52 protein-coding genes and 1 other RNA gene (2 of these 53 cut by a window edge) are annotated in these 57,671 nt (G+C 36.6%); 13 read left to right on the top strand and 40 right to left on the bottom strand.

The annotated features are described in order from the left end of the window. From AB6B24_RS07695 to AB6B24_RS07590, 22 genes are all read right to left on the bottom strand, one after another. Positions 1–163, bottom strand: partial view of a pilin N-terminal domain-containing protein gene (locus AB6B24_RS07695; protein ID WP_311802392.1) — the beginning only. The gene continues 563 nt to the left of window position 1, outside the view; 163 of the gene's 726 nt are visible here — the first part of the coding sequence; it begins with the start codon at positions 161–163; its stop codon lies off the left edge, out of view. Then, entirely contained in the window at positions 160–1,446 is a 1,287-nt protein-coding gene (locus tag AB6B24_RS07690) for a class C sortase (protein ID WP_311802391.1), read from the bottom strand. Before AB6B24_RS07690 ends, AB6B24_RS07695 begins: the two co-directional genes overlap by 4 nt. A 64-nt stretch (positions 1,447–1,510) precedes the next feature. Beyond that, positions 1,511–3,355, bottom strand: coding sequence for a flagellar hook-length control protein FliK (locus AB6B24_RS07685; protein ID WP_311804169.1), 1,845 nt, complete (start codon positions 3,353–3,355; stop codon positions 1,511–1,513). 107 nt (positions 3,356–3,462) lie between these two features. After that, positions 3,463–7,047, bottom strand: a complete 3,585-nt coding sequence (locus AB6B24_RS07680; RefSeq protein WP_311854027.1) for a KxYKxGKxW signal peptide domain-containing protein — start codon at positions 7,045–7,047, stop codon at positions 3,463–3,465. Between the two features lie 402 nt (positions 7,048–7,449). Beyond that, entirely contained in the window at positions 7,450–10,479 is a 3,030-nt protein-coding gene (locus tag AB6B24_RS07675) for a hypothetical protein (protein WP_369164429.1), read from the bottom strand. 70 nt (positions 10,480–10,549) lie between these two features. Then, on the bottom strand, positions 10,550–11,245 hold the full coding sequence (locus AB6B24_RS07670) for a WxL domain-containing protein (protein WP_038599898.1): 696 nt from the start codon (positions 11,243–11,245) through the stop codon (positions 10,550–10,552). Positions 11,246–11,293: 48 nt separating this feature from the next. Beyond that, on the bottom strand, positions 11,294–11,590 hold the full coding sequence (locus AB6B24_RS07665; protein ID WP_195935670.1) for an LPXTG cell wall anchor domain-containing protein: 297 nt from the start codon (positions 11,588–11,590) through the stop codon (positions 11,294–11,296). Positions 11,591–11,708: 118 nt separating this feature from the next. Further along, positions 11,709–12,842: a DUF916 and DUF3324 domain-containing protein gene (locus AB6B24_RS07660; protein ID WP_311804166.1), complete on the bottom strand. Its 1,134-nt coding sequence runs from the start codon at positions 12,840–12,842 to the stop codon at positions 11,709–11,711. Positions 12,843–13,050: 208 nt separating this feature from the next. Continuing rightward, on the bottom strand, positions 13,051–13,896 hold the full coding sequence (locus AB6B24_RS07655; RefSeq protein WP_311804165.1) for a helix-turn-helix domain-containing protein: 846 nt from the start codon (positions 13,894–13,896) through the stop codon (positions 13,051–13,053). A gap of 106 nt (positions 13,897–14,002) precedes the next feature. Next, complete coding sequence (gene der / locus AB6B24_RS07650; protein WP_003132476.1) at positions 14,003–15,313, bottom strand: ribosome biogenesis GTPase Der; 1,311 nt, start codon at positions 15,311–15,313, stop codon at positions 14,003–14,005. Positions 15,314–15,419: 106 nt separating this feature from the next. Further along, positions 15,420–16,046: a pentapeptide repeat-containing protein gene (locus AB6B24_RS07645; protein ID WP_270224699.1), complete on the bottom strand. Its 627-nt coding sequence runs from the start codon at positions 16,044–16,046 to the stop codon at positions 15,420–15,422. Next, a complete protein-coding gene (locus AB6B24_RS07640) occupies positions 16,043–16,765 on the bottom strand; it encodes an NADPH-dependent oxidoreductase (RefSeq protein WP_003132474.1) in 723 nt (240 codons plus the stop codon). The genes AB6B24_RS07645 and AB6B24_RS07640 overlap by 4 nt, the downstream gene beginning before the upstream one ends. Beyond that, positions 16,758–17,639, bottom strand: coding sequence for a primosomal protein DnaI (dnaI, locus tag AB6B24_RS07635; protein WP_015426075.1), 882 nt, complete (start codon positions 17,637–17,639; stop codon positions 16,758–16,760). Before dnaI ends, AB6B24_RS07640 begins: the two co-directional genes overlap by 8 nt. Next, positions 17,639–18,814, bottom strand: coding sequence for a replication initiation and membrane attachment family protein (locus AB6B24_RS07630; RefSeq protein ID WP_029343604.1), 1,176 nt, complete (start codon positions 18,812–18,814; stop codon positions 17,639–17,641). Before AB6B24_RS07630 ends, dnaI begins: the two co-directional genes overlap by 1 nt. A 98-nt stretch (positions 18,815–18,912) precedes the next feature. Beyond that, positions 18,913–19,359 carry a transcriptional regulator NrdR gene (nrdR, locus tag AB6B24_RS07625; RefSeq protein WP_003132469.1) on the bottom strand — a complete coding sequence of 149 codons (447 nt, stop codon included), beginning with the start codon at positions 19,357–19,359 and terminating at the stop codon, positions 18,913–18,915. Positions 19,360–19,477: 118 nt separating this feature from the next. Next, positions 19,478–20,131: a tRNA (guanosine(46)-N7)-methyltransferase TrmB gene (gene trmB / locus AB6B24_RS07620; protein ID WP_311804164.1), complete on the bottom strand. Its 654-nt coding sequence runs from the start codon at positions 20,129–20,131 to the stop codon at positions 19,478–19,480. Between the two features lie 120 nt (positions 20,132–20,251). Next, a complete protein-coding gene (locus AB6B24_RS07615) occupies positions 20,252–21,025 on the bottom strand; it encodes a phosphotransferase family protein (protein WP_003132467.1) in 774 nt (257 codons plus the stop codon). Positions 21,026–21,093: 68 nt separating this feature from the next. Next, positions 21,094–21,351 (bottom strand): Veg family protein, encoded by a 258-nt coding sequence (locus tag AB6B24_RS07610; RefSeq protein WP_010905542.1) that lies wholly within the window; start codon positions 21,349–21,351, stop codon positions 21,094–21,096. A 194-nt stretch (positions 21,352–21,545) separates the two neighbouring features. Beyond that, positions 21,546–22,913 carry a replicative DNA helicase gene (gene dnaB, locus AB6B24_RS07605; RefSeq protein ID WP_003132465.1) on the bottom strand — a complete coding sequence of 456 codons (1,368 nt, stop codon included), beginning with the start codon at positions 22,911–22,913 and terminating at the stop codon, positions 21,546–21,548. 5 nt (positions 22,914–22,918) lie between these two features. Then, the gene (gene rplI / locus AB6B24_RS07600) at positions 22,919–23,371 is read right to left on the bottom strand and encodes a 50S ribosomal protein L9 (protein ID WP_003132464.1); all 453 of its coding nucleotides are present in this window, start codon (positions 23,369–23,371) and stop codon (positions 22,919–22,921) included. Further along, positions 23,368–25,332 carry a DHH family phosphoesterase gene (locus tag AB6B24_RS07595; protein ID WP_021464934.1) on the bottom strand — a complete coding sequence of 655 codons (1,965 nt, stop codon included), beginning with the start codon at positions 25,330–25,332 and terminating at the stop codon, positions 23,368–23,370. Before AB6B24_RS07595 ends, rplI begins: the two co-directional genes overlap by 4 nt. A 93-nt stretch (positions 25,333–25,425) precedes the next feature. Next, the gene (locus AB6B24_RS07590; protein WP_195935665.1) at positions 25,426–26,094 is read right to left on the bottom strand and encodes an HAD family phosphatase; all 669 of its coding nucleotides are present in this window, start codon (positions 26,092–26,094) and stop codon (positions 25,426–25,428) included. 127 nt (positions 26,095–26,221) lie between these two features. On the opposite strand from AB6B24_RS07590, the gene AB6B24_RS07585 reads away from it, so the two are divergent. The 3 genes from AB6B24_RS07585 (at position 26,222) to AB6B24_RS07575 (ending at position 29,136) form a co-directional block, all read left to right on the top strand. Further along, positions 26,222–26,698: a MarR family winged helix-turn-helix transcriptional regulator gene (locus AB6B24_RS07585; protein ID WP_010905539.1), complete on the top strand. Its 477-nt coding sequence runs from the start codon at positions 26,222–26,224 to the stop codon at positions 26,696–26,698. Continuing rightward, positions 26,688–27,554, top strand: coding sequence for a patatin-like phospholipase family protein (locus AB6B24_RS07580; RefSeq protein ID WP_058203252.1), 867 nt, complete (start codon positions 26,688–26,690; stop codon positions 27,552–27,554). The genes AB6B24_RS07585 and AB6B24_RS07580 overlap by 11 nt, the downstream gene beginning before the upstream one ends. 229 nt (positions 27,555–27,783) lie before the next feature. Further along, on the top strand, positions 27,784–29,136 hold the full coding sequence (locus tag AB6B24_RS07575) for an aspartate kinase (RefSeq protein WP_311804163.1): 1,353 nt from the start codon (positions 27,784–27,786) through the stop codon (positions 29,134–29,136). 36 nt (positions 29,137–29,172) lie between these two features. Here AB6B24_RS07575 and AB6B24_RS07570 read toward each other — a convergent pair whose 3' ends face one another. From AB6B24_RS07570 to AB6B24_RS07560, 3 genes are all read right to left on the bottom strand, one after another. Beyond that, positions 29,173–30,684 (bottom strand): flotillin family protein, encoded by a 1,512-nt coding sequence (locus AB6B24_RS07570; RefSeq protein ID WP_029343598.1) that lies wholly within the window; start codon positions 30,682–30,684, stop codon positions 29,173–29,175. Between the two features lie 58 nt (positions 30,685–30,742). Beyond that, the gene (locus AB6B24_RS07565) at positions 30,743–31,087 is read right to left on the bottom strand and encodes a hypothetical protein (protein WP_003132455.1); all 345 of its coding nucleotides are present in this window, start codon (positions 31,085–31,087) and stop codon (positions 30,743–30,745) included. 89 nt (positions 31,088–31,176) lie between these two features. Next, a complete protein-coding gene (locus tag AB6B24_RS07560) occupies positions 31,177–32,565 on the bottom strand; it encodes a Cof-type HAD-IIB family hydrolase (RefSeq protein WP_015426068.1) in 1,389 nt (462 codons plus the stop codon). Between the two features lie 194 nt (positions 32,566–32,759). On the opposite strand from AB6B24_RS07560, the gene AB6B24_RS07555 reads away from it, so the two are divergent. Next, positions 32,760–33,728 carry an asparaginase gene (locus AB6B24_RS07555; RefSeq protein ID WP_026138879.1) on the top strand — a complete coding sequence of 323 codons (969 nt, stop codon included), beginning with the start codon at positions 32,760–32,762 and terminating at the stop codon, positions 33,726–33,728. A 233-nt stretch (positions 33,729–33,961) separates the two neighbouring features. On the opposite strand, the gene AB6B24_RS07550 is transcribed toward AB6B24_RS07555, so the two are convergent. Genes AB6B24_RS07550 through AB6B24_RS07540 form a run of 3 tightly spaced genes read right to left on the bottom strand, consistent with a single transcriptional unit; the run spans position 33,962 to position 36,773 of the window. Continuing rightward, positions 33,962–34,885, bottom strand: a complete 924-nt coding sequence (locus AB6B24_RS07550; protein ID WP_023188883.1) for a bifunctional oligoribonuclease/PAP phosphatase NrnA — start codon at positions 34,883–34,885, stop codon at positions 33,962–33,964. A 19-nt stretch (positions 34,886–34,904) separates the two neighbouring features. Then, positions 34,905–36,185, bottom strand: coding sequence for a DRTGG domain-containing protein (locus AB6B24_RS07545; protein WP_003132450.1), 1,281 nt, complete (start codon positions 36,183–36,185; stop codon positions 34,905–34,907). Between the two features lie 6 nt (positions 36,186–36,191). Continuing rightward, positions 36,192–36,773, bottom strand: coding sequence for a GNAT family N-acetyltransferase (locus AB6B24_RS07540; protein ID WP_038599853.1), 582 nt, complete (start codon positions 36,771–36,773; stop codon positions 36,192–36,194). A gap of 291 nt (positions 36,774–37,064) precedes the next feature. On the opposite strand from AB6B24_RS07540, the gene AB6B24_RS07535 reads away from it, so the two are divergent. From AB6B24_RS07535 to AB6B24_RS07500, 8 genes are all read left to right on the top strand, one after another. Further along, the gene (locus AB6B24_RS07535; protein WP_311804161.1) at positions 37,065–38,204 is read left to right on the top strand and encodes an isochorismate synthase MenF; all 1,140 of its coding nucleotides are present in this window, start codon (positions 37,065–37,067) and stop codon (positions 38,202–38,204) included. 53 nt (positions 38,205–38,257) lie between these two features. After that, positions 38,258–39,940, top strand: a complete 1,683-nt coding sequence (gene menD / locus AB6B24_RS07530) for a 2-succinyl-5-enolpyruvyl-6-hydroxy-3-cyclohexene-1-carboxylic-acid synthase (protein WP_311804160.1) — start codon at positions 38,258–38,260, stop codon at positions 39,938–39,940. Further along, positions 39,930–40,745, top strand: coding sequence for a 2-succinyl-6-hydroxy-2,4-cyclohexadiene-1-carboxylate synthase (gene menH / locus AB6B24_RS07525; protein ID WP_311804159.1), 816 nt, complete (start codon positions 39,930–39,932; stop codon positions 40,743–40,745). The genes menD and menH overlap by 11 nt, the downstream gene beginning before the upstream one ends. 386 nt (positions 40,746–41,131) lie before the next feature. After that, positions 41,132–41,974, top strand: coding sequence for a 1,4-dihydroxy-2-naphthoyl-CoA synthase (menB, locus tag AB6B24_RS07520; RefSeq protein WP_003132444.1), 843 nt, complete (start codon positions 41,132–41,134; stop codon positions 41,972–41,974). Between the two features lie 126 nt (positions 41,975–42,100). After that, entirely contained in the window at positions 42,101–43,456 is a 1,356-nt protein-coding gene (gene menE / locus AB6B24_RS07515) for an o-succinylbenzoate--CoA ligase (protein WP_311804158.1), read from the top strand. Beyond that, positions 43,453–44,565: an o-succinylbenzoate synthase gene (gene menC, locus AB6B24_RS07510; RefSeq protein ID WP_311804157.1), complete on the top strand. Its 1,113-nt coding sequence runs from the start codon at positions 43,453–43,455 to the stop codon at positions 44,563–44,565. Before menE ends, menC begins: the two co-directional genes overlap by 4 nt. A 193-nt stretch (positions 44,566–44,758) precedes the next feature. Next, positions 44,759–44,950 carry a hypothetical protein gene (locus AB6B24_RS07505; protein ID WP_311919051.1) on the top strand — a complete coding sequence of 64 codons (192 nt, stop codon included), beginning with the start codon at positions 44,759–44,761 and terminating at the stop codon, positions 44,948–44,950. Continuing rightward, on the top strand, positions 44,937–45,353 hold the full coding sequence (locus tag AB6B24_RS07500) for a PaaI family thioesterase (RefSeq protein ID WP_311804156.1): 417 nt from the start codon (positions 44,937–44,939) through the stop codon (positions 45,351–45,353). The genes AB6B24_RS07505 and AB6B24_RS07500 overlap by 14 nt, the downstream gene beginning before the upstream one ends. On the opposite strand, the gene AB6B24_RS07495 is transcribed toward AB6B24_RS07500, so the two are convergent. From AB6B24_RS07495 to AB6B24_RS07440, 12 genes are all read right to left on the bottom strand, one after another. After that, positions 45,354–46,394, bottom strand: a complete 1,041-nt coding sequence (locus AB6B24_RS07495; RefSeq protein ID WP_021722920.1) for a LacI family DNA-binding transcriptional regulator — start codon at positions 46,392–46,394, stop codon at positions 45,354–45,356. A gap of 42 nt (positions 46,395–46,436) precedes the next feature. Continuing rightward, positions 46,437–48,629 carry a TIM-barrel domain-containing protein gene (locus AB6B24_RS07490; protein WP_311804155.1) on the bottom strand — a complete coding sequence of 731 codons (2,193 nt, stop codon included), beginning with the start codon at positions 48,627–48,629 and terminating at the stop codon, positions 46,437–46,439. 52 nt (positions 48,630–48,681) lie between these two features. Then, entirely contained in the window at positions 48,682–49,314 is a 633-nt protein-coding gene (locus AB6B24_RS07485) for a YesL family protein (protein ID WP_153241843.1), read from the bottom strand. Positions 49,315–49,400: 86 nt separating this feature from the next. Beyond that, entirely contained in the window at positions 49,401–50,963 is a 1,563-nt protein-coding gene (locus tag AB6B24_RS07480) for an extracellular solute-binding protein (protein ID WP_311804154.1), read from the bottom strand. A 59-nt stretch (positions 50,964–51,022) separates the two neighbouring features. Next, on the bottom strand, positions 51,023–51,925 hold the full coding sequence (locus AB6B24_RS07475; RefSeq protein WP_311804153.1) for a carbohydrate ABC transporter permease: 903 nt from the start codon (positions 51,923–51,925) through the stop codon (positions 51,023–51,025). 10 nt (positions 51,926–51,935) lie between these two features. Then, entirely contained in the window at positions 51,936–52,886 is a 951-nt protein-coding gene (locus AB6B24_RS07470) for a sugar ABC transporter permease (protein ID WP_023163873.1), read from the bottom strand. A 233-nt stretch (positions 52,887–53,119) separates the two neighbouring features. After that, positions 53,120–53,644, bottom strand: a complete 525-nt coding sequence (locus tag AB6B24_RS07465) for a hypothetical protein (protein WP_311804152.1) — start codon at positions 53,642–53,644, stop codon at positions 53,120–53,122. 50 nt (positions 53,645–53,694) lie between these two features. Continuing rightward, positions 53,695–53,780, bottom strand: an RNA gene (ffs, locus tag AB6B24_RS07460) — signal recognition particle sRNA small type. Between the two features lie 15 nt (positions 53,781–53,795). After that, a complete protein-coding gene (gene tadA, locus AB6B24_RS07455; protein ID WP_003129664.1) occupies positions 53,796–54,263 on the bottom strand; it encodes a tRNA adenosine(34) deaminase TadA in 468 nt (155 codons plus the stop codon). Next, a complete protein-coding gene (locus tag AB6B24_RS07450) occupies positions 54,264–55,202 on the bottom strand; it encodes a metallophosphoesterase (protein WP_311804138.1) in 939 nt (312 codons plus the stop codon). Continuing rightward, the gene (locus AB6B24_RS07445) at positions 55,190–55,942 is read right to left on the bottom strand and encodes an MBL fold metallo-hydrolase (protein WP_311804137.1); all 753 of its coding nucleotides are present in this window, start codon (positions 55,940–55,942) and stop codon (positions 55,190–55,192) included. The genes AB6B24_RS07450 and AB6B24_RS07445 overlap by 13 nt, the downstream gene beginning before the upstream one ends. Before the next feature lie 125 nt (positions 55,943–56,067). Beyond that, positions 56,068–57,177 carry a vitamin B12 independent methionine synthase gene (locus AB6B24_RS07440; RefSeq protein WP_311804136.1) on the bottom strand — a complete coding sequence of 370 codons (1,110 nt, stop codon included), beginning with the start codon at positions 57,175–57,177 and terminating at the stop codon, positions 56,068–56,070. A 167-nt stretch (positions 57,178–57,344) separates the two neighbouring features. Here AB6B24_RS07440 and AB6B24_RS07435 point away from each other — a divergent pair, with 167 nt between their 5' ends. Further along, a protein-coding gene (locus AB6B24_RS07435; protein WP_047206600.1) for a zinc-binding alcohol dehydrogenase family protein crosses the window boundary here: on the top strand, positions 57,345–57,671 show its beginning. Its footprint extends 660 nt past the window's final position; only the first 327 of its 987 coding nucleotides appear in the window; the start codon lies at positions 57,345–57,347; its stop codon lies off the right edge, out of view.

Raw genomic sequence — 57,671 nt, 5'->3', positions numbered from 1 at the left:
CATCATTTGTCGTCTGATTCTCACTAAAGCCTGTCGCTCCAGGGCTTAGCCCATATTTTACAATAATTAAGCGACTATCAGCAAAAGCTTTTTGACTGACAAGTCCCAAAAACAAAAGCAAAGTGACTATTAAGACCCCCATTAACTTGCTACTTTTTGTCAATTATCCCTCCCCCCTTTCTTTAATTTATTAATATTCAAGCATTTAATATATTTTATATATCCCAATGCTTCTTCTGTTTTCAAAACATACTGCATTATTTTCTTATCACTAGTAAAAACAGGACCTACGACAAGCGCATGTTTTTCATCACCATAACCTTGTTTCTCATTAATATAATTTTGCCAGTTTTCCGTTTTATCTTTAAATATCCAGCGGGACAACTTTTTAATTCTTTTTAATCGATAAACATTTAAGAAAAGCTCTTCTGAGTTCAGCTTTTCTTTTTGAGCAAATTCATCTAACCACTGAAACGCTAGTTTCTTAGAATCAGTTAAATAAAAACCTTCACCAAAATCTCCTACCAATTGTCCATCAGAAAGAACAGGTTTTTCAATTTTTCTAGCAGCAACATGATATAAGTTCCGCTTTCTCCCAAAGAGTGACCATAAAAGATAGACTAATCCAAGAAACGTTAAGAAAGCAGACCCAAACATCACCCAAAAATTATAACCAAACTGATTGCGTTGAATATCTTCTTGTGGCGTAACCTTTGATAATGCTGTTCTTTCACCAGTAACTAGTAATCTTTTGTTATTAATACCTGTTGGATAACAAGTGACTAAAGTCACCAAATCTCGTCCTTTTTCAATACTCAAAGATGAAACTTGATTGGGAGCAACAATGCGAATATCATTAATCTTGTATTTTAGAGTGAGATTCAAAACATGAAGATAAAAGATATCACCATTTTTGAGTTTATCTAGATTAGTAAATAAAGTATCATTCACTCGCCCAGAATGAGCAGGTAAGACAGCATGACTATTGATTCCTCCAATTGGCAAAGAGGATTGAGGCACATGTCCAACCCCTAGTCCTAAAATTTTTTCAGAATCTCCATGATAGATTGGAATATCATTGACTTTAATCTGAGGAATCGTGATGAAACCCATCATTCCCGTAGTATCAATTTTTAAGACATTGTTATAGTTAGGAATTGGCTTATTCCAAGCAATATGCTGACTTGCATCATAGATATATTCATTGTAAAGTTGCGCGTTATAAAGCTGTGCTTGACTAAGCAATTCCTTTACTTTAGCACTTCCTATATTTGAAAGATTTTCATCGTATTTCTGAACGGATTTGATATTTTGCTGTCCTGCCAGATAGTTAACAACAATCGGGTAGAACAACAATCCAATAGCAATTATCCCAAGAATAATACTCAGTAAATTTCGGAAACTGAAGCCCTTTTTACGGGAGGTTTTTGGTTTTTTCTTTGCCATCATCCCCTCCTAATCTACAATATCAATTTGGCTAGTTTACCACTTCCATTAAAGATAAAGATTTTTATTTCACAACTTCTTCTTCGTTATCTTTACGACGTTTAATAGCAAAAGCAATCACCCCTGAAACAGTTGCAATAGCAATGATTCCCGCTAAACCTTGTCCACCTGTAAATGGTAATGCAAATGGTTTATTATTGGTAATTGTAGTATCAGTAGCAGCTGGTGCTGTGCTTGCGGTGACGGCACCAGTCAGGTTAGCTGCTGTAGTAACACTAGGAAGTTGATAACCTGTTGGAGCGGCAACTTCGACAAGATAGTAATTCGTTGTGTTACTGCCATCTGTGTTATTATCAACCAAGTTCAAGCCGTTAAAGGTTGCAATCCCATCGTTACCCGTAGTGAATGTGACCGGTGCAGTTGCACTTGTATTTGCATTTCCTGAAGTATCCCCAGTGACAAAAGCCGCTTTACTTGAAGTTAGATTTGTTACTGTTCCACCTGAGGCTGAGTTATTAAAATAAGCTGCATTTGCTTCAACAAAATCTTGGGCATCCTCTTTATTATCAGCACGTACAACAGTAAAAGTCGCTCCTGCCAAAGCTGCATTAGTTGAAGCATCTGTTTTAGTCATTTCAAGACCACCCACATTAAGTGTTGATTTAACTGCTGTCGTCGTTGAAAGATCTGCTCCATAAGCATTTGTGATTGTCGTGGTGGCTGAATCTGTCGCACTACCAATGGCGCTTTTAACCGTTGATGGAATGATAATATTTAAAGCACCATCTGCGTTACCAAGCAAGCTTGCTGCGTGTTGTTGACCAGCCGTGGTCAAAGTAACCACGATTTTTCCATTGCCATCGTTTGTGATTGTATAGTCAGTTGTTGGAGTCAAGGTGCCCACTTTTGTTCCACTTCCATTTGTAACATTTACAATCACCGTACTTGCTGTTACTGTCGAGCTGTTGACCAGATTATTAGGCAATTGGTCGGTAACAATATATGTACCTGTGACTCCTGTAGTCCCGTTTCCGTTGTTTGTTTGTGAAGAATCAAAAACTGTATTCACATTCCAATTCACTGTATTTCCAGCTGCCGCAGTTGTCGTATTTTGATTATCAGGCCCATTCGTCCATGTTCCATTAGCCAAATTTTCATTACCAGCATTATTGTCCGCATTTGTGAGCGTTTGGTCAGAATTTCCCGTTGCATTTGGATTAGCAATTTGATTTGGTGTTTGACCATTGAAATTATCATCCGCATTTGTTGTCGCACTCGTTCCTAAACCTGCTGAACTTGACATATCTAGTTTTGGATAAACGTTAACAATACCCGCTTGGCTATCTTCGTGGCTGACTTGGACGATAAAATCTCCAACAGTTGTAATCCCATTGACTGTTGTCACTTGATGAAACAGATAATAACCATCGGTCAAGCCAGTGAAGTCAGCAAGACCAGATGCATCTGTAGTGACTGGAGCTACAGAAGTTGTATCTGTAAATGAAGGATCAGCCACACCAGTCGGAACACCTGTCCCTACATATTTTGTTGCTGAAAAAGTCACATTTGCCATTGTGCTTGGAGTTGAACCTTCGAGAGTTGTTTGTTGGCTACCGTTATTTTTTGTGTCTCCAGTATTTCCTGCTTGTCCTCCCGTTTGATTATTAGCAATCCCACTATCATCAACAGGATTGCCATCGGAATCTACAAGCCCGTTATTTTGTGTTGCGCTCTGATTCCCAGCTGCTGATTGGGCATAGATGGCCACTTCACCATTGGACACTTGGTCAGTGACATTTGTTGTTTTGGCATTAACATTTAATAGTCCACTAAAACCAGCAAGTGTACTAAGGGCAAGAAGATTAATACTTGCCAGTGCAATTTTTTTATTAAGTGAATTAAGTTTCATTTGTTTTTCTCCATTTTTATTTGATTAATTTACTCTTTTTAAAGCTAATCCTACTTTGTTCTCAAGTCTAAAAATTGATTAAGTAGAATTTTCTCCTATTTTATTATTCAACATGATTTCCCTTTTCGCTGTAACTGCGCCAGATGAGCACGATTTTTTGTGTGAAATAGTTTTTGATAAGGTCGCGTTCTCCGATTTTGTTGAAAAGTCTTTGATTTATTTCTCTCAGTCGTTCGTAATGCCACTGAATTATCAACTTTTAAAAGAGTCTCTTCTTCTGACTTTTTACGTTTTCTAAGAAAGACCCCTCCCATTCCAGTAAGAGCAGCTAAGCTCACGACTCCAGCGATTCCTTCTCCACCTGTAAAGGGTAAGCTAAAAGGTTCTGCAACATTAATTGTATCTGATACAGTTGCCGTGCCCCCACCAGCATAACTATAAGTCACACTGATCGTATAAATTCCTTGATGAAGTTTTCCCTGAGCAATCGTCACATTTCCTTGATTATCAAGTTCAATATCGTTTGCTGTAATATCAACTGTCTTACTATTACCTTCATAGTCTGTATAACTGATATTCGTTACACTTTCGCTAATTGGTGTAAGAGAACCATTAAGACCAAGATTGAGCGTATTCGTCAAGCTTGCAGAACCAATAAGTGGCACATTTGTTGTCGTTCCATTGATGAGATTAACGTAAGCAAGAGCTGTTGTTTGCGTCCCATTGATTGGGTCGGTATATTGATAGGTCACCTGATAGAGTCCCGCAGGCTGACTAGACAATTGACTAGCTTGAAGATTAGCACCCGTTCCAACGTTAGTAAGATTGGAAATCGTCATGTTAGTTGCTGCCGCAGCTGAACCATCACTGTTAGTCGAACTTGATTGAAGAGCAGCTGTCAAAAGAGCGGAAATGCTTGGATTCGTGCTCGGCATATTCCCCGCTGTGTAGGTCAAATTATTGACATTGACTGTCGCGGGGATGGGCTGATAAAGAACAACAAACTGGTCTATTGCGGCATTGGTTGTCGTATTTGTTGTGAAATTATTTGCATTGGGTGGAAAATTATAATAAGCGTTATTTCCAGCAAGAGCTGCTTCCATTGAGCTAAAGTTTGTCGTCGCGGTCATTCCCGATGTTGTAATTCCGGTTGTTTGACTAATATCGCCCGTATTATTACTATGACGAACACTTACAATCTTATATCCCGGAATGGCAAGTATCGCATTTGTGGTTGGAAACTTGTTGGTTCCACTAACTCCCTGCATGCTAGAGTATGCTTGTCCTTGGGAAGCAATAAATTGGGTTGGAGTGTTAACCGTATTTGATGTCGGAGCAGTTGTCGTTAATCCGGTTCCTGTGTACATCTTATAGGTATTCGAACCGCTTGTGACTCCCAAAGTTGTTGTTCCAGTAGCTGTCGTTGTTTCTAATAAAACCTTTGGTTGAGCAGCATTTGTCGCAATTACACCATTTGTCGCTGTCGTTCCTGCTGCATTTGACATTTTCCAAATACTATCAGTATAAGTACTTGTTGAAGCAGTTAAATCAAGTGTTCCATCAGATTTATAGTGAGCTCCTGAATAAGGAGCTAGATAAAACTGAATCGTATTATTGCTTTGACTTGTAGCGGTAAAAGTAGCCCCTCCAGAGTTAAAACTTGTAAAAGCTTTAGGGAGTTGTCCTGCATAGCTATAGCCTACAATATAGTATCCTGAAGGAGCTGTAAATGTAAGAGGACTTGTATTAGTTGTAGAGTTGATGGTAACCGAAGAGGTAAGCACATTTGCACCCGCTGTGGTGGATAAACTTGTTCCTCTAGCAATCGTAATGACATCTCCAACATTTGCCGTAACTGTCGCTGTCGTCCCTGTGCCATTCAAAGTCAGATTTCCTGTTGGTCCAGCAATTCCAGATGTATTGGTAAAACCAGGTGTCCCATCAACGAAAGTAAAGCTCCCTGCAATATTGGCAGGATTTGCTGTTAAAGTCACAGTATAATTATTGTTGGTACTCGTCGCTGAAACCGTCGGATTAGCAGCGGTGAATTTGGCTAGTGTTGCGGCGGTTGTCGCTCCTGCATAGGTTACAGTCCCATTGCTAATTGATGTGATATTATAGCCTGCAGGCACAGCATTCGTAAGAGCTGTTGCATAATTGGATAGCGAAGTCGTGTTTGAGAAAGGGTTATCGGTTACAACCGATGTGTCCGTTGTTACGCCTGTTCCTGCTGCACCGTATGCAAGATTGGTTGGAAGAGTTGCAAGTGTTGTTCCTGTCGCTTTCGTCCAGTTGAATGAAACGGTTTGTTGACTGGGTGTATAGCTCACATTTATTGCATTTGGGTTGGTCGTTCCTACAAGAAAGTTCTGAACAGTAACAGGTGAACTCACACTCGTTGTAGTACTTGACACGGTTTGATAGCCATTAGGTGCTGCTGGAATTATGTAATCATAAGTGTCTGCTGCATTAGCGGTAGCTCCAGGAAGAATAGCTCCGATGGTATCACCGACATTAGCATTAATCGTACTTGCTGTCATATTAGAAATTGGCTGATTCGTGAGCTTATTCAGATAATTAACTGGAACATTCGCAGTCCCTTTAGTACCAGTTATCGTCGCTCCATTCAAAGAAACGGATAAGTTTCCAGTATTTCCTCCTGTAGATGCAACAAAACCAACTGTAAGTGCATTGGGCAGATTAGTCGTAGTAGAGATTGTATACGTCTTTGGACTACCACCAATACCTGCTACACCACCGTAATTATTAGAAGTGGTTAAAGAAAAAGTCAAAGTTCCGTGAGTGTAACCTACTGGTGCTGTCGTACTATCCGGCGCCCAAGAAATCTTGATTGGTTCAGAAACAGCGCCAATCGTACCGAGCGCTGTATCATCTGCCGCTTGCATCCAAGCTTGTCCATTGCTATTATTCGTTGTACCACTAGGATAGTTCGCTTGGATTAATTGTCCCGAGGAATCTGTCTGACGTATTGCAATGACATTTCCCCCTCCGTCACTCCAACCATTAGAAACAGTCCCATCAGGGCCATTCCAAACGACTGAACCAGAAGTCGATGCAGATAAATTGGAATAAAGATCTCGCCCTAAAAAGATGGTGTTTGCTAAACCTTCGATGCCAAGACCAGCCCCCGTCGAGTTTGCATTTTGAACATTGGCTTGAAGGAGGTTTTGAGAGACACCAGTCAGAATAATTCCTAATGAATCACCCGTATTTTGAAAGTTTCCGGTTGTTCCTGGGTCAACTTTAATGGTTGTTGAAAGTGAAAAGGCTGTCGCTGATGAAACAGTAGAAACTGCACCATTATAAATACCAATTCCAACACTTGGTTTCGTATTTGATACGAGATTAAGCCAATTTCCAGCTACAATAGGCTTAGGACTTCCATACAATGTATAGTTATTAGCATTTGCAAACTCTGTTCCGCTGTAAGTCCCACCACCTGTATTATAAGTCTGTCCTGCTACCAATGTCCCCGACGAAGTCGTTGCTGCTTGGGCTTTCTCAATTTTTGGTAGAAAAGCTAAATTTCCAACAGGAAGAATTGATGTTACCGTGAGTGATAGAGCTGTGGCACCATATAGCCATTTTTTTCCTGATTTCCAAGTACGAAAGCGAGTTGTTTTTACTTGATGACTGGTTATATAACCTTTTTGATGCTTAGAACGGTACATGGATTTTATTCCTCACTTTCTTTATTCATTTGTACCTCTTGATTTAAAAAGAGGGTTTTAAGAATATAATTTTCAATTGATTATCTTGCTATTATTTTAACATTGCATTTTTATTTCATCAAGTTAAACGAAAGCAAAGTATTTAATGTAATCAAAATCTTTCTCGCTATGTAACAATCTATCTAAACTTGAAAAACTAATAATTTTTATAAAAAGACTTTTGATAAAAGCTTATAAAAGCTTGTATTATTTAGAATAAAATAAAAAAAAAAAAAACGTTTAGTTTTACGAACGGTTTATATATGACAAATTATAACGTAATTTATTTGTAATCATCTTTTTAACCCAAAAACCTGTGAGAAGTCTCACAGGTTTTATCAACGTTCTAAGTGTAGGCTTTGATTATGGTGCTGTGGTCAGCGTCCATGTCAGCTGTCCTTGGTAGTCCGCTTGTCTTTGCAAGCTTTCTGGTGCTTGCAATTGAAAGGCACTACTGTTTTTAGAGACAACTGTTGTCACTTCGCCTGTGCTTGGATTACTGTGTGTTTGAACCACCAATGGTTGATCCGTCAAAGTGCTGTTGTTAAAACTCATCAATCCACTAAAAGTTTGGCTGATTTTACCGCTCACGTCTTGTAAAGGTGATGTTTCTGCCACTGACAAAGTCCATGACGATAAGTTTGCGCTACTTCTGGTGTCTGTCACTTCCACGGCTTGATCAAGATTTCCCGTCAGGTTTTGTGTCGCCCCCGAGATGGGATGTGTCCCAAAATCAATCGTGTCTGGTGCAGACATCTCAAGAGTTCCCGCATCAACCAAGTGGACGATATAGTCATTGGCACCATCATAGCTAGCAACATTTTCTCCACCAGGAAGGACATATTTGGTTCCGTTCATCGCATTGACCATCGCCGAAACACTGCCATCTGGACTCGCAGAGTAGACCGTTCCGTCAGGCGCGGTCACAGAACCAACGATGTAAGACGAGCCAGCCAAAGCGGCATTGACTGCTGTATCACTCTTAGTAATGAGTGAAGGTGAAATTGTCGCATTCGTTTTTTGCGTGCTAAGCGTTGACTGATCAGGAACAGTCGCATTAGGATCATCATCAACAACATACTTGACATTTATCTTTTGGCTTATTGGAGAAATCATTACATTTATATCGTTACTTGAATCTATAAAGCTCATATGTGCCCAATCACTTACTCCACTTTGAGCGGCAAATATATCAAGTTTTGCTTGTGCAGAAACATCACCTGGAGCATCTGAATTCAGACCTTCAGCTGAGTAATAAACTTGATAAGTATAGTAGCCCGGTGTCAAAGCGTTATTTATGTTACTAGCTTCAAAAGGATAGTGTGCACCAAACTGACCGCTCATCGCATAATCACTCGGTAGGTCTGGTGTCCGTTTCCCAGCAATTTCTGGATTGTCTGAAGGCAAACCAGAATCGTCAACACCGGGGCTGATTTCTGGATTGTACAGGAAATGTACCGTTCCACTTTCCATCTTCGCATAAGTCACAAGGATAGCATTTGTCCCGCCATTCATGTTCGGATGGTCACTTTGGAGCTGAGTCCAACCTGCTTGCCCTGAGTAAGACGCCCAAGTGTTGTCCACATTTTGATAGTAGATCTTGTCAATGACGTAGCCTTTCGGTGTCGTAAGACTTGGATAAGTATAAGCACCGTCTGTAATACCACTGACATTGATTGGTACACTTGAGTTAAGACCACTCGTATCAGTTCCAGACACTTGAGTCCCAAGACCAGGATTTACTCCTGTCCAACCGATACTGCCAGTGCTTGAAGCAAAACCACTAAAGTCCGCACCACCTAAAGTCTTCAATTGACTATCGGTCAGAGTATATGAACCGGGTGATCCAGCACTCAAAGCTTGATAGATGTGTGAAGTGATACTTTTAGGGGTATAGTAGATATTGATTTCATTTGGATTGTTAGCACCTTCCGCATCATAGTTGATCATTGTCAATCCGCCCGTACTATTGGTCGAGTCGTTCGGATCCTTCGTTGAGTCAACATCTTCTGAAAGTACTCCATTCGCATCAAAACTTCCTCCAAAAGTGACTTTGCTTTGTGCGGTGTAGCCAGTCGGTACTGCTGGCGCACTATATGTGTACTTTCCGGGCAGACCAGCCACTGAGCTAGCCGCCCCAATCGCCAAACGGTCACCGACATTCGCAGTGATGGTAGAAGTTGGATAAGTGGCAATCTTTTTACCTGTCGTCGCATTGATATAGTTGACTTGGGCATTTGTTGTTCCACGATATCCTGTAATATTTGAAGTATTGTTTGAGAACGAGATGTTTCCGTAGTTACTCCCTGTCCCACCAACAACCCCAATAGACATTGAGCGAGGTAAAACGAGCTTTTGAGACACTGTTGCAGAACCTGCTCCAGTATTGATAGATCCATCAGAATTACAAGCTTGCGCCACATAAGTCAAAGTCCCTGAAATTGTCGCCGTTGTTGCTCCTGCGCTATCAGGAGTCCAGGTCATTGTGACGCGTTCATCTTCTGTCTGCTTCCCAAGAGTCCCTTGTAGAATTTCAGCAGCTGAACCTGCTGAATAGTAAGATTTTCCTCCCCATTTATCGATGGGATATTTCGAACCATTATTGTAAGTGCCTACAGGGTCTGGAATCAGGTTTCCAGCGCCCTGATCATAAAGCGTGCCGGGTGTCGCAAGGATTTGGTTATTCTTACTATCATAAGTCGTTCGAATGACCGTCGCATAGATTGGTGATGGAGATTGCCCAAACCATTGGTTTGCTCCGTCAATATCTTGTGTGGGGTCATCTGCAAGACCTGATGAAGCATTATAATACAAGTCACGTCCAACAAAGACTGAACCTGGAAGTCCACCAATCCCAAGCCCTGCACCCGTTGGGAAATTAACCGGTCGATTATTCGAAGAGGGTTTACTAGAGTTCTCATTGATTTGAGCTTTGTTTGTTGGCGTCAGTATAAAACCAACCGCATCTCCTGCCAGATTAAAATCATTACCGGCTGCTGGATTAATGATTTGTGTTCTGAACATCCCAGAGATTGACGTTGTTTGACTCATATCCATGGATGCATTAAAAATCCCATATCCTGCTTGGTTTTTCTTGTTTTGAGTCAGATTAAACCAGTTTCCGGAGATTTGCGTTGTTCCTAAAGCTGACCACTTAGAACTGTCTCTTACGACATTGGTAAGACTAGAATCAGACCAATTATGTGCGCCCGTATCGTAATTATCGTAAACGGTCGGTTGAAGCGCTTGACCGCCAGTGCTTGGTGCTTGAGTTGTCGCATGGACAGTTTGAGCTGAAAATACACTTAGAGTTGGCAACAAGGTACTTACTAAAAGTAAGGCATTTGCGCCAAGATTTGTTGATTTTTTAAGTAAGTTTTTGACATTTGCCATTGTTGTTTCCTCTCTAAAACTAAGGGGTTCCTTGAATAAAGAAACCCCTCAACTCATAAATCTGCTGTTATTAAGGAGCGACTGTCAAATCCCAAGTGATTGTTCCTGTGTGGTTACCTGCTGCTTGATCAGCAACTGGTACTGTCAATGTTGCATCGCTGAATTTATCAGCATAGTAACCAGATACTGTACCAGTAGAAGTAACGAGGACTTGTGGTTGGTTTGTCAACGTATGGCTTGTTGAAACATCAGCAAGTGCTGAAGTATCTGTTGCTCCATTACCTGAGATGTTTGAGAATGTTGCGCCACCCAATGTAATTGTAGAGCTATTAAGACCAGAAAGTCCTGAAGCTGTAGCAGAGATTGTGTAGTTTGTTGATACACCATCTAAGTCATGGAAAGCAACCAATGGAGAAGCTTGAGAATTGCTCTTTGAAGAATCTGTTTCTGTCAACGCTTTAAAGTCTGTTGTGCTACCATCGATTTGGTTCACACCGAAGTCAAAGTCAGTCGCATAGTCAAGTGCCAAAGCACCTGGTTGTGGATTAACGGTAACTGGTGGTTCTGTTGGAACTTCAATTGGTGGCAATTGTGTATCAGGACCAGGAGCATTGAAAGTAACTCCTGTGTTTGAAGTCCATTGTTGAGCTGTTGTTGAGCTACCTGGAGTAGTTACTGCACCAGTGTCAGCAAAAGCTGGAGCGACGATAGCGACAAGAGAGAGTGCAGTCAAAGCTGCAGATGAGAATGTGATTATTTTTTTCATAAAGTGTGTAAACTTCCTTTCTCGAAGTAAATTAAAGACTATTTTGTTTTAGACTTTTGCTCTTTTTTTGACAAGATAAAGCAAAGTCGCGAGTAGAATAATAGATGACCCAACAGGGAGGAGCGTGTTTGCACTTTCTCCTGTCTTAGGTAGGGTTCCTTTTGGAACGATAACTTCCAGGCCATTTCCTGGGGAAAGTCCTGGAGCTTGCAGTTTAGGCAAATTAGGATTTGCGATAAACGTCACTGTTGATGTGCTCGTCACTGTATCTGCTATAATGGCATCCGCACGAGCCGGAGGTCCTATGAGATGCAAGAGGACAAGAGCAACAATGATTTTTTTCACTCTAGTTTTCTCCTTTCTTTTTTTGAAGCTTCCTTACTATGCTTCTTGGTTTCTATCATTGTTGATAAAAACCAAGAAGCATAGTAAGGATCTCTTTTCCTAATCTGTTGATTTGCCTTTAGTCTTTTTTATTCTCAACGGATTCTTCATTTTCTTCTTCATCTTTTTTGCGACGTTTAAAGAGAAGGAAAATAATGATTAACAGCAGAAGTATGATAACGGCAAAGCCTACGATAAGTAACCAATCGATTTTAGGTTTGTGGTTGATTGTGGCATCTTTAGCATTTAAACTGCTTGCTTTTGCTCCTGTGATTATAAAGTCTTTATCAAAAACCCATTTGTAATCATATTTTGTGACTTGTCCATTGACTATGGTTTGATATTTACCCTTGTCATCTTTACCACCATAAACGGTCATCTTGAGATGATATTTTCCGGGTTTGAGAGGTTCAGATGTTTTACCATTGAGAGCACCCGGGATAGAAACTGGAATGGCTAGGTTGAAGTTTGAGTTAGGTGCCATTTCCATAGCGACGTTGTTATAGGTATATTTGATGGATGAATCATTATATTTTGTCACGACAGCATCGGTATTCATCTGCATGAGATAAGCAGGGGCGCTATTCGTTAGGTTTGCTGTAATTACATTTCGACCATTTACTTGGTCTGGACCAACTTTACCTAGGTTAAGGGTTGGGTCAACTTTTGCTATATCATTTTGCAGGACAAGTCCAATCACATAACGATAGCGGTTGGTGATAGAAACGCCACTACTTTTTTGAGTGCTTTCTGAAGTGCTAGCATCTTCAAAGTTAAATCCTCCAGCAATTACTCCTTTGATGTTTTCATCAGGCATTGTTACTGTGGCGGTTACGGTTGTTGTACTTTTGGGCTTTATTGTCAGCGTTTGAGGAAGTTTAACATAGTCTTTTAAATTTATTTTTAATGAAGGGTCTGGCTTGACTAAGTCTGGAGTGTAGCCTACATTTCCTGATTGACTTGTGAAGGCTGTTCCAAAAGTTGTTTTCACTTTAATCGTCTGATTTGAATTATTATTTAAGGTAAACTCTACGTTTTGAGTCTGCTTTGGTTTCAAAAGAAGATTGAAGTAGCCAAGGTTTTGTCCAACTTGATTTTCACCTATTTTGGGTGTGACTGAAAAATTTGCAGAATCTGCATGAACGGTATGAGTTGCATTTATTAAAACTGAAAGACTAACTAAACTTACTAGAATAAACTTTTTATTTTTCATTGTTGCCTCCCTCTTTTCTTTTTGTTTACAAAAATATTATATCATTGCATAAACATTTCTAAAACAGATATAAATAGCACTTTTAGGTTTTGTAATTGTACTTAATTTTTTAAAAATCATATTATCATTTATAAAATATACTAAAAAAAGTGGCTCAACCATGCGTATTTTTAAGACTTCAGGATAAAAAAAAAAAAAAAAACGTTCATTATTCAGAACGATTTTTCTTTGTTATTCTCTTGTCATATTGAATCTTTAAGGTATTACGAAAGTCTATAGCACCAATTCTCTTCAAAAATCTTAGTGTATCTTGCAGTTGATTTTTCCCTTTTTTTTCATCAATATAATAATAACAATAAAATGATTGAGCATAATTGATGATAACGCGACTCATCACATCTCCAGGCATAAAAAACTGCTCGGAAATTTCAAGAATTTCTTGAGCTTTTTCTTTTTCCCCAATATCAACATAGTTGAGAATTACTTTATAGAGAAAACGATAGATGAGCACTCGATAATATAGATCATTCTCATAGTATGCTTTATTATATAGAAAATCTTTTAAAACATTATCTATTAAAGTATCATTGAGTTTATCTCCGATATTTGCAAGAATTGAAAGTTCAAATAGTCCCCAAAACTGTACTCCTTTAAGATAATCTTCAAGTTCATCAATTTCTTCAGGAAGTAGATGTTGATAAAGTCCTTTGGCTGAATATGCTACTAGTTTTTGTTCTTTACTCCCCTTTTTATTTCCTTGATAAATTTCTTGGAGATGCTTAATATCTCTTTGATAATAAGATTGTTCAATCTCATCAAAAGTAGAAATATAACTATCTTGTTCGCCATTATTAATCATTAGGCTATAGTCCGATGGAGATACATTCATTTTTTGAAGGGCAAAGTCAAGTCGGTCAAAGGAGAGCATGCTTTTACCATTTTCAAAATTGGAGAGGGTTGACTTTGCAATCCCCAGTTCTTCAAAAGCTGAAAGCGAAAAACCGTGTTGAATTCTTAGGTCATGGAAGGCTTTCCCATATTTAAAATATACCATTTAATCTTCTTTCAATTAAATTAATTTTTTTAATATTATATTTCAAATTTAGGATTTTTGCAATTATTTTGCATAAAAAAACACTGATAAAATCAGTGAATTTTTTTTATTTACGTTTACGTGCAATCAAATGAACTGGCGTTCCTTCAAAAACAAAGGCTTTACGGATTTGATTTTCAAGGAAACGAAGGTATGAGAAGTGCATGAGTTCTTCTTCATTGACAAAAACAACAAAAGTTGGTGGTTTAATCGCTACTTGTGTTGCATAGAAAATCTTCAAACGTTTTCCTTTGTCCGTCGGAGTTGGATTAATCGCTACGGCATCCATAATGACATCATTCAAAACAGAACTTGAAATACGTAAGTTTTGTGCATGATGAATTTCTTTAATCATATCTGGAAGTTTGTTCAGACGTTGTCCTGTCTTAGCAGATACATAAACGATTGGTGCATAATCGAGGAATTTGAACTTTGTCCGAATTTCTAATTCAAAGTTTTTCATTGTATCGTTATCTTTTTCAAGAGTATCCCATTTATTGACAACAATTAAAATTCCTTTACCAGCTTCGTGAGCAAATCCAGCGATACGCATATCATATTCGCGAATTCCTTCTTCAGCGTTAATCACCATCAAAACGATATCTGAACGGTCAATCGCACGCATGGCACGCATGACTGAGTATTTTTCAGTATTTTCGTAAATTTTTCCTGATTTACGCATTCCGGCGGTATCAATCATGACAAATTCTTGGTCTTCAGAATCGACAAAGTGTGTATCAATCGCATCACGAGTTGTTCCTGCAATTGGACTAGCAATTACGCGGTCTTCGCCGAGAATAGCATTAATAAGAGATGATTTCCCAACGTTTGGGCGGCCAATCAAGCTGAACTTGATGACATTCTCATTTTCTTCTTCAATTTCATTAGGAAGATTTTGAACGATTGCATCAAGGACATCCCCTGTCCCAATCCCGTGAACAGCTGAAACAGGATAAGGATCGCCAAGTCCAAGTGAGTAGAAATCAAAGATTTCCATTCGACGTTCTGGGTTATCAACTTTATTGACAACAAGAATAACTGGTTTGTCTGTACGATAAAGAATATTAGCGACGGCTTCATCGGCATCTGTAATACCTGTTTCTCCGTCAACAACAGCGATGATAACATCTGCTTCGGTCATGGCAATTTCAGCTTGCGCACGAATTTCAGTCATGAAAGGTTCATCTGAAAGTTCAATCCCACCTGTATCGATGATATTGAATTTACGGGTTAACCATTCTCCTGTGGCATAGATACGGTCACGAGTTACACCTGGAATGTCTTCGACAATTGAGATGCGTTCTCCTGCAATACGGTTGAATATCGTTGATTTTCCGACATTTGGACGGCCAACGATGGCTACTGTAGGTAAGCTCATATTTTTATTTCTTTCTTTGTTTACTTATTGGATAAAAAATTATAATAGCGAAGGAGTTTGTAATCCATAGACTATATAATTTTAGACTTTGGTTTCGAGGTTCATTTTAGATAATTTCAATGCCAAACAGGCGAGTAAAAAATGGGGCTTGACTAAGACTTATCTTCATATTTTTAGCGAGTTGAGGTGTAACTTCCATGCGTTCAAATTGATTCGTAGAAAAATCAATTCCTGCAAGTGCTGTTTCCCAAAAATTTGCTGCTTCTAATTGATTTTTTAAAAGCTCCACATTCTTAAAATTACAGGCAGTAAAGAAGGTTTCTTTAGCTTCATTTTCTAAAAAACGGACTGACTTTAAGGTAGAACCTGAAAAATTTGCATAAGTCATTAGATTTTCTGTAAACTGAAGGTCTTGTAAGTGACTTTCAGTAAAATCAGTTCCTAGCAATTTGCAGGATTTAAAGATTGAGCGATAAATGCCAATTTTATTGAAGTTTAAATTGGAAAAATCACATTTTTCAAAAAGGCAATCTGTAAATTCACTGATCGTATTGTCAGTAAATTCAAAGGTTGTGTTTTTGAAAGAACAGCCTGAAAAAATAGTTCTTTGATTGATTGTCAAAGTTTCATCTATAAATTCTGCTTGATAAATTTCTCCATCAATAAAATCTTGACTTGTGGCTACTTGATAGGTGGCTGGAAGTTTTGGTTCTAAGATTTTCTTTAATTTCACAGTAATTTTTTCGCCTTTAAATTTTCTGTTGAGGCTGAAATTTCTGGTTGGCCCCACTGGTCAACAATCCGTTCAGACCATTTGTTTAAGCGTCTATTTCCAGCATATTCTTCTTGAACTTGGTCATATTTTTCAATGGTTTCAGACGTTTGCTCAACATATTTTTCTTTAAAAGCTGTTGCTTCCAAAGGAAGACGTGGTTTTACTTTGTTCAAACGTGCGGCTTTACCGAGTGCAATGCCAAAAATAGGATAAGTATAATCTGGCAAGTTCAAGACTTTAGAAATTTCTGAGGATTGGTCTCGAATTAAGCCAACCATCACCCCGTTGTAACCTAAAGATTCCGCTGCAAGAAGCGCATTTTGTCCAGCTGTTGCGGCATCAACTGATGTAATCAATAAACTTTCAATTCCTTGCGGTTGGAAATTGCCTTGATGTAATTCAACTGCCTTTTGGGCACGATTTAAATCGCCGACAAAAACTAAATATGCTGCACAATTTTTGATTGATTTTTGTGGTTGAAATTCATAAATCGCATCTTTTTGAGCTTGTGATTCTACAACAATCACAGAATATGATTGGAAATTTTTCCATGTTGATGCCATTTGAGCAGCTTTTAAGATTTTTTCTAAATCTTTAGGCTCAATTGCTTCTTCTGTAAAATTTCTAACCGAAGTGTGGTTCATCATTAAATCAATCGTTTCATTTGTTTCAGTCATGACGTCTATTCGTCCCCTCTAATCGCATTTCTTCCGCCAAATATTTCACGCGTTCCATAACACGTTTTGCTGGCCAAATTTCATCAGCTCGCTTGGTTTCGGCTAAATGCTGTTCTAATTCTTCCATTCTTAAATTTGAAGTGAAGAAAGTCGGGAGATTTTCTTGCATGCGATGTTGTAAAATGACTTGTAAAATACTGTCACGAACCCAAGCGTTGTTTTGCTCTGCCCCAATATCATCCAAAACTAAAACTTGGCTGGCTTTTATTTCATTGACCCAGACTTTGGCATTGTCAAAATCTAAATCAGAAATGAAAGTGGGATAATGAAGGAGCGTGGTTGAAATTCCTTTTTTGGCTAATTCGTTTGCCATTGCCGCAAGCATGAAAGATTTCCCAACACCAAAATCTCCATAAAGATAAAGTCCTTTTTTCTTGGGAAAATTAGTAATAAAATCAACTAGGGCTTGGTATGGTTTGATTCTTTGAACATCATCAAGGGCAATATCTGCCAAAGTGACTTGTTTTAAATCTTTTGGAAGTCCAATAATATTCACACGTCGCAAAAGGTTTTGAGCTGCTTGTTGCTGCGCCAATTCATTTGTCGTTTGATATGAAACATCAGCATAGCCGTGATTCATGATTAAAACAGGTTCATAACCATCAGCTGCCCGTTTTTCACCTTTTTCAAATTTTTCATGCTCACGAACGTATTCATAAAACTTGGAGTAAGAGCGTTGAATTTCGTCAGAAGTCATTTGATGTTGGGCAATAAAAGCTTGCACATCAGCATTTTTTAATACTTCTGCGACTAATTTTTCAAAATTTTCACGGATGTCTTGACGTTTTCCTAAGATGTCTCCGATAGATTCCATTAATTTTGCTCTCCTTTCAGTTTTTTGAGAGAGTCAAGCCTTATTTTCTCAAGTTTTGCAAGTTCTTCTTGGCTTGTCTTATTTTCATAATCTGGATTTGACCATTTTGGTGCTTCTTTTTTGATTTTCATTGGTCGTTTTTCAGCTCCAGTTTTAGCTTTAGCAGCAGCTAATTCTTCTCGTTCCAAAATTCGTTTTACCGCTGTTTCAGCTGTAAATACTTCATTTCTCATCCAGTCATTGGCTAATGCATTTACAAAATTTGGATTTAATGATGCATTTTTTTGCTGTACTAAAACATAGTGAATCAAAATATTTTGGACTTCTGCTGGCAAATTTTGGCGACTTAAATTAGTTAAAAGTTTATGTTCTTCCGAACTGACAAAGCCTCCAGCTTGCGCTTTTATCTGTCGGATGAAATCATCTGGTTCATGAGATTTACTGATGACAATCAAATCGGCAAAGGCTTTAGGAAAGGCTGAGAGTGCTGGTTGCGGTTGGCTAGCTCCTGAAAGACTTCTCATCAAATTATTCATGTTCAAACTTTTATCAGCATTGGCTGTTTTTTCTGCTTGCTTGAATAATTCGTACCAATTGAGTTCAAATTTTTCTGCTAGTGAATAGAGCGTTAAGGAGTCTTGATTTTCATTGTTTAAATGATAGCCTTGACGTTCCATAATACTTTTAAAGGCCCCCATATCAAAACGTTCATTTGTATTTGAAGGGTTTTGTTGAGCTTGTGAGTCAAAACTAACTTTATAAACTTCATGAAATTTCTTGGAAACTTCTTTTCCTTTCGGTTCCATTCTTTTAGCTAAAGCAGCTACTCGGTTTTCACCAATTCTTGAAATCAAAAGTTGTCTATAAAAATCATCTGCAAGAAAATTTTCAAAATTTAGCGGACTTTTTACTTCAAAATAAAGACTGGTATGATCATCATAAACGCGAACTAATGATAAGCCAGATAATTTATCTAATGCTTCAATAAAAGGATTGAGACCGAGATTTAGATATTCCAAAAAGTGAGAAATTCTTCCAGTAGAGAAGCTTAGCATTAACTGATAAAGGGCAAAGGCATCCGTGCCAATGATTGGTAAATAGAGCAGACGAAAAGCCTCAGCATCAAAGCTGGTCTTTCCTCGATTAAGCATTGTAAATGAATCTCCTGCTCTCATTTTTTCCTCACTTTTTACTGACAGAAAGTTCAGCGAGCTGATCTTTCTTTTATTTGCCGATAAAATGCTCTCTATTCAGTCGCTTTTTACTGACGGATTTATTTTTTGGTAATATTTTTAAGGAGCTCTTCTAATTCACTGACATCTTTGAATGAACGATAGACGCTAGCAAATCTGATATAGGTGATATCATCCAATTCAGCTAGTTCTTGCATCACAAATTCACCAATGACATCTGATTCAACTTCATTACTGTCTAGTTGACGGATTTTTCTTTCAACATTTGCAACTGTTGTTTCAATATCTTCACTTGATACTGGGCGTTTGTATGCTGAACGAACTAAACCACGAACAATTTTTTCACGATTAAAGGGTTCACGTTTGTCATCTTTTTTGATGACTAAAAGGGGCATTTCTTCGATACGTTCAAAGGTTGTGAAGCGAAAACCACATGATTCACAAACACGACGACGGCGAATAGCATCTTCGGCTTGTCTTGAATCAACAACTTTTGATTCTTCAGAAGAACACTTTGGACATCTCATTTTATTCTCCTTAATAGATAATAAATTCTTATTAATTTTACTGACAGAAAATTGGTTTAGACTTTCTTATTCTGTCAGTAATTTTTTTCATTAGTTTTAATGACAGAAAGCAACTTATTTACTTCTTAGGCAAAAATTTTGCTTCTAATCGATAAATTACTTGACCTTTTTGTGAGAATTTTTGCTCATACTCGGTCATTACATTTTGAGGTGCAAATTCTTCGTCTTGGTGTAAATCTAACCAAACTTTTTTAAGTTCCATGCCATAGTTAGCTAAAGAAACTAAAGAATATTCAAACAATCCACGATTGTCAGTTTTGAAATGAATTTCACCTTCAGGACGTAAAATCTTTTCATAAGTTGCAAGAAAAGATTTATAAGTCAAACGACGTTTTTCATGACGTCCTTTTGGCCAAGGGTCAGAAAAGTTCAAATAGACTTGGTCAATTTCACCATCAGCAAAATATTCACTCAAAGCAGCTCCATCAACAAGCATCATTTGTACGTTTGGCAAATCTGCTTCAATTGCTTTATCTAAAGCATAAGATAAAACTGATAATTGCATATCAATTGCAATGTAATTTATTTCTGGATGAAGAGCTGCCATTCCTGTGATGAAAGCTCCTTTTCCACAACCCACTTCAATATGAATCGGATAATCATTTCCAAAACGTTCTGACCAACGTCCTTTAAATTCCGCTGGATTTTCAACTACGATATGTGCGTTTTCAGCAAGCATTTCGCCTGCTCCTTTACGATTTCTGACGCGCATTTTTACCTCAATTTTTTAATTTTTGATAGAAAATCAGCAAAAGTGATCTTCTATTTCTTTATTTTTATTATTCAATTATAAGCCAAAAAATAGGAAGGTCCAAACCCTAGCCTATTTTTACTAAAATAATTCACAAAATTTACGAAGTCCCAAGATTTCTTGATTCACTTCTTTCATTTTTCCTCTAGAAAGATATTCAGAGATTTGGCGAAGAAAAGAAAGTTTTCCATACCAAGCCACTTTATCCATAATATCTGAACGAGGTCTAACACCAGATGTCATCAACCACAAAGACCAGTTATTTGGTTTAATATAATGTGATAAAACATGTGCCATATCAACCATTGAATCTGATAAAAAGACGGTATCCCAATCTACTAAATAAATTTTTCCTGAATTATCATCCACTAACCAATTTTTATGATTGACATCGCCATGAACGACTACGACCTCTTCATTTTTGATTTCGGGAACTTGTTGACGCATTTCTTCAATGATTCCTGACAAAAAATGATTTGTTCGTAAAGCCTCAGTATTTTGGACACAATCCTCTAATAATTGTTCAGGAAGAATAATTTGACTTCCCAACTTCTTATAAGATTCAACCAATTTTTTTGAGTCATGCAAATGTGCTAAAATATGATTAATTTGGCGGTCTTCCATATCCTCAGGACTTAGTGTATGACCGTCAATCCAAGGTTGAGCAGATAAGGTATCGCCTTCAGCCGTACGTTTTGTCCATAAGACTTTTGGCGTGATTCCCTCAAGATAAATACTCGGCAAAAAAGGACTACCGTTTTTTTTAATAAAAACGCGTTCCTGATCACTTTTCCCAAAAAATGCATTGCCTGAGCCACCTTTAACAGGCGTCATATCCCAATCGGCTTTCATCATCCTTATCTCCTCCTTTCCTTTAAAAATTGATTAATCATTATTTGAACCATTTACTTTATTCCTCAAACTTATGCGTTTGGATAGTGAATTAAAATAGTTTGAGTCAAAATGTCAGCATATTGATATGACTCAGTTGTTTTTGGACCACGAGCCGGAATATTTTCAATAATGAAATGTGTTGCATAGGCTTCAATCAAGTTCACTTTATGACGATTTTCGCGTTTACGACCAAATTGTGAAGTAATTTCAATCGTTTCACCCAAGTGTGCTTGAACTTTTTCACGAATGTCAACGATTTTTCCTATTTCTTGATTTTGGTTATCCATTTTTTCCTCCAAATAAGACGTAAAAGTCGGATTTCTCCGAACGCTTACCTTATAAATCTAATTTTATCCTTGATTATATCTCTCTTTTTTGATTAAAAGAATCAAATTTTATAATGTATTCTTTATCGTTCATTTTTATTAATAAAGAGAATTAGACAATTACTCATATTATAACACGAATTAGTCAAAAAAATCTAGTCGCCATATCGGTTATCAATACTTGCGAATTTATTATGCTCTTTAATAAAGAGTAATTCGACTGTTCCACGGCTTCCTGAACGGTTTTTTTCAATAATAACTTCAACTTTATTATCTTCCAGAATCTCTTCACCGTCTTCATCTTCACCAGTTCCACGTTCATAGTAGTCATCTCGATAAAGAAATGCGACAATATCGGCATCTTGCTCGATTGACCCAGATTCACGGATATCAGACAAAACTGGTCGTTTATCTTGACGTTGTTCCACTCCACGTGAGAGCTGTGAAAGGGCAATAACAGGAACTTTTAATTCTTTAGCTAAAATTTTTAACTGACGAGAAATTTCAGAAACTTCTTGTTGACGATTTTCTCGACCAGTTCCAGAAATCAATTGTAAGTAGTCAATAACAATCAAACCAAGATTTCCTGTTTCTTGGGCTAATTTTCTTGAACGCGCCCGAATTTCAGAAATCTTTATCCCTGGTGTGTCATCAATATAAATACTTGCTCTTGATAAAGTCCCTGTTGCCATGAAATAATCATTCCATTCTTGGTCATTTAATTGTCCAGTACGCAAGCTGTGTGAATCAATTGAACCTTCGGCAGCAATCATCCGACTGACAAGACTTTCTGCCCCCATTTCAAGAGAGAAAATTGCAACGGTTCGGTCTTGCTTTGTCCCAATATTTTGAGCAATATTTAAGGCAAAGGCTGTTTTACCAACCGCTGGACGAGCCGCAAGAATGATCAATTCTTCTTCATGAAGACCTGTTGTCATGTTATCTAAAGCAGGATAACCTGTTGCGATACCTGTGATATTGGACTTTTGTTGAGCTTTTTGCTCAAGGTCATCCATATGAATCGCTAGAACATCAGAAATTTTCTTAAAGCCGTTTGTATTACGCCCTTGTTGGACGTCAATTAGACTTTTTTCTGCTTGAGCTAAAATATCGTCCGCTGGTGAATCTTGTTCATATGCTTTTTCGACTGATTCAGTTAGACGATTTATCAGTTGACGGAGTAATGATTTTTCAGCAACAATCTTGGCATAATAGGCCGCATTTGCTGCGGTGGGGGTTGCGGTGGCAAGTTCTGCAATATAAGCAATCCCACCAATTGCCTCCAGCTCCCCTTGATTTTCAAGATGTGAACGGATGGTTAAGACGTCAATTGCTTCACGAGCATCAGACAATTTTTCCATTGTCCGAAAAATTATCTTATGAGCATTTTTATAGAAATCATCTGAACTTAAAAATTCTTTAATTTCGACTAAGCGTTCGCTATCTAAAAAAACAGCCCCAAGAACGGCCTGCTCAGCAGCTAGGTCTTGAGGCGGGGCTTTTATTAAATCAATTTCGGGCATTTAGTTTAGGCCTCGCTAATTTTGACTTTAACCACGGCTGTCACATCACGGTGAAGTTTAACTGGTACATCTTTTGTTCCCAAAGCTTGAATTTTGTTAATCAATTGAATTTTGCGTTTATCTAACTTGAGATTAAATTGACTTTTAAGGGCTTTTGCGATATCTGCTTTATCTACAGCACCAAAAGTGTGACCTGTTTGTCCAACTTTCATCTTAATTTCAACAACAGTGTCTTCTTTTTCAAGAACTTCTTTAAGGGCTTTTGCTTCTGCTAAAAGTTCTGCTTCTTCTTTTTCCTTAGCTTTGGCTTGACCTTTCACTTCAGAAAGAGCAGCTGCTGTAGCAACTTTTGCCAAATTTTTCTTAATTAAAAAGTTTTGAGCATAACCTGTTGGGACTTCTTTAATTTGACCTTTTTTTCCTTGTCCTTTAACGTCTTCTAAGAATACAACTTTCATTTTTCGTTTTCTCTTTCTTTTAGTATTTCAATTAAATCTTCTTGCACTTCATCGATATATTTTTCATAGATTTGGGTTGCAGCATTATTAAAATGTCCACCACCACCCATTTGCTCCATAATCGTTTGGACATTAAAGCCATTTCGAGAACGAGCAGAAATAGAAATATAGCCATTATTATGTTGCGTAATCGCAAATGCAGCAGTAATCCCTGCCATATCTAGGAGAGTGTCAGCAGCTTTTGCTGTTGCTATATTATCATATTTTTGGTGCTTAAGTCCAACTCCTAAAGCAATTCCTGGTAAAACCATTTTTGCATTAAGAACAATTTCATTGGCCTTCTTATATTTATCAAAGTCAGTAGCCATAATCATTTTAATCAAATCGTTATCAGCTCCACGAGAGCGGAGATAAGCTGCTGCTTCAAATGTTCTTTCAGTCGTTGTTTTTGTAAAGTTTTTGGTGTCTAATTCAATCCCCGCAAGAACAATACTAGCTTCAATGGTTGACATTTTTCTTTGATTATTATCATGGAATTGAAGGATTTCGACAGTTAATTCACTAGCAGAGCTTGCTGATGATTCAATATATGACAGAAGTGCATGCTCTGGGAAATCATCATCACGTCTGTGGTGGTCAATGACCACTAATTTCTCAAATGATTTATAGAATTCAAGATTTAAAGTTTGACTTGTTTTTGAATGGTCAACCATGATAAGTAATGAATCTTTTTTCTTCAGTTTTTGAGCAGTTTCTAACTTAACAATGTGCGTAAAACCGTCAGAGGACTCATTCATTTTATTAATTGCACGCTCAACATCTGGCAATAACTGTTCAGGATCATAAACGACAAAGGCTTCTTTTCCAGACATATTAGCAAATGCCTTCATAGCCACTGCTGCTCCAAGCGCGTCCATATCTGTAAAGCGATGCCCTACAATAAAGACATCTTCTGCCTCAGCAATAATTGTCCGAAGTGCTGTTGAAATGGCCCGTGCTCTTGTTCTGCTTTTTTGCGTTCTACTCTCCGAATTGCCGCCGAAATAAACGGGACGAGCTTGAGGGGTATTTTCTCTCAGTACAACTTGATCTCCACCACGGACTTGGGCTAATTCAAGATTATTTAGAGCAACTTTACCAATGGCTGGAAAATCATTCCAACCATAAGCCACACCAACTGAAAGAGTTAAAGGAATTTCTTTTTGAGATGAAAGTTCTCGAAATTCCTTTAGAACAGAAAATTTATCGTTAATCATTTTTTCAAGAATACGATAATCACAGAAAAAATAATGGCGACTGCTATTAATACGGCGAAGATAAACTCCGTATTTGTCAGCAAATTCTTCTAAAAATGAAGCGATAAAACTATTAATGGCTGTTCGACCGCTGTCAGTAATTAAATCTGTAGCATCATCATAATTGTCAACAGAAATCGCACCAATAACCGCACGACTGTCATTAAATTCTGATTTAAAAGCAACTTCTTTTGTGGCATCAATTAAATAAATAAGATTCTTATCAGAATCAAGTTCTGCAACATATTTTTGCTTACCAAGGGTGATATACTGGTCATCGCTCGCATTTTTCAATATCTTTTTAATATCGTCACGATTGATAACTTTGTCATTTCCCTTAAAAATCATATCAATGAATGGATTAAACCACTCAGGTTCAAAGGTTTCACTATTAAAACGGATGACCCCAATCGGCATATTATCCAAGGTAGCATTGAGCGAATTTTCTGCTTCATCATTAATTTTACGAATAAAATCTTGACGACGCAATTGATAGTTTTGAGTTTGTGATAGTAAAATGAGTGTAATCGCTATGTTCAAAATCAACAAATAAATTAAAATTGACCAACGTGTTGCTGAAACATGAACAACAACGGTCTCAATGATTTGAACAATAACCATTATGATAATAATAGCAAGCGGTGAAAACCGACGGACAAAATTCATAATATTACTCCTATATTCCTCTATTTTAACATAGGACAGAAAAAACTTAAAGAATCACCGATTTGTCAGTGATTTTTTCTTTTAAAATGTTTATTAAGCCTTTATCATCTTTAGTGATGATTCTGTCAGTAATTTTTGAATAGCTGTCAGTGAATCTACCTTTAAGTCAGCCTTCTCTTGATTCATGCCAAAGCGCTTGTCTTCAATTGCCCAAACGGTCGCACCAGCTGCTTCTCCAGCTTGAATTCCTTTTTCAGAATCCTCAATAATCAAAGTTTCAGAAGGTGTTACACCCAATTTCTTCATTGTTGATTGATAAATTTCTGGATTTGGTTTCGTTTGTTTAAAGTCATTTCCTGAAACCACTACTTCAAAATAAGAATTCAATTGATGAATATCTAACATTTGTTTGATATCAAACATTGACGAACTTGAAGCAAGTGCAATTTTTACTTCTTTTTGACGTAAAAATTCTAAAATATCAGGCACATCAGAAAATAAAAGTTCTGCATAAGGCATTGGATGATCTTCTTTGAATTGCTCATAGTCTTCTTGCAATTCACTCGCTTTGTCTTCATCAAAAGCCCCTTGCAAAATTCGTGGCCAAATATCTTTCATATTTCCACCAATAAAATCACTAGGCGTCAAGTGGCTGATAGAAATTCCATGACCACCAAAAAATTCTTCTCTTCTTTGTAAATAATAACGTTCGGTGTCTACAAGAACACCATCCATATCAAAAATCACTGCTTTAAATTTCATAGAACCATTATAGCACAGTATCTAAGCATGGTTCAATAGACTTCATTATAAAAGTATTTTTATTTTTTACGAAATTTAGTTGACAAGACAACTAATTTGAGATATATTATATTCGACGGAGGAATTTATGGAAGACAATCAATATGAATATCAAGGAATCCAATTTATTGGGAAGCTTTCTTCTGAAATTTATAGAAGAGGTTATATTTATTTCACAAAACGCTTAGTGCCTTTTGACATCAATTATATTCAATTGCTTTGTTTGATTTCTTTATATATCAAAGACAATCAAAGCCAAGAACAAATTACTGATGATTTAAGTATCGATAAATCTAGTGTTCATCGAGCAATTAAAGGTCTGATTGAAAAAGAATACGTTAGCAGAGTCCGCGATGAAAAAGATAAACGTGTTTATCGTGTCTCATTGACTCAAAAAGCAAGAGACATCCAAACTCAAATTGAAGAAATGACAAAAGAGAGGGAAAACTTGCTATCAGAGGGAATTGATCCCCAAGAAAAAGCAATTGCATTTAAAGTATTGAATCAAATGACTCAAAATGCAAATCAAATTTATGAAGAGGAAAAGAAGAAAAATGACAAATAATTTAAAAAGAGCGGTTGTACTAGGCGGTGGCGGACATTTTGGTATCGCTTGGGAACTTGGATATCTTAGAGGTCTAGAAGAAGCTGGGCTGCCCATTAGAGAGGCCGATATTTTTGTTGGAACATCTGCTGGTTCACAAGCAAGCGTAATTGTTAGCTCAGATAAAGATTGGGATTTAATCTGGAAGGAACAGATTGAAAAAGAGATTAGTGAAATCACTCCCATCTCCGATGAAAAAATGGGAGAGCTTTTCAAAACATTTGAAAACATTGCTAAAAATTCTCATTCAGCCAAAGACTGGATTGCTGCTGAAGCTGAAATTTCTAAGAAAACCCAACCTTTTATCTCTAAGGAGGAACGATTAGCTATGCTTAAAGAACGTTATGGTTCAGGTCAAGCCCGCTGGAACAGCAAATTACGAATCGTTGCAACCAATATTGAGGATATTGAGCGTCAAGTTTTTGATGAAAATTCAAATGTTGATATTCTAGTGGCTTTACAAGCAAGTGGAGCCCTTCAAGGCGTCTGGCCTTCAGTTGAAATCAATGGAAAACATTTTTTTGATGGTGGTTCTTTTTCAATGGAGAATCCAGATGTCGTTGCTGATGCCGACAAGATGCTTGTTCTTTCAACTGGACTACCTGTCGATGTTCCATATAAATTAGAGGATTTACTCGCTCAATTAGAGAAAAAAGGGACAGAAACCAGCCTGGTTCTTCCCTCTGAAAAAACAATGAATATTTTAAAAGATTTTAACTATAATACGGTGGAAGCAAAAATTCGTCCCTTTGTTGCTCAAGCAGGTCGTGAACAAGGACAAGCTGAGGCTGCTCTGATAAAAGAACGCTGGTTATAATTCATTTCTTTTGAAGACACTAACTTTCAAATTGTCTCTTATCAAATCAAAACTTACATTAACTACTTTTAATGTAAGTTTTTTAAGTATTATCATCAAAATAATTATTTATTGAATACTGCAGAAAGAAAATAGGGTATAAATGAGTTATTTATTGAAAATTATCTGAAAATTAGCTATAATAAATCAATTTATAATTTAATTTAATCTTGAAGGAAGGTAATATTTAGTGAAAGTTGCAAAATTTGGAGGTTCGTCTCTCGCATCAGCTTCGCAAATCAAAAAAGTTTTTGATATTGTTCAAGCCGATAAACAAAGAAAATTTATTGTGGTTTCTGCACCAGGCAAACGTTCGGGGGCTGATACTAAAGTTACCGATGCTTTGATTGCTTATTATAAAGCTTATAAATCAGCTGATGAAAAAGGAATTCACTATTATCAGAATTGGATTATTGAAAGATTTCGAGAAATCTATGATGAACTTGGCTTAAAAAGTCCAGTCATTAATCAAATCGCAGAAAATATCAACCATTTAGCCCAGTTAGATTTAGATAATGTTTTTACTTATGATACTTTTTTAGCCGCTGGTGAAAATAATAATGCTAAATTAGTCGCAGATTTTTTCAATCATTCTGGCTTACCAAGTCGCTATGTTCATCCATCAGATGCTGGAATTATGGTTTCATCTGATCCTGGAAATGCTCGATTGCTTGGTGGAGCTTATGAACATATTAAATATCTTAATGAACTTGAAGAAACATTAATCATCCCTGGTTTTTTTGGAATCACAAAAGAGGGTGAGGTTTGCACTTTTTCCCGTGGTGGTTCTGATATTACTGGCTCAATTATTGCGGCTGGTGTGCGAGCTGAACTCTATGAAAACTTTACTGATGTGAATGGAATTTTCGCTGCTCACCCTGGCATCGTTAAGAATCCAGCTTATATCTCTGAATTAACTTACCGTGAAATGCGAGAACTTGCTTATTCTGGTTTTTCTGTTTTACATGACGAAGCACTCGTTCCTGCCTATCGTGCCCATGTTCCTTTGGTCATCAAGAATACAAATAACCCTGATCATCCCGGAACAAAAATTGTTGTTCAAAGAGAGACTAAAGGCTCACCTGTCGTTGGAATTGCTTCATCTAGTGCCTTCTCTTCTCTTTATGTCAGTAAATATCTGATGAACCGTGAAGTTGGATTCGGCCGAAAAGTCCTTTCTGTATTGGAAAATTTAGGAGTTCGTTTTGAGCATATGCCAACTGGTATTGATGACATGTCTATCATTATTCGCAGCCGCTATCTAACTCAACCTATTTCAAAAGCCCTTATTTCTAATCTTACAGAATCGCTCCATCCGGATGAAGTCTATATTGACCGTGATTTCTCTATTATCACCATTGTTGGTGAAGATATGAAGGAACACGTTGGGGTTACCGCTAGAGCAACAGCAGCACTTTCTAAACAAGGCATTTCAATCGCTATGCTTTCGCAAGGTTCAAGCGAAGTTTCCGTCATGTTTATTGTCAAAGAAAAATACGAAAAAGAAGCTCTAAAAGCGATTTATTCAGCCTTTTTTGAATAAAATATGTTAATAAAAAACAGCTCTAAGAGCTGTTTTTTATTCTTCTATTTTTTCGACTTTTTCAAGTGCCTCATTGGAATTACCACGACTGCTAAAATTATTTAATAAGTCAGGGACGTCAATTCCCATTGTTCCTAGGACATCAAGGCCCTGTTTAAGGCTTTCTTGTGACATTCCGAGAATTTTTGACGAACCTTCTCCACCATAAATATTAATAGAATCAACAGCTTGAAGATTACTTGATACACTAGCAACAACTTCTGGAAGAATTTCAAGTGCCATGTTCAATTTAGCCGCATCATTCATTTTTTGCATTGCTTCGGCTTTTTTATCAATTGCTTCGGCTTCGGCAAGCCCTTTAAGGCGAATCGCTTCGGCTTCAGCTTTACCAGTTGCTTCAATAGCTGTAGCTTCGGCCATTGCTGTTACTTCACGTTGTTTAGCTGTAGCTTTGGCTGTAGCTTCAATAGCGGCTGCTTCGGCCTGTGCTCTCACTTCGCGTTCACGCGCATCGGCTTCGGCTTTAGCAATTTGTGCAGCCTTGGCAGCCTCGGCAGCTTTTACGACATTGGCTTCATTTTCTTGTGCTTTACGGAGAACTTCTTGAGTTTCTAAGTCAGTTTCTCTTTGCTTTTTAATCAATTCAACTTGCATTTCAGCTTCAGTTGTTTCTTTTTTAGAAATTGCTTCTTGAATCGCGTAAGCTTGGTCAGCAGAGGCTTGTGCTTGGTCAGCTTGAGCTTTTGCTTCAGCAGCAGCAATTGATTGTTCTTGCTCATAGTGAGCTAAACTGATTGCTTTTTCCTTTTGGGCATTGGCAACTTGAGTTGCGGCAAGTGCTTCAGCTTTTTGGGCATCTTGATCAGCCGCTGCTTTTTGAATACGAGTTTCCTTGTCAGCATTTGCAACAGCAATCGCTGCTTCTTGTTGAACACGCGCTACTTCTTTAGCACCTAATGCTTTGATGTAGTTTTGGTCATCACGAATATCATTAATAACGAATGAAACGATTGAAAGTCCCATTTTTGAGAGATCAGTCCCTGCTTGACCTTGAACTTCAGCTGAAAACTTATTACGGTCTTCGATTAGTTCAGATACTGTCATTGTTCCAACAATCGCCCGAAGATGTCCACGAAGGACTTGGTCAGCCATTGCGTCACGTTGTTCATCTCTTTTACCTAAAAATTGCTCAGCAGCTGTCGCAATATCTTGCAAAGTAGAACCTACTTTAATCATAGCTGTGGCTTCAACCGTTACTGGAATTTTATCTTTCGAGAGAACTTTTTCCGTTTTAATATCGATTGCAGCAGATTGTAAGCTGAGGTATCTCGCATTTTGGAAGATTGGTAAAACAAAGGTACCAGAACCACGAACCACTTTTAATCGATTCCCTTGTGAGTCTTTATTGACACCTTTTGAACCTAGACCTGAACCATAAACGATAAGGGCCGCTTGAGGTCCTGATTTTTTGTAGTTTGCAGCGATAATTCCTAATAGAATTAAGATAATAACAATCACCACAATTGCCAAAATATAAAGTAGTGGCATAATGTCTCCTTTGTATAATAAATTTTATTTATTTGAGCAATTTTTAGGTTCTCTATTGCTAATAAATCGTTTGTTGATAAGGAATAACGTAAGCAATTCCTGCTTTACTCTCGATAATCAGAACTTGCGCTCCTGATTCAATTTGCTCGATATTATCCTTATTTGGTAGATAAATTTTTGCAGGCATTGTTTTACGTGATTCATTGACAAAGGTCGTCATAACTTCGCCAGTCGCCTCTTTTGAACTGATGGCTGTTGTCAGAATTCCTGTCAGTAAATCTTTTTCATCCGCATTATACTTTTGATCTGACATTTTGTTAAAAAATGCCATTCCTGGGAGTAATAAGATTGTTAAAAAGATGATGAGTACAATGATAATCAAAGTAATGATAATAAATAGCATCCCTTATTCTCCTTGAAAGCCTTTTGTTACGCTTTCTTAATATTATACCATTTTATGAAGAAGCTTATCAGTAAAAAATTGTTATTTTCTTATTTATTTTCGTGTTTTTTAGCGGCTACTCTTTTTTGTCGTTCTAGTTCTTTTTTTATTTTTCCTTCTGGAGCAAATTTTTCTTCCCAATCTTCTGGTTTTAAGACTTTGTGTGTGATCGGGTCAAAGTGTGGACGTCCATCCGGGAAAATTTTCCCCATATTTGCTCGATGAACAGCATTGAAAATTTCATAGGGGTCAATTCCTGAAAGGACAAGCGAGCCATAAGTGAAATAGAGCAAATCAATCATAGCATCTACTTGGCCAGTCAAGCTGTCTTCATTATGCTCTTTTAAAGTCACTTTATTTGCTGCCTTATCAACGGCTTGATGTAAATTATTCACAAGTTCTGTAAATTTCTCTTGGTTACCGTCAGCAGAGGCGTAAAGAAATTCGACAATTTCTTCGACTTTGAAATCAGCCCGGAAACTTGCTTCTGTTGGCGAAAAGGCTTTAGGAATTTCTTGTGTTTTTCCATCCATTAATCGGTGGAAATCTTTTACTTTATTGAAGTTTTGGTCTTTAGAAACAAAGTCTTTTTCAACAGAATAATGAATTAAGCCATAGTAGGCTAATGCTTTGGCGATTCCATCTTGATTATTGGTATCTGTAATATAAGTTGCAACCTCTTTTACAACTGAGACCGCATTGCCCATCGCAATCCCATAACCAACTCCAGAAATCATCGTCAAATCATTTTCCGAATCGCCAAAACACATGACTTGGTCTAAAGTAAAACCATAGTGTTCTCCTAATCTTTGAATTCCTGGTAATTTTCCTCCTGATTTTGAAATTAAATCAACAGAATAAGGATTGCTTCGTGTCACCAGTAATTCTGGAAATGCCTCTTGTAGGCGAGCCGTTTCGTTTCTTGTTGCAACCATCATTGCCTGATAAATTACTTCTTCTTCATTATCAGCTAAATTTGAATTTTGCGGTAAAACTCTGCGAATAATGTGTTTAAAACTGTTTCTTGCCACCCCAGAAGTACCTGAGGGCAAAACGCCTGACAAAAAACTGGCTAAACGTGTCTCGCCAAATTTTAAAAGGCCAGAGCCATTTACACCGTGGGCTGTTCCCAAAGAGATGTCAGAATGGTTTTCAGTGGCATAATTTATCAGGTTTTTTAAGGATTTTTGTTCTAAAGGATTTTGAAAAATCACTTCTTTTGGTGTGAAAATATACTGACCGTTGTAACTTACAGCAAAGTCTAAATCTAAATCTTCTAATAATGGCATGACAAAAGCTGGGCCTCGCCCGGTGGCAATCCCGACAAAAATATCTTTTTGACGTAGCTCTTGTATTGCTTTACGAGTACTTGTTGCTACTCCTCGTGTTGAAGTAAACAGGGTTCCATCTAAATCAAAAAATACTGCTTTTATATCCATCTCTCAAATCTTTTCTAGCTTTGGCAAAGCTTTCATTTATTAACTAAATTATACAGTAATTTTAATTCTATTTCATTTATTAGTTATTTTTTTCTGGACTAAATTTTGATATAATGCTAATGCTGGCTTTTATTCGGAGTCTTTAAAATTAAATATTTAATTATTGTTTATTATAGATAGATAAGGAAATAATGATGAAAAAAATCTTAATTCTCCACACTGGTGGAACAATTTCGATGGCGGAAGATGAAAATGGTCATGTTTCCCCAAATGCAGTCAATCCAATGAATGCTGTGAGCATGCAGTTTGATGAAGTAAACTTAGTGACAGAGGATATTTTTAACTTACCTAGTCCACATGTCACTTTATCAGATATGTTGGTTTTGAAAAATCGAATCAAAACAGCTTTTATTGCTGAGGATTTTGATGGAGTGGTCATTACACATGGAACTGACACACTTGAAGAAACAGCTTTTTTCCTTGACACTACTCTTTCACGTGGTAAACCAATTGTTTTAACTGGTGCCATGCGCTCAAGTAATGAATTAGGAACTGACGGAATTTATAATTTACTGACAGCTATTCGCGTCGCTGCTGACAGTAATTCAAGTGACCGTGGCGTACTTGTTGTCATGAATGACGAGATTCATTCTGCTCGTTATGTCACTAAAACACACACGACTAATGTTTCAACTTTTCAAACACCTACACATGGTCCTGTCGGTTTACTGACAAAAAATAAAATTATTTATTTCCATAAAGATAGTGAAAATCAACATTTAGATGTTGCAACTGTTCATGGAAAAGTGCCAATTGTCAAAGCTTTTGCTGGGATGACTGGGGAAATTTTAGATTTACTCAATTTGGAACAACTAGATGGTCTTGTCATTGAAGCATTAGGTGCGGGAAATCTCCCACCTATTGCTAGTCAATCACTTCAAAGATTATTAGATGCTAAGGTTCCTGTCGTTCTTGTTTCTCGTTGTTTTAACGGAATTGCTGAACCTGTCTATTCCTATCAAGGCGGTGGTTCACAACTTTATGAAGCTGGCGTAATGTTTGCTGATGAAGTCAATTCTCAAAAAGCACGTATTAAATTGATTATTGCATTGAATGCTGGCTTGAAAGATTTATCAGAATTACGGCCTTTCTTGGAAAATTAAAAAAATTACTGACAAAAAAGAATCATCAGCTGACTGATGATTCTTTTATTTGCCGATTTAAAGCTCATTAAGCAATCGCTACTGACAGAATTATCAGCTGACTGACAATTCCTATATTTACCGATTTAAAGCTCATTGAGCAATCGCTATTGACAGAATCGTCAGCTGACTGACAATTCCTTTATTTACCGATTTAAAGCTCATTAATCAATCGCTTTAAACTGTCAGTAAATTTATTTTAAATTATCTTGTAATTCTTGCCAAATTTGTTGATTTTCTTCTAAAGAATAAGAATTAGCTCCGGAAGCTAGTGCATGGCCTCCGCCATCATGTCTTTTAGCAATTTCATTAATTGGCTTTACTTTTGAACGCATTCTTACTCGGAAATGTCCATCGGCTTGTTCCACAAATATTGCCCAAGATTCAATTCCTCGAATATTTCCCGGTGTAGAAACAATACTTGAAGTTTCTGCGTCACGTAAATCAAATTTTTTTAAAATTTCTTGAGTTAATAAAACACGTGCAGCTCCTTTTTCTGAAACTTCCATATTTTCATAAACAAAACCTTGTAAGCGAGCAACTTTCATATCAAATGACGACATTTCTCGTCCTAAAGCTGGACGGTCAAATGGAAATTCTGCTAATTTTGAAGCTACTTTTAAGGTATTCGGCGAAGTGGCTGGATACAAGAAACGTCCAGTATCTCCAATAATTCCCGCATAAAGGAGGCGGGCGGCTTCTGCATTCAATTTAAGACCTGTTTCAAAGGCAAAATCGGCAACAATTTCTGATGCTGAGCTACGTTCAGGCTCTACTAGCAACAAATCTCCATAAGCATCATCATTTGGATGGTGGTCAATTTTAATTAGAAAATCAGCATTTTTGTAGCGGTCATCGTCAATTCGTGGTGTGTTTGCTGTATCACAAACTATAGAAAGATATTTTTCATCTTCTCTAAGTTCGACCAAATCCATTTCAGCTAAATAGGTTAAGGTTGGCTCGTCATAACCAACTGCATAAATTCTTTTTTCGGGGAAATTTTCTCTCAGAATTGCTCGGAGTCCTGCTTGAGAACCAATGGCGTCTGGGTCTGGATTTTTATGTCTGTGAATGAGAATAAGCTCATAGGCTTTTATTTTTTCTAAAATTTCGTTCATTTTTTTCCTCTTTTATTTTTTATGTTAATTGTACATTGACTAGAACTTTAGCTACGATGTTATTGACATGATAAATTTCACAATCAACCATTGCACCAATTCGTGTTTCTCCAATCACCTTTGGATAAATCTCTAGCACATTGTCAATAGCGGCAGCTCCCATCATATGCATATTTAATGCTTCAATGATGATATTCCGTCGTCTTTTTTTGGCAAAAACACGTTGAACAACTTGCGTAATAAGTTCTGCAAAAACACCATTAGCGATTGTTCCCACGCTATTTATCATAAATGGTTCGACCGTCACGGTGTAGGCTGAGCCTTTTTCTACCAAAGAATTAGCAATATTATCACTGAAAGTGTGAGCCACCTGACTTTCTTCCTGTGCTTTTTGTAAGCTTTGGAGAAGGTCTGATTTGGTAATAATTCCTGCGTAAGTATAATTTTCATAAACGACAGGCATCATATCATAGCCTTCATAAATCATCTTTTGCGAAACGCTCGCCACTGTCATACTTGCTCTTGCAACATTGGCTCTTGTCATCACTTTATTGAGCGGAGTATCGTTTTTCTTATTTGTAACATCCCGCATGGCAACTACACCCACAACAACGTTGTAAGTGTTGACGACGGCAAAACGACTGTCATTCGTTTTTTTAACTAAATCCAAAAAATCTTTGACTGTATCTTCTTCACGTAAGGTTGCCCTTTTTTGATGAAAGACATCTCCGACTGTAATAATATCTTTTTTGATGAGTTCGTTGGCCAAAGCGTGACTGATACGATTGGCAACGGTAAAGGTATCATAGGATGTCCGTAAAAGTGGAATCCCTAATTGATTAGCATAGTTGACAACTTCTTGGTCCACGTCAAAGCCCCCTGTAACTAAAACAGCATTCTGCTCTCTGAGGGCTAGATTTTGAATTTCTTTTCGGTCACCAACGATGACTAGACCATTGGGCGAGAGGTAGCGCTTGAAGGATTCTCTTTGCATGGCTGAAATGACGAATTTGCTGAATTCGACTTCTAATCCAGCAAGTCCACCTAAAACATCAGCATTAGCTATTTCTGCAAGTTTACCAAAGGTTAATCGATTGGCTACTTTTTGTCCTTTAACTGCCACTCTAACGGTTCCAGAACGGTCATTTACGGCTACCAAACCTAGTATTTCTGCTTCTTTGATTGCGCGATATGCCGTTCCGTCAGCGACTTTCATTCGATTGGCAATTCCACGTACACTGACTTGTTTACCAATTTCCAAACCTTCAATATAATTTAATATTTCTTCGTGCTTTGACATAAAACTTCAAATTTCCCCAATCTCTGAATTTTTTTGATAAATTTCATCGTCACTTTTTCTAAGTTCATATTGTTCAAAATCTCTAATTTTTTTGCTGTATTGATTTGTCCCTTTAAATTTTTTAACTAAGTGATAGCCTGATTTAAGGGCAACTTTTTTAGACGGAACATTTTCTTTATCAATCAATAAAATCAATTTTTTAAGTCCAAATTGTTCAAAAGAAAATTCTGTCAGTACTTTTAATGCTTCTGTCAGTAACCCTTGATTCCAATAATTTTGATTTAAAACATAACCAATTTCCGCAGACTGATTTTTATCAGAAATTTTCACAAAATGAATATCTCCAATCAGCCGATGTTCAGATTTCAACTCAATTGCCCATTTCCCTAAAGGACTTTTCATATAATCGTTAGCAATTGAAAAACGTGTTTCTGAAAGTGACAGATGCGGGGCAAAAACAAATTTTAGATTTTCTGGATTACCTGAATAGTCAAACATGTCCTCAGCGTCTTTTAAATCAAAGGGACGCAAAAGCAATCGCTTTGTTTCAATAATGCTAAACTCAGCTAATTTGACATAAATATTCATGGCACTCCTTTTTGACTGTTTTCATGATTTTAATTATATCATAGTTTTTAACACTAAATTTAATCATTAAGACCTAATGGAAATACAAGCCTATCTGTAAGTGCTAGAGCGCCAACAGCTACGCTTTGACAAAGCGAATCTTCGCAACTACATCGCTGGCACGGCCAGCGAAGATACGGGCAATGAGCATTATATCAGAAAGTCTATGAAAAATGAATGAAGATTTGTAATTTTAGGGCTCATTATTCCTCTCCTATGCTGAGCTATGTTATAATTTTTATGGTAGAAAAAATGAATTATATAAAAATCAATTTAAAATTAAATAACCCCTTAGCTTTCTGGGCAAACTTTTCAGAAAGTGAGCGTTTCTTTTGGTTTGACCCTCAAAAAGAAACTTTTGTCATTGGCTGTGAGCGTTTGAAAGCCATTGACCTTGAACATGATAAGTTTTCTGACTATCCCTATCTCTTTCATAGTCAGACTTTTTTTGATGACATTAAAGGAGAACTTTGGAAAAATTTCGGTGGCGAAACCATTGCTTTTAAACATTATTTCGTTGTCAATAAGGAAAATTCTTACACCCTCACTTGTGATAGCCCACGAGAAATTCCTGAAATCACTATTCCAAAATTTAAGCATCAACTCACTGAAAAAGCTTCTGATTTTTCGGCTTGGCAAGAACTTTTTTATGCCATTCAAAAAAATTTTGCTGACGGAAAGAGTCGAAAAATTGTCGCTTCAAGAGAACTTGAATTTACAAGTCAAACCTCTTTTGAACTCGAAAGTATCATCCAAAATTTATTAGATAATAATCCAAATGCTTTTATTTTTGCTTATCAAAAAGGAAAAAGAATTTTCCTTGGAGCATCGCCTGAAATTTTAGTTCAAAAAGAAAATGACCAACTCCTTAGTTATGCCTTAGCTGGAACTTTTCCAAAAACAATGGAAAATGCGGGGCAAAAATTGCTGACAGACCCCAAAAATCTTTTAGAGCATGATATTGTTGTCCAAAAAATAAAAAGAAATCTGCTTGAAAAATCCGAGACAGTTAAGGTTGGAACAACCGAATTAATGGAGTTGAAAAATGTTTATCATCTTCGGACAATTTTAAGTGCTAAAAATTCTGAGCTTTCACTTATTGATTGGACAAAACAGCTTCACCCAACGCCTGCTCTTGGAGGAGAGCCTCGTCATGAGGCCCTCGAATTCCTCAGAAAGCATGAAAATCATGAGCGAGGACTATATGCTGCACCTCTTGGCTTAATTGACAGCAAAGGAAATGGCACAATGATTGTCGGGATTCGTTCGGCTTTGATTGTGGACAAGAAACTTTATGCTTATGCAGGGTGTGGAATTATCCCTTCTTCCGATGCTTTAGAAGAATTTAGGGAAACCAAGGTAAAATTAAAAACCATTTTAGAAGCTTTGTAACTTTTTAAAATATTTTACGATTTTAGATTTTTAAATTAGAAATGGAGATAGTCATGACCAATGAATATTTAGCTCCCTTTGTTGATGAACTTTTCAATTTAGGGGTACGTGAAGCTGTTTTTAGTCCAGGTTCACGTTCAACGGCTTTAGCTATGCTTTTTGAGGAATACAAAAAATACGATACTTATGTCAACATTGATGAACGTTCGGCTGCTTTTTTTGCTCTGGGAATTGCTAAAGCGAAAAAACGTCCTGTTGTTTTAGTTTGTACTTCAGGTTCTGCTGCGGCTCATCATTTCCCAGCTGTCCTTGAAGCAAAAATGAGTCGAGTCCCCCTTATTATTTTAACGGCGGACAGACCGGCTGAGCTTCAATTCGTTGGAGCTCCTCAAACAGTCGACCAGACCAGATTTTTTGGAAATTTTGTTAATCATTTTGAAAATCTTGAAGCTCCACATATTCAAACCCAGTCTCAAACAGAAAACTTTTGGACCTATCCACGTAAAGTCGCACAACGAGCTGTCTTATCAGCTATTTCCCCTCTTTCGGGTCCTGTGCAAATCAATGTTCCCTTGCGTGATCCTTTAGTTCCAGAATTAAAAAGTGAAAATTATGAAAAAGGACGTTCTAAACATGCCTTTAAATTCTATAAAGGACAAGCACAAGTAAGGCTTCCGTTTGATGAAACTTTATTTTCTGGAAAAACATTAATTTTAGCCGGTGCCAATTTTGACAAAGATTATTCTGAAGCACTTTTAAAACTTGCTGAACAATTAAAAGCTCCAATTTTAGCGGATCCACTTTCTAATCTGCGTAATCATAATCATCCTTTGGTCATAGACTCTTATGATGCTTTTTTAGCAAATAATGATTTAAAAACTCAATTAAAAGCGGATGCTATTCTGCTTTTTGGACAAATGCCTGTTTCTAAACGTTTGCAACAATTTGTTGCTTTCAATAACGAAGCTGAATTTATTCAAGTTGACCCTGCTCTTGATTATCGCAACCCTAGTTTGACAACGACAACGATGGTTCAGTCTGATGTTGTTCCTTTTGCTTCTTCAATTAAAAAAGTAAATTCTGATAGTTCTTATTTGGAAAAATGGCAAAATGCTCAAGAAAAAATGCGCCAACTTCTTGAAAAAGTGACTTATGAAGAAAATGCTTTTGAAGGACGTTATGTCCAAGAACTACAAAAACATTTGGAAGCACTGGATGCTCAACTTCTTGTTTCAAATAGTATGGAAATCAGAGATATTGACTATTGGTGGAAAAAAGCGGATGCCAAAGTTAGAATTCTAGGAAATCGTGGTGTGAATGGCATTGACGGGACTGAATCAACTGCACTCGGAATTGCTACAACGGGTAAACCGACGGTTTTATTGACTGGGGATTTGTCAATGCTACACGATTTAAATGGTTTAATTGTCGGTAAAACACATGAACTTAATCTGACTATTGTGCTATTTAATAATGACGGTGGTGGGATTTTTCATCATTTAGCTCAAAAAGGCGTACCGAATTTTGATTATCTTTTTTCAACTCCACATGGTTTAAATTTTGCTGGACTGGCTGAGTTGACTGGTTTAGATTATCATTTGGTCAGTGGCTATGCTGATTTTGGTCAGCAATTTGAGGATTCTCTTCATCAATCTGGCATTCATCTTTTGGAAATTAAAACGGATAAAGATTTAAGTCTTGCTTTACATCAAAAATATACGACTTATGAAAATTGATAAAAAAATAATTACTATTGATGGTTTTGATTATGCTGTCCGTATTTGGGGGACTGGAGAGGTCCTATTTGCACTGCATGGTTTTTCTGAAAGTTCTAATACTTGGCGAAATCTTCATTTGGCCGGCTACAAAATTGTTGCTATCGATTTGTTAGGTCACGGTTCATCAGCAAAACCAAAGGAACTTGACCCTTATAAACTTGAGGCGATTTTGAAAAATCTGCACTTGCTATTTGCGCAATTTACTGACGGAAATGCTTTTTCACTTCTTGGTTATTCAATGGGTGGACGATTGGCGCTTCGTTATTGCCTTGCTCATCCGTCAGCTCCTGTTAAATATTTGATTTTAGAGTCAACTGGTCCTGGTCTTTTATCTAGTGAAGACCGCAAAAAAAGACGACTGGCTGACGAAGAATTAGGACAGAAGATTTTGTTAAATGGGTCTGCTTGGTTTGCTGACTTTTGGGCTAATATTTCACTTTTTGAATCACAAAAAAAACTGTCAGTAAAAATTCAACAGGAAATTTGGGAAAGCCGTGCAAGCAATTCACCCTTAGCTCTTGCCCAAACTTTGAATGGAACAGGTCAAGGGCAACTTCCCTATGTTGGCGATAAAATTTCTTTAATAAAATCCAACATTCTCTATCTATCTGGTGATTTAGACGAAAAATATTCAAAAATTGCTAAAGAAATTTTTGCTCCAAATCCGAATGTCACTTGGATTTCTGTTGCTGCTTCTGGTCATAATATTCATCTAGAAAATCCGGTCACCTATCAAAAAATACTAGAGGAATTTTTACCTTAGTCAAAATGCTTTATGATATAATTGAAAAGTAATGCCTATATCATTTCTGTCAGTAAAACTGATGAATTAGTTTTACTGACAGAAATAAATACAATAAAAATAATTTTTCTAAGTGGACTTATGAAGGTTAATGAAAATAATAGAATTTCATAACTTCTAAACACTCAACGACAATCTGACATCAAAGATATCAGTTTGTTGCTTCCCCTGAAGTTTAAGCGCTAAAGCGCCAAGACCCTAGGCCCCCTCACATCTTAATTTTAATTGAGTTCGGACTCGCATAAGTTGATGAAAATAGATAAAATGGAACCTGGGCTATGCCCAGAACCGCATTTTTCTAATTTTCACAACTTCTAGCGCTCGTCCTCACATCTTAAAGGAGAATCATGTCAAAATTTAATTGGGTTGCTCTCAACCGTAACTACGAAGATATTATTTATGAAACTTATGATGGAATTGCTAAAATTACCATCAATCGTCCTGAAGTCCGCAATGCCTTCCGTCCCAAAACCGTCGTTGAAATGATTGATGCTTTTAGTGTCGCTCGTGATGATACCAATGTCGGCGTGATTATTTTGACTGGTGCAAATCATGGAAAAGGTGAAGATAAAGAAGCCTTTTGTTCTGGTGGTGACCAAAAAGTACGCGGAAATGGTGGATATGTTGGTGAAGACCAAATTCCTCGTTTGAACGTTTTAGATTTGCAACATTTGATTCGGATTACACCAAAACCTGTCATTGCCATGGTGAATGGTTTTGCCATTGGTGGAGGTCACGTTTTACATATTGTTTGTGATTTGACTATCGCTTCTGAAAATGCAAAATTTGGTCAAACTGGTCCGCGTGTTGGTTCTTTTGATGCGGGTTATGGTGCTGGTTTACTTGCCGCTATGGTTGGGCAAAAGAAAGCACGTGAAATCTGGTTCCTCTGCCGTCAATATACTGCCCAAGAAGCAATGGACATGGGAATGGTTAATACTGTTGTTCCATTTGACCGTCTTGAAGAAGAAACTGTTCAATGGGCCCAAGAAATGCTTGCCCTCTCACCAATGGCGCTTCGTATGCTCAAAGGTTCAATGAATGCTGCAACTGACGGACTTGCTGGACTGCAACAATTTGCAGGAGATGCAACACTTATGTTCTATACTACGGATGAAGCCAAAGAAGGACGCGATGCTTTCAAAGAAAAACGCAAACCTGATTTTGACCAATTTCCAAAATTCCCATAAAAATTTCCAAAATTGCTGACAAAGCGTCTTTTTGACGCTTTTTGTGATTTAAAAGTTACTGACAGGATTTCTGTCAGTAAAAAATACACAGAAAGGAGAAAATTGAGTTCGCTCACAGCTTAAATAATGAAATGGTTAAAAAAACAGGCGGAACTTTATCCCCAAAAACAATTTTTAAATGACTATACTTTTGCCCAAATCAATCAGGAAGTCAATAAGATGGCTGAACATTTGGCTCCTCTTATTGACAATCAATCACGGGTTGCGCTCCTTTCAGAAAACTCTGTTGAAATGGCAGTCGTTTTGTTTGCCTTGCTCGGTTTATCAAAAGAAGTTCTTCTATTGAATACACACTTGACCGAATACGAACTGGCTGACCAAATCAAGGAACTCGAGATTGAGACAGTCTTCACATCAGATTCACTGACAGAAAAAGTTACTGACAGCATTTCTTTTTCGGAAATTTGGACTAGTAACCCTTGCCCTGTAAGTCTGTCAGCAGATTTTCCTGATGAAAAAATTGCCGTCATCATGAACACTTCCGCTACTACCGGAAAATTTAAATCTGTCCCTATTACTTGGGGCATGATTTCAAATCACGTCAAAGCCTCAAAGGAAACGCTTGGCGCTTATGACAATGATAATTGGCTTGTCATCTTACCCATGTTTCATGTTTCTGGACTTTCCATTATCATGCGTACTTTATATAACGCAACATCAGCGACCGTTGTTGATAAATTTGATGAAAACCAACTTCTTGAAATGGTCAATTCTGGGAAAATCAACATGGTTTCGCTTGTCCCAACCCTCCTTACGAGAATTGCTGATAAATTGCATAGCAATAACTTACGTTTAATTCTACTTGGTGGTGAATTTATTCCCCAACCTTTAATCAAAAAATGCCAAGAATTAGGGCTTCCTATTTACAAAACTTATGGAATGACTGAAAGTTTTTCACAATCTGTCACTTTTAATATTTTAGATTTCCCTGATAAAACAAGCTCTGTCGGGCGACCTTTACCAGGTGTTGAAATTGAGATTCGTCAAGCTGACCTTGCTGGCGTTGGTGAAATTTGGTTAAAATCTCCCATGTTGATGAAAGCTTACCTAGGCCAAAAGCCTTACGGCACTGCTTTTGAAACAGGCGATATCGGTTACCTTGACGCGGACGGTTTTCTCTATCTGCTCAATCGCAGAAATGATATCATTATTTCTGGCGGTGAAAATATTTACCCCAAAGAAATCGAAGATTTAGTTTATTCTCTTCCTGAAATCAAGGAATGTGCACTTGTTGCTAAGCCAGATGCCAAGTGGGGACAAGTGCCAATTCTCTTCGTTTCAGGCAATATTTCCCAAGAAAAATTAGAAAACTTTCTCACTGAAAAACTGGCAAAATACAAACGCCCCCAATCCATCACTTTCATGGATGAATTGCCCAAAAATGCTTCTGGAAAAATCTTAAGAAAAGAGCTTAAAGGATGATAATTGAAAAAATTACAATGTTTCATGTTCAACTCCCTATGAAATTTGATTTTAAGACCGCCAAAGGTTCCTTGAATCTCCGAGATACAATTATTATAAAAGTTGAAAGTCCTAACGGACTTTCGGGATTTGGTGAGGTTGTTGCATTCACGACTCCTTTTTATACTTCAGAAACTTTTGCTGATTCTTGGAAAATCTTGGAAGAAACTTACCTGCCAGAAATTTTGCAAAAAGACTTCTCACACCCTTTTGAAATACATAAATTTTTTAGAAATCCCTTACCAATGGCACTGGCTGGACTAGAAAATGCACTTCTAGATTTGTATTTTAAAGGAAAAAATGAAAATTTGATTGCTGGACTTTTTCAAGAAAAATTAGCTGATAAAATCCCACGTGGTGCGGTGCTTGGACAAATGTCTGACGAGCAAACCATTAAGGAAATTGACCAACTTATTAACAGTGGCGTCAAAAGAATTAAATTAAAAATTAGTCCACAAATTGGGACTGACTTGATTAAAAAGCTGGTAAAAAGATATCCAAAAATTACATTTGCTCTTGATGCCAATCGAAGTTTTCAACTGACAGACTGGCCAGTCATCAAAGAGCTAGACGAACTTGGTCTGGCTTGTATCGAAGAACCTTTTGATATCAAAGATTTATCCGAATTAAAATTACTGACAGAAAACTTCTTAACACCAATTTGCTTTGACGAATCCGTTCAAGATTTAGAAAGTCTAAAAATACTGACAGAACTTCCTTTTCAAACGATGCTCAATGTAAAAATAGGTCGTTTAGGTGGACTTTATCAAACGCAAAAAGCTATCGAATTTTGCAGACAGCATCAGATTGGCTTTTGGATTGGCAGTATGGTTGAGTCTGGTATCTCAAAAATACTCCATGTCCAACTCGCCGCGCTTTCTGGAAATGCTATGGCCGGTGATTTATCCGATTCCAAGCATTATTTTGACATAGACCTCATTCAACCAGAAATTGCATTTCCAAACGGTTGGATGACCGTCCCGACTGGAATTGGCATCGGTCTGTCAGTTAATGAAACGCTACTCAAAGGTTATACTGTAAATAAATTAATTATGACCTACTTTAGATGAACGAAAAAAGAAAAAAACTGGAACCTCTACTTACAGGTGAATTTTACTTCGCAAATTTCATCCACAACCTTGAAGCTCTGCTTCAAGCAGAATCACTTTTTTCCTACATCCGCTCCGTTGTCTCTTTTGGCAAGGTCGCTAGCTACATTATCGGTTCCAGCTAAGTACTGTTCTTCGCTACGCTCGAATGTCTATGCTAAAGCGCAACGAGAATCGCAAGTACTTGCTAGCAGTGCAAGCGTCAGCCAAAAAGGCATTTTTCATCATTTCAAGACAGTCAGCGACAAACTTGCTTGTCGCTGTCCCCGAAGCTCGTGCACTAAAGTGTTATGGCCCTAGGGCGGTCTCACATCTTATTAAGGAGATTTCCAATGAACATGATTGACCAACTCAATATCACAGATTTTCAAGTTTTTGCTGACGAGAATTCTGGCAAGTCTGTCAGTAAAATTTATAAATTCTCAAGTAAAATGATCCTCAGCGATTTTCATGCTCAACCGCACGGCTTTTTAAATGGAGGTGCAAGTCTTGCCCTCGCTGAAATCACAGCTGGTATGGCAAGTAATGCAATCGGCTCCGGTCAATATTTTGCCCTTGGTCAAAGCATTAACGCCAACCATCTCAATCCAAAAAAATGCGAAGGTTTCGTAAATGCCCGCGGTCTTCTCCTCAAAAATGGCAGACGCAACCATGTCTGGGAAATCAAAATCACTGACGAAAATGAAACGCTCATTTCTCAAATCACAGTGGTCAATGCTTTGGTACCACAAAAAAACTCTGACAAATAGTCAGAGTTTTTTTACGCTATCCCGAACGAGAAGCAAACTATCAGAAATATAATCCTCAGAAATTTCATTTTCAATTGAATCAATCAAATTAGACATTGCCATCTTCCCTTTTTCAACTTGGTCGATTGCCACTGTGGTCAATTTAGGTGAAATAAATTCATCAAATTCTGCATTATCAACTCCTACAATCGAAATATCCTTAAATATTTGATTTAATTTTGCTGCAAGAATATCAGCTGTACTATAAATAGCCGTAAAAGGTTGCTCCATTAAATATTCTGATACACTTTTCAAAATTTCTTGATAATCTGCACTTTTTGTTGTCAGAAATAAGATTTCTCCTTTAAAAAATTTACGAAATGCACAGTATCGTTTTTCAATGACACTTGGTTCCTCTTGATTAAAGTCAAAACTAAAGAAAAGAACTTTTTTATGTCCCATTTTGGAGAGATAATTGGCAATACTTTCTGAAATTTTTTCCTCATTTGTTCCAATAAAATTTCTTAACTTTCCATCTAATTTTTTCTTTTTTTCAAAATAAGTATCGATATAACTCACTGGTGTTAAAATAGCATCGTCTATTTTGAAGAAATCTCTATTTGAAGCTCCAACTACAATAAAACCAGCAAAAGCCCAATTTCTTTGGAGCTGCTCAATTCCCTTTGCACTTTGGACAGTATGAACCATTGTAAAATAGCCTTTTTCTTTAGCCATTCGTTCAATCCCCGTCAAAACAGAAGATATAAAAGGGTCAGTAAAATCTATCGTTTGAGACTTATTGTAAAATAGCACGCCAATCAATCTTGATTTTCCTGAACGTAAATTAGAAGCATTTTGATTTGGAACATAATTATATTTCTTTACTAAGGCTTGAATCTTGGCTTTTGTTTCTACCGAAACGCGTGAATTTTTTCCACGAATAACATTTGAAACAGTCATCACTGACACACCAGCCATTTCCGCAATTTCTTTTAAAGTGATTTTTGTCATAATATTCGTTTCTAACAAGAAGCGACTGATGTTCACATTTTTGTAAGTCATTTTATCAGAAGCCCTGTAGTCTCATTATACAAAGGTTCTTTCTTATTTTCCACTATAAAGTAATTCAAATAGACTATCTTCTAACTCTGTATTTTCAATCGTTTTGATATAAGCCACTTGTTTATCATATTCTTTAAGCAAAGAAAGTTTCTGCAAAATTTGGTCTTTTTCTTCATAATCAATCTCTGCAATATCTAACCTTCTAAAAAGGGAAGTAGCAAAATCCCAATCAAACTGTCCTTTTTCTCCTTTTAAATCAATAGAAAAATTTCCTATTTTACCAGATATAATCTCCTTACCTCCATAAACAATAGTATGTTTACGTGACGTTTCTTGTTTACTTGTAATTTTAAAAACTTCCTTGATAACTTCTACTTTGGTTTCATTCTCATCTTCTAATAATGTATACTCTCCATCAGCACCTGGAAATATTTTCCAGATTATCTCACTAGGAATTTCTTCTTTTTTCAGAGGATTTTTATCTAGTGGAATAATAGCTCCTGCTTTAGCAAAAACGGGTATTTCGGTGATTTCTCGATATACTTTAAGGCTAACATTACCATCATAGCGTTGACCTGTAAAAAAATCATACCAGATTCCTTCTGGAAACCAAACCTCCACATTTCCCATCTGTAAATTGGAATTCATTTTTTTTGTAATTGGTGCCACCATTAATTGGTCGCCAAAGTTATATTGATTTCGATGATTGTAAGCTTCTTCTTCCAATGGATACTCATAATAAAGAGGTTCAATAAGCGCTTTTCCTTTAAAAGCAGTCATAAAATTAGCACTATAAAGATATGGAATCAGTTGATGTCTAAGTTGCAGAAATTCAATCATTGATTGCTCAATAACACTATCAAAATGCCAAGGCTCTTTGCTAGTAAACTCAGATTTAGAAGAGTGAAGTCGATTAATAGGTGAAAATACTCCGAATTGTAACCACCTTAGACTAAGTTCGGCATCTTTATAACCTTGCATATGTCCGCCAATATCATGACTCCACCAAGTATAACCAATATTTGAGGCAGTACTCGTAAAATAAGGCTGAAAGTCCAAACTTGCCCATGAAATAACTGAATCTCCTGAAAATCCTAAGGGATACCGATGACTTCCTGGGCCAGCATAGCGGCTCAATATAATATTATTTTTATTCTTTTCCTGAGCCTTTTGGTATTGATAATGATTGAGTAACCAGAGAGGGTCAACTCCCGATTTTGAAATTACTCCCTGTTGCCAATCAATCCACCAAAAATCAACCCCTTCGTTTTCTAAAGGTCCATGAACCGCTTCAAAATATGCTTCTCGAAATTTAGGGTTGTCAAAATCAAATTTTGCTGCCTCTTCTAATTCTGTATTTAAATCAAGAATTTGAGCAACTTGTGGATAAACATCTTCAAAAGCACGAATGCCATCAGCTGGGTGGTCATTCAAAGTCACTTTCAGTTTTCTTTGATGTAATTCATCAATAAAGTTTTTGGGATTAGGAAATAATTTTTTATTCCATGAATAACCTGTCCATCCAGAACCAAACCGACTTGGAACCTCTGATACCTTATGCCAATCCATATCAATCACACTGACAGATAAGGGAACTTTCTTGTTAGTAAATTTATCCATCAATGCTAAATAAGATTCATCGCTATAGTCATAATATCGACTCCACCAATTTCCCAGAGCAAATCGGGGAAGTTGTGGTGTATTTCCTGTCAGCTGATAAAAATCTTTCAGAGCTTGTCTATAATCTCGTCCATAAGCAAATAAATATAAATCAATTTTACTGACAGAACTAGCAGCAATATCCCCTGTTTCTGTCAGAACTTTCCCTTTGTCCTCCAAAATTGCAAAACCATTTTTGGACATAATTCCATCCTCTAAAGGGCATTCACCATCAATCATATCCAAAGTTCTTGTCGTTCCACCCAAATTTCCAGCAGATTTTTCGCCAAAATACCAACGATTAGAATAAACAGAAAAGTTAAATTTCACATCAGCAAATAAGCTTGCATTTGTAAACTCTCCACCACTATAATAAAGATGAACTGTTGAAGTGATGATTTCAAGTGTACTTTCTTTTTTTATAAAATCAAATTTTACCCCAGGAAAATCTCGATTTTGTACCATTTGTGTCATTCCATCTTCAAATTCACCTGTCTGACTATACTCAATACGAATCAATTGCTCGGTCAATACCGTGAATCTGGCTTTATCAAATTTTATAATATTATTATTCATATATTTACTTTCTAATTCACTGATCGTTCTGTCAGTAGATATCTTACTATAATCAATGAGTCACTCTTTCAATTCTGTCAAAAACCTGTTTAATCATGATTGAATTGACAAGATTAATCACAGAAAAGCCACCAAAAGTTAAGAAATAAATCATTGTCAGTAAAGCTTGCGGACTTGTAAAACTAAAATAGATTATGAATCCATTAAAGATCAGTAAAAACAAACTTTGAAACCAATTTTGAATACTCAACAACAAAATATTATAAACTGTTTTTTTCAAAGAATTCTTGTATCTTCCAATGTAAGAAAATCCATAAACACTCGCTAATGCAATAACCACACATAAAATAAACGCTGCCGTTCTCATCAAAAATGAAAGCAGTAATGGCAGATAGCTTACTAAGCGAAAATCATAAAATAATATAAAAGTTAGCAGACTTAAAATGATGAAAAAAATTGTTGCTTGTCTAAAATTTAGACTGAAACTTTTAAAATAATTCTTGATGACACTTCCTCTGTTTTGATGTAATATTTTTTGTAAACTCGTTTGCAAGGCACAAAGACTTGCTCCAATCGTAATCAGTGGAAGTGAAGTGAGAATAAATAAAGTATTCAAGATAACTAAATCTGCTAAAAGAGCCATTATTCTCATCACTGAGCTATCAATATTCAGTAATTTCCCCATTATTTCATCCCCTACTTCTGACAAATCTGTCAGCAAACTTTAATAATAAACCAGAGGATTTTAGACCTCTGGTCTTTTAAATCAAACTATTTTCCCAAAGCCTTTTGATAACGGTCAAAAGCATCTGTCTGTATTTTCAAATAATCTTTGAGTCCCATTTGGTTTAATTTTGCAATATAAGCATTCCAATCTTTATCAATCCCACCTTTAGTGACCCATTTTGCAGTTTCTTGTGTTGTATAAGAACTCAAATCTGGATAAACTTGAGCAATTTTTTGTAATTCATCATTTGTATAAGTAACCGAAGGAAAGGCAGGTCGAGCATATTGTTTCAACTCTGCATCCATTTTTAATTTTTGAGCATCACCATTTGTAGGATCTTCAAAAGTAACCTTATCATTCAAACTGTTATCCCATGATTTAGGTCCAAAATCTCGCAAGGAATTTATCCAAGCTTGAGTGTCTGCTGAGTTATCCCCAGTTGGTTTTAAAACTTTGTAAGCATCACCTGATTTTTCAGTTCCAACTCCAAAAGCTCCATAATAATTTTGAATGGCTGCATCATTAGTATAAAATTTATCAGCCCACTTCATTAGTGCTTTTACATTTTTAGCATGAGTTGTCACCATAAATTCGTCTCGTCCTTGATTAAAATGGTCAGGGTCAGACATCACATATTGATTACCATCAGGTCCTTTTAATGCAGGCAAGACAACATAATCTTTAGCATTCTTACCAAAAGTTGCATCAGCTGTCCAACCAACAGACACGCCAACTGTTTCAGTATCAGCCATTAATTTTGCTTGTGCTTGAGTAGGATCAAGTGTATAGAGTTCAGGGTCAATCAATCCTTTAGTGAAAGCATCATGCATTGCTTCAATTCCTTGCTTGAAGTTGTCAGTTGAGCGAATATAGGCTGGTTTTCCATTCAACATCATCATTTCATTTGAATTATCAGCACCTCTTAAAACACCAAAAGGTAAAGTATAGGACATTGTTGGATCAAAATTACCTGTCCCATAAGGAATCTCATCTGCCTTTCCATTACCGTTAGGATCTTTAGTTTTAAAAGCTTCCAAAACTTTTACAAATTCATCATAGGTCGTTGGCATTTGTAAGCCCAATTTATCTAACCAAGTTTTATTTATAAACAATTGGTTCGCAATAATCGGACGCATTGGAGCTTCTTTAGGCAAGGACCAAATATGTCCATCTGGACTTGTAATCATGGCTTTTAAGGCTGGATTCTTCTTCATCGCCTTTTGTAAATTAGGCATATCTTTCACGTATTTTTCCAAAGGAATAAAATTAGATTGATTCTGAGCAATTTCTTGGTCTGTAAATGTGATTGAACCCATAAAAGCATCTGGTAAATTTCCCCCTGCCATCAATGTTGACTTTTTATCTCCCCAATCTGCGTTAAGATAAGTATTCCATTTCACATTAATTCCTGCTTCTTTTGCTAACTGATTTGGAAATTTAGTATAATCGTTTCCCCAATCAGCCCAACGAACCGTTGCCACTGTAAAGTCTTTATTACTTGAATTATCCTGTTTGCTAGAACTTGAATTTCCACAAGCAGAAAGTAAAGTAATCGCTGCAAGCATCGAAGCTGCTCCAGCTGCAAGAACCAATTTTTGATTTTTCATTTGAAAATCTCCTATAATTTTATTTTTATAAACGCTAATTAATTATTAACTCTAACAAATTACTCTTTTATTGCTCCAACCATAACTCCTTGGTTAAAATATTTTTGTAAAAAAGGATAAACCATCATTATCGGTAGTGTAGAAACAACAATAGCAGCATATTTCATCATATCAGCAGTCTGACGAAGTTGGGTCGCCATATCTCCTGTCGCTTGGCTTTGTAACGTTTGGTTTGTAATCAATAATTGTCTTAATATTAATTGTAAAGGCTGTAAATTTTGGTCAGTCAGATAAATCAAAGCACTGAACCAGGAATTCCAAATTCCTACTGCTGTCCATAATCCAATGACAGCCAAAATTGCCTTGGATAAAGGAAGAACAATTTGAAAAAAATATCTAAAGGTACTCGAACCATCAACTTGAGCTGCTTCCCAAAGCCCATTAGGAATAGACTCTTGGAAAAAAGTTCTAGCAATAATAATATTATAAGGTGACACCGCAAAGGGAACAATCATAACCCAAATCGTATTCAAGAGTCCAAAATTTTTGGTTACTAAATAAATTGGAATTAAACCACCTGTTACAAACATTGGAATAACATAGAGTAAAGAAATCCATTTTCTTCCTAATAAATCTTTACGAGAAAGTGCGTAACCGACTGGAATATTGACTAATAATCCGAATACCGTTCCCGCAACTGTATAAAAAATTGTATTAAAATATGAGCGCCAAATTAAGGGTTGAGCGAATAAAGTTTTATATCCTTCTAAACTCCATGATTTTGGCCAAAACCAGACTGCGCCTGTTGCCACATCTTGTGGGTTAGAAAAAGAGGCGATAATAACAAACCAAAGTGGGTAAATGATAAGTAAAATGAGCAGAATTGCTATCCCATATATTAAAACATCAAATATCTTCTCTTGTAGACTTCTTGGTTTTTTAGATTTATGTTTATTTTTCATCATTCTCCTCTCAGAATAAACCTGTCTTAGTCAATCGTCGTGAAATAAAATTAACCGTAACTAAGATAACTAGATTAATGACAGTTTGAAATAAATTAATAGCAGTCGAATAAGAATACTGGAATGACTTGAGTCCTACTTTGTAGACATAGGTTGATATTATCTCCGAACCTGATAAATTCAACGGATTTTGCAAAAGAAGGACTTTTTCAAAACCAATATTTAAAAGTTGACCGACAGCTAAAATAAGCATAATCATCATTGTTGGGACTAATAAGGGAAGGTCTATTTTTATCATTTGTTGTAAACGAGAAGCTCCATCCATCGTAGCCGCCTCATAATAAGTAGGGTCAATTGCAGAAAGGGCTGCCAGATAAATAATTGAATTCCAACCAACATGTTGCCAAACATCTGACCAAACATATAAACTAGCAAAAGCATTAGGATTACCAATAACGTCTGGCATCTTCACATTAAATATTCCTAAAAAGTTTGCTACTAACCCATTTGAAGGAGAGAGAAAAAGTAGAATCATACCACACATTACCATTGTTGAAATAAAGTGAGGTAAATAAGTTGTGACTTGAAAAAACTTTTTAAACGCTTGAACTCTAATTTGATTACAAATTAAGGCAAGTGCGATTGGCAAGGTAAAACCAAAAACAATACTGTAAACAGCAATTTTCAACGTATTTAATATTGTTGGCCAAAACTGATAAGAATTAAAATACTGAATAAACCATTTAAAACCTACCCAAGGACTTCCACTTACTCCAAGAGCAGGTGAATAATCTTTAAAAGCCATCAGCAATCCGTACATTGGTACATAAGCAAAAAGAATAAGTAAAATAGTTGCTGGAGCTAGCAGAATATATAAAGAAGTATTATTTTTTAATCTTTCTTTTATTCTGCTATTCTTAGCTTTTTTAGGTAAAATTTTTACTTGAGATGTCGGTGTCATAATAAACCTCTCTTTTAGTTTAACGTTAAACTCATTTGATAAACTCATCATAACCCTATCAATAAAAAATGTCAATACAAAAATCCTTATATACCTATTTTGAAAGCGTTTTATAATCTTGTGGTAAATTTTCTGATTTTTTTATTTTATATAAAAAAGTAGCAACTAAATTATTAATTGCTACTTCTATTATTTATTTAACTGTCTCTCTAAAATAGTTTGCTACTTTATACCTAACCATTTTCTCTTATAAAATAAACCTCAAATTCATCAGCAACCTTATCACTTCCTGAAGGAAGAATTCTCATTTTTACTTTATTTTTATTAATAACTTTATAACGGAAAAAAGCTTCTTCTCCTCTTTCATTAATATTTATTTTCACTCTCCGAAAACCATCTTTGTCGAGTTCATTCAATGGACGATAAACAGAATTTTCTCTTACAAATTCCCCATCAATATTCCCTCGACCATTTTTCAATTCTCTAAATATTAACTCCACTTGTTCTTTACCATACTTAAAATGAGGCTCATTATCCAAATTGGCTCGATAAAATTGTACCTTGAGCTCTTTAGACATTGGTAATCTTACATCTGAAATCCAAGCGCCATACAAAAAATGAATCGAATCTTTTTTATTTTTCTTCTCATTTTGACTTTTAGTCAAACTCTGACAAGATTTAAAAATTACTAAAGGAATCAAAATTACCAATAAAACTAAAATTATCCATTTCACATTTTTCCAATTTTCATTTTTCATAAACTCCTCCTTTGTCATCTTTATAATGATACTTTACCATAAATAAGGATACAAAAAAAGAGCACATAAGCTCCATACTTAGTGCTGCTACCGTCAGGTCCTGACACGCTTCGTAAGAAACTTATTGCTCCGAAAACTATTATAACACAATTTATTTTTTTCGTCTATTTTTAAAGAAATCTTGCATGATTTTTGCACACTCGTCTTCTAAAATCCCCGATTCTACTTGGACTCGATGGTTCAGTCGCTTGTCTTCTAAAATCTGATAAAGACTGACCGTTCCTCCAAATTTAGGATTTGTCGCTCCAAAGTAAACTTGTGGAATCCGCGCTAACCCAATTGCTCCGGCACACATGACACAAGGTTCAATGGTGACAAAGAGGGCGCAATCAAGAAGTCTCCAATTTCCCACTGCCTGATTTGCCGCTTCAATCGCGCAAACTTCAGCATGATGTGTCGCCCGACCATCAAGCTCTCGCCTATTGAAATCACGCGCAATAATTTCGCCGTCTTTGACAATGACAACTCCAATCGGAACTTCCTCATTTTCAGCTGCTTTCTGCGCTTCTTTGAGTGCTTCCTTCATAAAAAATTCTTTTTCTTCTTCTGTAAAATTCATTTATCCTAAAAATTTCTCTTGTTCAAGACAATATATTTTGACTGGAACAGCTTCAAATTGTTCTAATGTCCCATTGACAATTGTATCATCTAAACAAATATAGTTTCGATGTTTCCCAAATAAAAAACCACTCACATGACCAACAAAGACCTGAACATCAGTGTTTGGTACCCCCACAGCTTTAGCAACACTATTTCGCCGTTCAAAAGAATCACCTGGCAAATGTTCCCAAAACAAATCTTTTGCCTTCTCTTTTTCATAAGAAAGGCTCATTTTTGCACTATGAGAGAGTACCACCCACTTATTTCCAATTTTTTCAATCAACTGTTCTGGCTGACCAAAGTTATTTTTCATTTCTGTCAGTAAAAATTGTCTGTCAGTAACTGATAGTTTTTTCCAGTTTTCAATTGAATACTGCCAGCCATTTGGTGGAGCCCCTTCATAAATATCAATCGTTCCAATTGCATTAGAAAGTTGCTCTTCATCCGTTTTACCGTCACTTGCAAGTTCTGACCACATTTGCTCATGATTTCCCATCATGACTGTCACATGATAACCAGCATCTGGCAAAGTTTTCAACAAATAAAGTAAGACATCAAAGCCAAAACGGCCATGATCAATGCTATCTCCCAAGACAAAAAGCCGGTCATTTTTACTAAAATGAATCTCTGTCAGCGTCTTTTTCAAACCAGATAAGCGTCCATGAATATCAGAAACAAATAAATTTCGTTGATAGTGCTTATCATCATTGACAAACCTCGTTTTAGAACTATCAGCACTTTTTTTAACCAATTGTTCAATCTGACTTTTCGTTTTTGGTGGATTGTAATTAAGCACACAATTTTGGATACTGACAAAACCAAAGAAAATTCCTGTCAGTAAAATGATAAATGAAATGAGGAAAAATAGCTTTTTAAAAGGGCTTATCAAAGTTGCCATTTTTTATGCGGAACTGCTAAATCAGTAATGACAGTATCTCCTGCTGCTTCTTTTGCTTCCGTCAGTAAAATATCCAAATCACCAAATTGTGGCAGATGAGTCAAAATTAAATTTTTAACCTTTGCATCCTTAGCAATTTGACCAGCTTCAATTGATGATAAGTGATTAGGCATTTTTGCTTTATCTTTAAAGAAATAAACATCAGCAAGAAGAAGGTCAGCCTCTTTGGCAAAGTCAGTCAATTCATCAAAATAACCCGTATCTCCAGTATAAATCAAAACTTGTCCCGTTCTGCGTTCAACAATGCGCATGGCATAATTCACCACAGGATGAACTGTTTTTAGAAAAGTAATATCAAAAGGACCAACCTTTGTTCCATTTTCGACATCATAAAGATGACCTTCTGAAACCTTATCCAAAGTTAATTTAGAAAATTCATATTCATTTTCCCCATGGCCATAAATAGGCAACATCATTCCATCCCAATCATCTTGACCCAATGGATAAAGCTGACGATATTGGCGAAGAGCCCCCAAATCTGCAATATGGTCTTCATGATAATGACTCAAAATAACTGCATCAAGTTGAGTTGGTTGCAATTCATGTTCAAGTTCTGTCACCGCGCGTGAACCACAATCTAAAAGCATGTTAAAACCTGATTCTGATTGTAAAAGATAAGAGGTTGTTCCGGCATCGCGCGTAGGATATCCGCCCCAAACACCTAGTGCTGTTAATTTCATATTTTTTCTCGCTTTCTTTATTTTTTTGCTTAAGTCTATTATAACAAAGCAAAGCTAATTTAGCTTATGCGCCATTTAAACTTTACTGACAAACAAAAAAAGTGGTAGAATCCACCACTTTTACTTTATTTCCAAATTTTATCCACAATCTTTTTAATATGTGCTAATTTAGCCCATTCTTCTTCTTCAGTCAAATCGTTTCCTTCTTCTGTAGAAGCAAATCCACATTGTGTTGAAAGTGCCAAATTTTCAAGTGGAATCGATTCAAGCGCCTCGTCTAAGCGAGCTTTAATGTCTTCATACTTTTCAAGTTCTGGATGTTTAGAAGTGAAAAGTCCTAGCACAAGCAAGACATCTTTTCGTTGATTCCAGATTTCTGCTAAGGGAGCAAAAGAACCTGAGCGAGCATCATCGTATTCTAAAAAGAAAGTATCATAATTAAGCTGACCTAAATATTTTGCCACAGGCTCATAAGAACCCTCAAATAAATAAGTTGATTTGAAATTCCCTCGACAAATATGAGTTGAAACTCTCAAATCCTCAGGTAAATCCTTCAAGAGTTTATTAACAAGATAGACAATGTCTTCACACATCTTAACATACTTTTCATGATTTTCTGGATCATCTAGTAATCTGGCAATAAGATAAGCCCAAGTCGTATCGTCCAGTTGAATATAACGCGCACCCAATTCATAAAAGTGGAGCAAAGTTTCATGATAAGCTTGAGCCAAATCATCTAAGAATTCTTCCCAACTTCCATAAAATTCTGGCCAACGGTCTGAACGACCATCACGATTTGGAATTAACGAAGGTGAAGGAATAGTAACTTTAGGTTCAACTCCTTCTGGTAAAAGGCTTTTTAAATAGTTAAAATCCGCAAAAAAGGGATGTTCTGGGTTAAAAGCTACTTTACCAGTCAATTTAATATTAGTTGTCCTTGTTTTTGCACCATGGAATTTATAAGAATCCTCTTGTTCATAAGTCCCAACTCCATTAAGCCCCCAGAGGAAATCTAAGTGCCACCACGAACGATTAAATTCTCCATCTGTCACCGCTTTAAGGCCAACGTTCACTTCTTCTTTCACTAATCTCTTAATTTCAGATTCTTGAATTTTTTTAAAGTCACTTAATGGAAGTTGCCCTTCTGAATAAGCCAAACGCGCTTCTTTTAAAGCTTGGGGACGAAGAAAACTTCCAACGTGGTCAAAATGATAATGCTTATAAGTTTTTGTCATGAAATTACCTAGATTCTATTAGTTTAACTCATTCCATTGTAGCAAAGCGTCATTTCTTTGGTCTTAGAAATTTTTAATGACATGATGTAAATATTTAATATTAAATTCAAGTGATTGACTTAGGAGTCAGACTGGTATAAACTTTTACTTATAAGAGAGGTAGAGAGATGAAAGCAATTGGAACTATTGATTCTAGCAAAAATTTTATTGACTTTGAAATAGAAAAGCCAATCTTAAGACCCCATGATTTATTGATAAAAGTCGAGGCAATCTCAATCAATCCAGTTGATACAAAGGTTCGTAAAGGGATTAAAGACAATTTAGTAGAACCAAAAATTCTAGGTTGGGATGGTTTAGGAACTGTCGTCGAACTTGGGAGTGAAACTAAGCTTTTTAAAGTTGGGGATAAAGTGTTTTGGGCCGGTGATGTTACTCGTTCAGGTTCAAATGCTGAATTCCAAGCCGTTGATGAACGAATTGTTGGTTTTGCTCCC

This window comes from Lactococcus sp. AK05 (assembly GCF_041026685.1).
GTDB lineage: Bacteria > Bacillota > Bacilli > Lactobacillales > Streptococcaceae > Lactococcus > Lactococcus lactis.
This window is presented reverse-complemented; position numbering and strand designations above follow the sequence as displayed.

Coding starts and splice junctions, on each gene's coding strand:
- AB6B24_RS07690 (WP_311802391.1), bottom strand. CDS start 1,446: ATGGCAAAGAAAAAACCAAAAACCTCCCGTAAAAAGGGCTTCAGTTTC.
- AB6B24_RS07685 (WP_311804169.1), bottom strand. CDS start 3,355: ATGAAACTTAATTCACTTAATAAAAAAATTGCACTGGCAAGTATTAAT.
- AB6B24_RS07680 (WP_311854027.1), bottom strand. CDS start 7,047: ATGTACCGTTCTAAGCATCAAAAAGGTTATATAACCAGTCATCAAGTA.
- AB6B24_RS07675 (WP_369164429.1), bottom strand. CDS start 10,479: ATGGCAAATGTCAAAAACTTACTTAAAAAATCAACAAATCTTGGCGCA.
- AB6B24_RS07670 (WP_038599898.1), bottom strand. CDS start 11,245: ATGAAAAAAATAATCACATTCTCATCTGCAGCTTTGACTGCACTCTCT.
- AB6B24_RS07660 (WP_311804166.1), bottom strand. CDS start 12,842: ATGAAAAATAAAAAGTTTATTCTAGTAAGTTTAGTTAGTCTTTCAGTT.
- AB6B24_RS07655 (WP_311804165.1), bottom strand. CDS start 13,896: ATGGTATATTTTAAATATGGGAAAGCCTTCCATGACCTAAGAATTCAA.
- der (WP_003132476.1), bottom strand. CDS start 15,313: ATGAGCTTACCTACAGTAGCCATCGTTGGCCGTCCAAATGTCGGAAAA.
- AB6B24_RS07640 (WP_003132474.1), bottom strand. CDS start 16,765: ATGACTGAAACAAATGAAACGATTGATTTAATGATGAACCACACTTCG.
- dnaI (WP_015426075.1), bottom strand. CDS start 17,639: ATGGAATCTATCGGAGACATCTTAGGAAAACGTCAAGACATCCGTGAA.
- AB6B24_RS07630 (WP_029343604.1), bottom strand. CDS start 18,814: ATGAGAGCAGGAGATTCATTTACAATGCTTAATCGAGGAAAGACCAGC.
- nrdR (WP_003132469.1), bottom strand. CDS start 19,359: ATGAGATGTCCAAAGTGTTCTTCTGAAGAATCAAAAGTTGTTGATTCA.
- trmB (WP_311804164.1), bottom strand. CDS start 20,131: ATGCGCGTCAGAAATCGTAAAGGAGCAGGCGAAATGCTTGCTGAAAAC.
- AB6B24_RS07615 (WP_003132467.1), bottom strand. CDS start 21,025: ATGATGAAAGCCGATTGGGATATGACGCCTGTTAAAGGTGGCTCAGGC.
- AB6B24_RS07610 (WP_010905542.1), bottom strand. CDS start 21,351: ATGGATAACCAAAATCAAGAAATAGGAAAAATCGTTGACATTCGTGAA.
- dnaB (WP_003132465.1), bottom strand. CDS start 22,913: ATGCCCGAAATTGATTTAATAAAAGCCCCGCCTCAAGACCTAGCTGCT.
- rplI (WP_003132464.1), bottom strand. CDS start 23,371: ATGAAAGTTGTATTCTTAGAAGACGTTAAAGGACAAGGAAAAAAAGGT.
- AB6B24_RS07595 (WP_021464934.1), bottom strand. CDS start 25,332: ATGAATTTTGTCCGTCGGTTTTCACCGCTTGCTATTATTATCATAATG.
- AB6B24_RS07590 (WP_195935665.1), bottom strand. CDS start 26,094: ATGAAATTTAAAGCAGTGATTTTTGATATGGATGGTGTTCTTGTAGAC.
- AB6B24_RS07585 (WP_010905539.1), top strand. CDS start 26,222: ATGGAAGACAATCAATATGAATATCAAGGAATCCAATTTATTGGGAAG.
- AB6B24_RS07580 (WP_058203252.1), top strand. CDS start 26,688: ATGACAAATAATTTAAAAAGAGCGGTTGTACTAGGCGGTGGCGGACAT.
- AB6B24_RS07570 (WP_029343598.1), bottom strand. CDS start 30,684: ATGCCACTACTTTATATTTTGGCAATTGTGGTGATTGTTATTATCTTA.
- AB6B24_RS07565 (WP_003132455.1), bottom strand. CDS start 31,087: ATGCTATTTATTATCATTACTTTGATTATCATTGTACTCATCATCTTT.
- AB6B24_RS07560 (WP_015426068.1), bottom strand. CDS start 32,565: ATGGATATAAAAGCAGTATTTTTTGATTTAGATGGAACCCTGTTTACT.
- AB6B24_RS07555 (WP_026138879.1), top strand. CDS start 32,760: ATGAAAAAAATCTTAATTCTCCACACTGGTGGAACAATTTCGATGGCG.
- AB6B24_RS07550 (WP_023188883.1), bottom strand. CDS start 34,885: ATGAACGAAATTTTAGAAAAAATAAAAGCCTATGAGCTTATTCTCATT.
- AB6B24_RS07545 (WP_003132450.1), bottom strand. CDS start 36,185: ATGTCAAAGCACGAAGAAATATTAAATTATATTGAAGGTTTGGAAATT.
- AB6B24_RS07540 (WP_038599853.1), bottom strand. CDS start 36,773: ATGAATATTTATGTCAAATTAGCTGAGTTTAGCATTATTGAAACAAAG.
- AB6B24_RS07535 (WP_311804161.1), top strand. CDS start 37,065: ATGAATTATATAAAAATCAATTTAAAATTAAATAACCCCTTAGCTTTC.
- menD (WP_311804160.1), top strand. CDS start 38,258: ATGACCAATGAATATTTAGCTCCCTTTGTTGATGAACTTTTCAATTTA.
- menH (WP_311804159.1), top strand. CDS start 39,930: ATGAAAATTGATAAAAAAATAATTACTATTGATGGTTTTGATTATGCT.
- menB (WP_003132444.1), top strand. CDS start 41,132: ATGTCAAAATTTAATTGGGTTGCTCTCAACCGTAACTACGAAGATATT.
- menE (WP_311804158.1), top strand. CDS start 42,101: ATGAAATGGTTAAAAAAACAGGCGGAACTTTATCCCCAAAAACAATTT.
- menC (WP_311804157.1), top strand. CDS start 43,453: ATGATAATTGAAAAAATTACAATGTTTCATGTTCAACTCCCTATGAAA.
- AB6B24_RS07505 (WP_311919051.1), top strand. CDS start 44,759: ATGCTAAAGCGCAACGAGAATCGCAAGTACTTGCTAGCAGTGCAAGCG.
- AB6B24_RS07500 (WP_311804156.1), top strand. CDS start 44,937: ATGAACATGATTGACCAACTCAATATCACAGATTTTCAAGTTTTTGCT.
- AB6B24_RS07495 (WP_021722920.1), bottom strand. CDS start 46,394: ATGACTTACAAAAATGTGAACATCAGTCGCTTCTTGTTAGAAACGAAT.
- AB6B24_RS07490 (WP_311804155.1), bottom strand. CDS start 48,629: ATGAATAATAATATTATAAAATTTGATAAAGCCAGATTCACGGTATTG.
- AB6B24_RS07485 (WP_153241843.1), bottom strand. CDS start 49,314: ATGGGGAAATTACTGAATATTGATAGCTCAGTGATGAGAATAATGGCT.
- AB6B24_RS07480 (WP_311804154.1), bottom strand. CDS start 50,963: ATGAAAAATCAAAAATTGGTTCTTGCAGCTGGAGCAGCTTCGATGCTT.
- AB6B24_RS07475 (WP_311804153.1), bottom strand. CDS start 51,925: ATGAAAAATAAACATAAATCTAAAAAACCAAGAAGTCTACAAGAGAAG.
- AB6B24_RS07470 (WP_023163873.1), bottom strand. CDS start 52,886: ATGACACCGACATCTCAAGTAAAAATTTTACCTAAAAAAGCTAAGAAT.
- AB6B24_RS07465 (WP_311804152.1), bottom strand. CDS start 53,644: ATGAAAAATGAAAATTGGAAAAATGTGAAATGGATAATTTTAGTTTTA.
- tadA (WP_003129664.1), bottom strand. CDS start 54,263: ATGAATTTTACAGAAGAAGAAAAAGAATTTTTTATGAAGGAAGCACTC.
- AB6B24_RS07450 (WP_311804138.1), bottom strand. CDS start 55,202: ATGGCAACTTTGATAAGCCCTTTTAAAAAGCTATTTTTCCTCATTTCA.
- AB6B24_RS07445 (WP_311804137.1), bottom strand. CDS start 55,942: ATGAAATTAACAGCACTAGGTGTTTGGGGCGGATATCCTACGCGCGAT.
- AB6B24_RS07440 (WP_311804136.1), bottom strand. CDS start 57,177: ATGACAAAAACTTATAAGCATTATCATTTTGACCACGTTGGAAGTTTT.